This is a genomic window from Cedecea sp. AS113 (assembly GCF_037152415.1).
Classification (GTDB): Bacteria; Pseudomonadota; Gammaproteobacteria; order Enterobacterales; family Enterobacteriaceae; genus Cedecea.
Genome location: NZ_JBBCMI010000028.1, coordinates 1 through 46,298 on the forward strand (window position 1 = coordinate 1; position 46,298 = coordinate 46,298).

A 46,298-nucleotide genomic window follows, 5' to 3' on the forward strand; every position below is an offset into this window, starting at 1 on the left:
TCATGCCCGGAAAACGATTAATGACTGGCGGCAGGATTATAACGAGTGCCGTCCCCATTCATCGCTGGATTACCAGACACCAGCTGAATTCGCAACGGACTGGCGAAACAGGAAATATGAAGAAAAACCAACCGACATTACTAACTGAAGGTTGTATCTAATCCTGGGGGCAGGTCATCAGAATGAAAAGGGAATTCCTGTCATTGAGCACTCGGCTGCTATCCATCTCAAACGAATTTTCAATCCGGGCTTCAGTGGTTATGCAGATCTGAAATCACCAAGTGGAGTTGTGTTGAACTGCATTCTGTTCAACTATGACGGTAAAGTTTACGGTAGCGACGAAAGCCGTATGCTTCAAAAAGTAAATCCGGAAGCAGATTTCAGTGCCGGGGAATTTGCTTCATTCTCATTCAGTAGAAACGAATATTACCGTTCAGCTCTATCATCCTCATTCAACTTTGCCATGCCCGGTTGTGATAACTGTGCTTATCAGCCATTTTGTGGGGCAGATCCTTGCCAGAATATTAGTGTTCATGGCGAACCTGTTGGAGATAAGAGTCGATCTATTTTTTGTCAGTATCACAAAGGAATGTTCCGTTTTCTGTTAAATGAAATCTCCCATGAAGGACCAATGGCAAAGATGCTTAAAGGGTGGGCTTATGTCTGAGGTGCTTAGAAACGACATATTCAGGTTTTCGGCTGATCTGCCTGTTCGGCAAGGTTTCTATCGCCTGTGCAAATCTAAGCCCGAAAATCCTCAATTCTATCTGCCAAATTTACTGGTCAGTGAAACTGAACTCGATTCCAGACTTCCTGCATATTTTGCAGACTACGTTGTGAGCACTGATCTTTTCAATTCCATAGAAGATGGTGATATAGGGATTGTTAACAACGGAAACATGATTAGGGTGATTTTGTCACGGAGAGCAAACCATAACACTGTTCTGGTAACTGAAAGATGCAACAACAGTTGCCTTTTTTGTTCTCAGCCTCCGAAGACAGGAAACGATGACTGGCTTCTTAACCAGTCAGCACTTGCCATCGCTTCTTTCTCCCTGAATGGTGTCGTAGGCGTGAGTGGGGGAGAACCCCTACTGTATGGCGAAGATTTCCTGCATTTTCTGGACTTCATAATCGAAAACTCGCCTGAGACAGCATTGCATGTTTTGACCAATGGACGGAAGTTTGCAGATGCCAATTTTACTCAGCAGATGAAAGAGCGAAGCGAAAAAATCAAAATAACTTTTGGTATTCCGCTTTATTCTTCAAGGTCGCCAGTTCATGACTATCTGGTTGGAAGCGATGGGGCATTTAATGAGACTGTTAGAGGGCTTATCAATGCCGGCAACTCAGGGATCAACATTGAGTTAAGAATTATTCCGACACTGGCTAACTATATGGAACTGGACAAAATCATAGAGTTCGCTGGTCGCGTGTTCTCCAATATCAACCAGATTTCTCTTATGGGGTTAGAGTCTATTGGCTGGGCACGTAAAAACTGGTCATCAATCTTCATTGAGCATGACAACTATAGTGAAAAAATTCTCTCTGCTATAGGCACAGCACAAAGGTCAGGGATCCCCCTAATAATCTTCAATTACCCATTGTGTCATCTTCCTGAGCGAGCTTGGGAATTTACTACTCAGTCAATTTCTGACTGGAAAAATTACTATCCCAAAGAATGTGATGAATGTACTCGGAAGTCTTCCTGTGCTGGTTATTTCAGTTCATCAAAAGGCCGTTTTCATCAACCACCGAGACCAATTTTATGAAAAAATTTAATTTCGCTGCTCTGCTTCCGGGATTTTTAGCACTCAATAATTCTGTATGGGCAAGTGATTCCTCTACTGGAGCAAGTGACTTGCCTGGTATGACTCTCAATGAGCATGATTTAGTGATAGCTCCACTTAACACGGAAGTCCCCTTTTACATTGCAGGACACCGTAGTCATAGCTCCCATCGAAGCCATAGTTCTCATAGATCTTCATCTGGTGGTGGATACTATGGTGGAAGTACTCCTTATTATCCTAAAACATACAGTTCATCAGATTCATCCAGTTCAGGGACGAATTCCTCATCGTCTTCTTCATCTATTCGTTCACTTCGCTCAAATGATATGGATACCTCTACGTCCACAAACTCTGTTGGAACGAATAGAACTACCCGTGCAAGTAGTGGGCTGGCTTCTGATACTGAGAAGCGTAAACGTTTAATCATGCGAGTGCAGTTCGCACTGCTGGATAAGGGATATTACAACGGGAATATTGACGGAAGTATGGGGCCAGCGACACGAGCTGCTATAAAAAATTATAGAGTTGCAAGTGGATTACCTACTCCGGTAAGGGAAACCTTGGATACACAGTTATTAAACTCTTTAAGTATACTGGCCCGTTAAAAATATCAGGTGAAATAGAATGAGATAAAGCTCTCTTTTTATAAAAAAGGTTTAGCGATGATGTTGATCAGGATTTGAATTTGGAAGAAGGGTCAAAAGAGCTATTGAATTCGAGATTGGTAATGCACGAGCATATATATGTAAAGCAGTATATGTAACCAAAGCCTCCTTGTAATTAGTAGCTTCTTGAAATTCTTACTAGACAACAACAGATACAAAAAAGCCCGCATAACTTTCGCCATGCGGGCTTTCAGGACTTCGTATCGGGCTCTGGTAACCGTCAACAAAGAATTTTGGTGGAGCTGGCGGGAGTTGAACCCGCGTCCGAAATTTCTACATCCTCGGTACTACATGCTTAGTCAGTCTTTACATTCGCCGGGCAACTGCGGACAGACACGCCATTACCAGACTATCCTGATTAGTTTTAATGCTTCAACCCCAGGCAAGGCATCCACACGATCTCTTTTGGGTTTGACCTCTCTTTGATCCCCGTCTTAAGAGCGGAAGCTAGGGAGAGAGGGCTCAGAGCAGGTTATTAAGCTGCTAAAGCGTAGTTTTCGTCGTTTGCGACTATTTTTTTGCGGCTTTTTACGAGGCCAACCGCCCCTCGGCATGCACCTTGGGTTTCGCAAATCCCGTCGAATCCAGAATCAGCCCCAATGTGTACCGGCGAGTATAACAGATTTATTACGTGCGTGACCAGCCGTCTGCAGAGAAATCCCGCTGAGTGCAATTCGTACAAAATTCCTTCAGCACCAGCGGGATAGGCGGTCAATTAACGTTCGCGCAGCGCCTCGCGGGCGCGGTTGAACGGCTTAATCAGGTATTCAACGATGGTTTTCTGCCCGGTTTTAATATCCACGGTCGCCACCATCCCCGGTGAGATAGAGAAATGGTGGCCGACTTTGTTCACCAGGTAGTCCTGGTTGGTGCGGATAAACACCCGGTAGTAGACGATCTCCGGCTTCACCTTGTCCTGAATGGTGTCCGGGGAGATGGTTTCCACTGTGCCTTCCAGCCCGCCGTAAATGGCGTAATCGTAGGCGGTGATTTTCACCAGCGCGCGCTGGCCGGGGTGGATAAAGGCGATGTCGCGCGGGGAGAGCCGGGCCTCAATCAGCAGGTGATCGTCCACCGGTACAATCTCCATCATCTCGCCGTTCGGCGGAATAACGCCGCCGATGGTGGTGACCTGAATGTTCTTCACGATGCCGCGCACCGGGGAGCGCACGGTCATGCGGTTCACCGAATCCTCACGGCCTTTGATGATGGCGTCCAGCATGTCCACTTCGGCATTGGCCTTCGACAGCGCCTCGCGCGCCTGCACGTAATACTGCGAGCGCAGGTCGGTGATCCTTAAGCCCAGGTCGCTTTTCTGCCGCTGCAGGCGCAGCACTTCCACATGGCTCGCCGCGCCACTTTTCACCAGTCGCTGGGTGATATCCAGCTCTTTGTTGACCGACGTTAACGCATCCCGCAGCTCGGCTTCGGAGTCGTTCAGCTGCGCCCGGCGGGTTTTATACAGCCGGGTTTCGGAGGCGATCAGGTCCGGGAAGGCTTTGAGCGAGTCCGGGAATTTCAGCGGCTGATCGTTCACTTCGGCGTAAAGCCTTGCGCTGGAGGCCAGAGAGGCGCGGTAACGAGCCGTGCTTTCGCCGACGTTAGACTCGGAGCGGGTCGGGTCGAGGCGGGCGACGATTTGCCCGGCCTGCACTTTATCGCCCTCGTGCACCAGCAGCTCGGTGACTATCCCGCCGTCCAGCGACTGCAAAATCTGCTCGCGGGAACTCGGCACCACTTTCCCGGTGCCAGTGGAGACTTCGTCCAGCGTGCCGAACCACGCCCAGACGCCGAACAGAGCAAACAGCAGCGTAATGAGCAGGATAATGCGGCTCGCCCCGGAAAATTCGCTTTCGCGCTGGATGTCCGGGTCATCCATGGTGACGTCATGCTGACTGGTTTTCATTGTTCCACTCCCGCGGTGGTGTCTGGGCGGCGGCCGGGGCCTGAGCCTGTGCCGGTCTTGCGGCGCCGAGCGCCTGCGCCTTCGGTGCATCCATTACCAGCTGGCCGTCTTTCAGCACCAGCACGCGTTCGACCAGTTCGAGCACCGGCACGCGGTGGGTGGCGACGACCAGCGTGCGGTGGCCGAGCCACTGATTCAGCCGCTGAATAAATTCCCGTTCGGTATGGTCGTCCAGCGAGGCGGTGGGCTCATCGAGCAGCACGATGTTGGGCGAGCGCAGCAGCATGCGCGCCAGCAGGATCGACTGACGCTGCCCGCCGGAAAGCCCGCTGCCGCCTTCCATGATCGGGTGATCCAGGCCTTTGGGCAGGTGCTTCACGAAGTTGCTCGCGCCGCTCACGTCCAGCGCCTCGAAGATAGCCTCGTCGCTGGCGTGCGGGGCACCGAGGGTGAGGTTTTCCCGCAGCGTGCCGTAGAACAGCCGCGCGTTCTGGCTCAGGAAGCCGATGTTGCGGCGCAGATCTGCCATGTCGATTTGCGACATCGCGAGATCGTCGAGCCGGGCTTCGCCGCTGGCGAGATCGACCCCGCCCGCAAGCGCCTGCAGCAGCGTAGATTTGCCCGCACCGTTGCGCCCGAGCACGGCAATGCGCTCGCCGCGCTGGATCTCAAGGCGGGCAATGCGCAGCGGAATGCGCGGATCTTCGCTGTGGTATTTGAACTGCGCGCTTTCAAACAGGTAGTGGCCGTGGAGGATATCCTTGTGGATCAGGTTTTCATCGCGCTGGGTTTCCACCGGCAGCTGCATGATGCTGTCCAGCCCCTGTTTGGCGGCTTTGACCTGCTGCCAGCGGGCGAGCACGCCGCACAGGTTGGCCATCGGGGCAATCATCCTTGAGGCCAGCATCGAGGCGGCGACCATAGCCCCGGTGGTCATTTCACCTTCAATGACCAGCGGGGCACCGAACAGCACCACCACCACAAACACCAGGCTCTGGATGGTGATCCCCCAGCTGATTAAGCCCTGGGTCAGTTCGCGGGTTTTCAGGCCAGACTCGGCGGTAATGCGGATGTAGCTGTTCCACTGCTGGAGGAAGCGGTTTTCCGCCTGCATCAGCTTGATGTCCTCCAGCCCCTGCACGCTTTCCACCAGCACGGCGTTGCGCAGGGTGGATTCGTGGGCGGCCTGGTTGGCCAGCGTGGCGAGCTTTTTCTGCAGCAGCAGGCCGGGCAGCACCATCACGATGGCGGCGACCGGGGCGATCCACGCCAGCTGCGGGGCGATGATCGCCAGCACCCCAACGAACAAGATAAAGAACGGCAGATCGACGATCGTCGAGATGGTCGAGGAGGTGATCATCTCGCGGATCTGCTCCAGCTCGCGCAGCTGAGAAATAAAGCTGCCGGTGGAGCGGGGCACGGCGCTGTTGCGCAGCCGCAGGGCGTGGCTAAAGACGCGATCCGAAATGCGCATGTCGGCCCGCTTGCCCAGCACGTCCATGATGTTGCTGCGCGTAACCTTCAGAATGAAGCCGAACACCACGGCGATCAGAACCCCGGTCGCCAGCACGTACAGCGTCGGGTATGACTGAGCCGGGATCACCCGGTCGTATACCTGCATCGAGAACAGGATCCCGGCCAGCGAAAGCACGTTCACCCAGAAGGCCGCCAGCATTACCGGGCCGTAAGGGCGAATGTCCAGCATGATCAGCTCTTTCATCCAGTCCGGGCTGAAGCGTGAGATATAGGCGTCGACGCGGCTGTCTTTCAGCGCCGAGAGCGGGCGCAGGGCGGCCACAAAGCGGATCTCCGGCAGCAGCTTGCTGAGCGACTGGCGGTTGGTGTGGCATTCGTCGTCGAAGTAGCAAATATCCACGGTGTCTTCGCCGTCAAACTGCTCGATCACCGCGATCTGGCCGTTGGCTAAGTCCACCACCACCGGCAGCCGCCACTGGGATATCGCTTTTTCGGTGTTGCCGAGCAGATGGAAGGACAGCCCGGCCTGGCGCGAAAGCTGGGTCAGCGCGGCGACTTTAGTTTTGTCTTTGAACCACGGCGCGTTGGCCTGAATGGTGCCGGGGGAGCAAACCACGCGGTAGTGCCCGGCGACGTGACTGATAGCGTGGGCCCATTGGGTCAGGGCCTGTTCGCTTAAAAACTCCTCATTGGGAGAGGCTGTCTGGCTCATGGCTGAATCTCCAGGGACTGGATGTTGCGGTGTTCCAGACCAAATGCGGTGCGTAATTTGCCGGTGTTATACAGGCAGTTAAGCTGCAGTTGATGGAGCTGGCTCAGCGTTTGTTGTTGGGCGAAGCGCGCCTGGAAGACTTCCTGCTCGGCGTTGAGCACGTCCAGCAGCGGGCGGGAGCCCAGGTCGAGATACTGCTGTTGGTACAGCTCGCGGGTGCGGGCGCTCAGCTGTTCCTGACGCTGCAGTACCTGGAGCGCGGTGGCGAGGCTAATGGCCTGGCTGCGGGATTCCAGCAGCTTCTGGCGCACGTCCAGGCGAACCCGGTCGATACCGGACTGCGCCGCTTCCAGCGCATGGCTGGCGGCGTTGCGGCGTGCCGTCAGGCCACCGCCCTGGTAAATCGGCATTTCGACGCGGATATACGCCGAGTATTGCGTGCGGTTCAGTACTTCGCTGCCGGAATAGTTGTTGTTCAGGTAGTGCTGCACGGACGGCTCCAGCGAGATGGTCGGCGTCATCTGCGAGTTGGCGTAGTCGAGGTTAGCCTGCGCCACGTTGGCCTGCGCCCAGGCGGCAAGGACAGCGGGCACCAGGCGGTCGTCCGGCTTCGCCACGTTACAGCTGTTATTCAGCTTCTGCGGAAAATCAGGGCTGACTTTGTTGAGGCTGGTCCAGCCAAGCTGACTCATCAGCGTCGCCTGGGTGCTGTCGAGGTTGGATTCGTACTGGATCAGCTGCGAGCGGGCGGATTCGATACGCGCGTCGGTTTGCACCACGTCGGACATCGAGGTTGCGCCCTGGTCGTTCCGCTCCTGAGTCAGGCGGCCAATGGCGGTCAGCGCGTCCAGCTGTTCTTTGGCGATGTCGACCATTTGCTGCCAGAGCTGCACCTGCACCATCGCCGAGGCGGTGTCGTGCCCGACGGTGTCAATGCTCACCAGCACGTTGGCCTGGGCCTGGGCTTCCCCTGCGGTTTCCGCACGGACCTGGCTTGCGACTTTGCCGAAGTCATAGAGCATCTGGGACAGAGAAAGCACCAGCGACGGGCTGTAGCCGCTGTTGGTGTAAGTATTGGTGTAGCCGTTGTTCATCCCGGCGCTGATCTGCGGGTAGTACTTAGATTTGGCGACGTTGATCTGTTCGGACTGGCCGTAAAGTTTGCCTATAGCTTCACGAATACTGGGGTGCCAGGTCACAGAGCGGTTGACCGCGTCGTTAAGCGTTAAGATTCCGGGCGCAGGGGCATTGAGCGGGAGGGCGGTTGGGCCGTCGAGTGAGGGCAGCTCTTGTTGTTGAGCCAGACCCTGAGTCGTAATAGAAGTAGGCGCGTCGTCGGCCCAGGCCTGGAGTGAAAACAGACCGCAAGCCAGCCATAACGCAACAGGCCGTAATTTTCCCATATTTTTTCCCTAATAAATGGCACTGCGTTTTTGTCTTATTCCCCGGGCGTCTGTGCGCCCGGGGATTTTTCGCTACAACTATCAGGCAACAATGTGGTTGTTCTGGATCAGTTCATCGAGTGTGGTGTGCACGTTCTCCAAAGTAACAAGAGTGGTTGAGTGGAATGCGCCGGCGGTGCCGTCACGGTCGATGGAGATGACCGTGTTGTTGCCAACGGTAGCCACGCTCAGGTAGTTACCCAACGTTGAGGTCTGCCCATTCCAGCCGACCAGCAGGTCGTGAATGTTGATCTGGTCCCCCTGCGCGAGCGAGAAGTTGTTCCAGACGTCCGATCCATTGCCGCCGGTGCCGTCGTTCGCCCCACCGGCAAGGACGTGGTACACCAGCGTATCGGCGTAGGCCGAAGAACCGTTGATGATGTCCCCGTAGGCAGTACTGACGAACTGCGGGTTCATGTTGATGGTCAACGTGGCGGAGTCTGAATGCCCGTTCTGATCGTTCAGGATGTAGGTAAAGACCTCTTTATTGGTGATGGAGCCCGGTGCCACACCCGCGTTCAGGGTGTAGGTGTAGTTCCCACCGACATCGATAGTCAGGGTGCCGTACTGGCCCTGAATCGTTGCCACCGCGTCGCTGTTGGTCATCGGGTTCAGCGTGGCCGAGCTGCCGTTAGCGCCGGTAATTGTCATCAGCGTATGCACGCTGCCGAGCTGGTCAGCCGCGCCGGCGGAGTCGGTGCCGTCATACAGGTTGCCGTGTACGACGGTACTTTGCGCCGTGAAGCTATCCAGCAGGTTCGAGGTCCCGGTGATGTTCGGCGTGATGGTGATGGTCCCTAGCCCCAGCGGCCCCATGTTCCCGACATAGCTCAGCGTCCAGGTGCCTGAGTGCAGATCTGTGACTGGAATGGTTGCCGTGCCGCCCAGCAGGGCGCTGCCGCTAAAGGTGCCGGTATAGGTGTGACCCAGCCCGTCGCTCAGCGTCCAGCTGACGGACAGTCCACCCAATACCAGACCGGAAGCCACTTTGAACACAATATTGGCCCCGCTAAGCACGGTGTTATCCGCAATGGTGAAGGTACCGCTGCCGTTGCCGTGGGTAGAGGCCAGCAGCGCCGTGTTCCAGGAGGTTTGACCGACCGTGGCGCTCGCGTAAGCCGCGGTGTTCTGCGTCGACGTGATGGCCATAATCGAGCTGACGTCGTTCACGGCATCCACGGTATGCGGTGTGGCGGTGATGTTCAGCGACGCGGTACCGGTATCCCCGTTTGGCGCGGTCACGGTGTACACGAAGCTGTCTGGCGTATTGATGCTGTCGGCTCCCACGCCGGATTTCAGCGTGTAGGTGTAGTTGCCGTGGGCATCAATGGTCAGCGTCCCGAACTTACCGTTGATGGTGGTGGTGCCGGTCGCGGAAACTGCCACGCCGTTCACCGCCGTCAGCAAGCTGCCTGCCGGCGCGACATCGTCCTGCATCACGTTCCCGGCAGTTGAGGCCGCCAGGCTGTCCACCGCGTAGGTGTGATCCTGGAGGATATTCAGCGTGTAGCTGGTCAGCAGTGAGACACCGCTCGCGTTCATCAGCAGGAACAGGTAGTCCCCGCCGCCCAGGGTGACGGTCAACTGGCCTGAGGTGCCGCCCAACAGCGGAGCCGTTAGCCAGGTTTTCTGCACCTGGAACTGCTCGTATTGCTGGGTCGCCACGTTGAACTTGTAGATGTACAGGTCGAAGGTGGAGAGCAGCGCCACCCCGCCCACGCTGGCCTGCAGCGTCATGGTGCGCGTCGATCCGTCTGCGACATCAAACAGGATCGGGTTGCTCATGTTAGCCAGCAGGTTGAGGTTGACCACATTCCCCAGACCGACGCTCAGCACCGACAGACCCGTTTGCTGTGAAGCCCCGTGGTCAACGGCGACAACATCGGTGCCGAAGGTCAGCGAACCGGTGTTATCCGTGGCGGTGACCGTACTGGCCGGGGCACCGTTGCCCAGGGTGACAATCAGCTGCGCAGAGTCGCTGATGCCATTTTGGGTAATGGTGTAGGTAAAGTTCTCGGTACGGCCCAGCACCGCGGCTGAGGTGTTGGTTAAGGTGTAGGTATAGCTGCCGTCCTGGTTGATATGCAGGGTGCCGTATTTACCCTGAATATCCAGTCCGCCAGCGCCAACCGTATGGGAGACGCCCTGGCCATCGGTAATAGCCGTGACCACGGTGCCGGTAGGGGCGTTGTCCACAGCCCCACCAGGACCCGGATCGGTAATGACGTTCCCGCTTGAGGTGGTGGTTCCGCTGACCACGCCGGCGCTGGTCTGCTCGACGGTCACCGCAAGGTTGGTCGCTGCACCTGTTGCCAGCAGGCTGGTGTTGTAGCCCAGCACGCGGTATTGCCCTTCGCCCAGTCCGTCAAGGTTCAGGGTAACGCCGGTAGCGCCCAGGGTCAGCAGGTTCAGGAACTGCGGCAGTGAAGAGTCGACAACCGTCGTCCAGGAGTTAGTGGTCGCGTCAAATTTCTGAATAGCGATTTCCAGCGTATTCAGCAATGACAGTACCACGCCGGTGGCGGCGGCATTAATGGTGATATGCCCCGTTGCTCCGCTGCCGATGGTGAAGCCGACCTGGGCGGTATTGCTGCCCAGAACCGACGCCACGTTCCCCAGCGCGCCAATCAGCAGGTTGCCATAGCCACTGTAGTGCGAGGTGGTGATGTCTGCGTTGCTGGTCAGCGCCAGATCGACCACGTTGCTGCTGGCCGAAAGTGGCAGAATCGGCGCGGTGATCGAGAGCGATGGAGAGACGTTACCCGCCGCATCCGCGGCAGATATTGACAGCGACTGCCCTTCAATCTGGCGAGTCGGCAGGGTGATGCTGAACGCGCCGGACGCATTCGCCGTGCCGGTGACGGTGATCCCGCCCGGCAGCGTGATGGTTACGGTGCTGTTAGCTTCCGCGACGCCAGTGATCGTCGAACCGTCGGCGCTGATAACCCCGGTTGGGATCAGCGGTGGAATAGTATCGACAATCACCGAGGTCGGCAGAGACGCCCCGCCCGTCCCGTTGGCGTTGGTTGCTGTGGCGGTAAAGGCATGTACGCCATCCCCCAACGCACCGGTTGGGGTGAACGTCCAGATGCCGCTTGCGTTGGCAGTAACCGTCCCCAGCAGCGCCCCGTTGTCGTAGATCTTGACGGTGGAGTTGGCTTCGGCGGTGCCGTTGATCGTCGGCTGGGTGTCATTGGTGCTCTGCCCGTTGCCCACCACGCCGGTTTTCGGCAGAACATCGTCCACGATGCTGGTGATCACCGGCAGCCCTGGCACACCGGTAAACGGTGCGGTGAAGCTGGCGGAAACGCCGATGTTCCCGGCGGCATCCTGAGCGAAGGCCAGCAGCGGCTGGGCGCTGGTTTGCGCAGGGGAGAGCGTAATGCTGAAGTTCCCGTTGCCGTCAGCCTGAGCCGTACCCAGAACGGTACCCGTCGCCGAGGTAACGGTCACTTTGCTGTTGGCTTCCGCAACGCCGGTAACAACTGTACCAGTGGCGTTGACCGTCAGACCTGTTGGCGCCAGCGGCGGGACGGTATCGACAATAATACCGGCTGGTACGGACGGAACGCTGACGTTACCCGCCGCATCCGTTGCGGTGACGGTGAACGAGTGGTTGCCCTGAAGCAGAGGCAGCGTTGGCGTGAACGTCCAGACGCCGCTGCCGTTTGCCGTTGTGGTACCCAGCAGCACGCCGTTATCAAAGATATTGACCGTGGCGTTGGCTTCGGCGGTCCCGTTCAGGGTTGGGCGTGTATCGTCCGTTGGCTGGTTGTTACCTACCGGGCCAGTGATCGGGCCGACATCATCTACCACAGAGGTTATCGCAGGCTGGTTAGGCGCCACGGTATCCACCACGATGGTGAAGCCTGCCGTCGGGCTACTGATTACGCCTGCACCGTTGGTCGCGGTGAGGGTAAAGGTATGCGAGCCGTTTGCCAGCGCGGTCGGCGGGGTAAAGACCCAAACGCCCAGGGCGTTAGCCGACACGGTGCCAATCAGGTTGCCGCCATCGTAAATCTTGATGGTGCTGTTGGCATCTGCCGTTCCGTTCAGGGTTGGGCGTGCATCGTTAGTGGCCTGGCCGCTGGTTAATGGCCCGACCGTGCCACCGGCGACGTCGTCCACCACAGAGGTCAGCACCGGCGTATTCGACACGCCGCTGGCGATGGTCAGGGTAAAGCCAGCCGAAGGTACGCTGGTGTTGCCTGCCGCATCGGTCGCGGTGACGGTGAAGACGTGCTGGCCGAGAGGCAACGCCGTCCCAGGCGTGAAGGTCCATGCTCCCAGGGCACTGGCCGTTACGGTGCCAATCAGGTTGCCATTATCGTAAATATTAATAGTGGAGTTAGCTTCCGCCGTTCCGCTGAGTGCAGGCTGGGTATCGTCCGTCGTCTGGCCACTCACCAGCGGGCCCTGAACCGGGCCGACGTCATCGAAGGCCTGAACCACAATCGGCTGAGTCGGCGCAATGGTATCCACCACCACGTTAAACGCGGCGGATGGCAGGCTGACGTTACCCGCGGCATCCGTCGCGGTCACGGTCAGCGCATGGCCGCCGTTAATCAGTGCGGTGCCAGGCCTGAAGCTCCACGCCCCGCCAGCATCTGCCTGGACGGTGCCAAGCAGAACGCCGTTGTCGTAGACGCTGACGGTGGCATTGCCTTCGGCAGTCCCGGTGAGGACCGGCCGACTATCATCCGTGACCTGGCCGTTGGTCAGATTGCCGGTGATTGGGCCGACGGCATCCGCCACGGTGCTGATGACCGGCGCGTTCGGCGCAATGGTGTCGACGGTCAACGAGAAGCCGTTCGACGGATTACTGACGTTGCCAGCCGCATCGGTCGCGGTCACGGTTAAGGTATGCGCCCCGTTGCCGAGCGCGGCCACAGGGGTCAGCGTCCACGCGCCAGACCCGTTGGCAATAGTGGTGCCGATCAGGTTGCCGTCGCTGTAAACCTTAATGGTGGCACCGGCTTCCGCCGTCCCGCTCAGAGAAGGGCGGGTTTCGTTGGTGGCCTGGCCGTTGGTGATTGGCCCCAGCACCGGCGCGGTATTGTCCAGCACGGTGACGATCACCGGTGGGTTCGGGGCGACAGAGTCAATATTCACGCCAAACGAAGCCGCATTACTCACGTTGCCAGCGGCATCCGTCGCCGTGACGTTCAGGGTGTGTGTCCCCTGGCCCAGCGGTGCGGACGGGGTGAATGTCCAGGCGCCCAGCGCATCCGCCTGGGTGGTTCCCAGCACGTTATTGCCATCTTTCACCGTGATGGTGGCGTTGGCTTCCGCCGTACCGCTCAGGGTTGGCTGAGTGTCCTTCGTCAACTGGCCGTTGATCAGCGGCAGGTTAGTGCCCGGCTGAGTCTGGTCGTCGATGACCGAAAGAATGACTGGCACTACAGGCGGCACGGTATCGACCACCACGTTGAACCCTGTGCTTGGGCCGCTGACGTTGCCTGCCGCATCCGTGGCGGTCACGGTGATGTTATGGCTGCCATCCAGTAGCGGAACCGTTGGGGTAAAGCTCCAGTTCCCACCCACCGGTACCGTTACGGTGCCGATCACGACGTTTCCGTCCTTGAAGGTCAGCGTGGTCCCGGCCTCGGCTGTACCGCTGAAGGTTGGCGTATTGTCGTTAGTCGGCTGGCCGGACGTTATCGGCTGGGAAGTGATGTCGTTGGTGACGGAGACGACCAGCGGGGCGGCCGGGGCCAGCGTATCGACGTTCACCACAAAGCCGGTAGACGGCAGGCTGACGTTCCCGGCGGCGTCTGTCGCCGTGACGGTCAGGGTGTGAGAACCCTCGCCAAGGTTAGTGCCTGGCGTAAAGGTCCAGATGCCGAGGGCATTCGCGGTGACGGTACCGATGATGGTGCCGTTATCGAGAATGTTCACCGTGCTGCCAGCTTCCGCCGTGCCGCTCAGGGTTGGCGTTGGGTCGTTCGTGGCCTGGCCATTGGTCAACGGCCCGACTACGCCGCCTACTACATCGTCTACCACGGAGACAATCACCGGCTGGGCTGGTGGCGTGGTGTCGACAATGATGGTGTAGAGCGGAGACAGGCCGCTCGTCTCAAGACCGACGGTCTGGCTGACGGCAAAGGTATGCGGGCCTTGAGTCAGCGGGGTGGTGAGCTGATACGTCCATGTGCCGCCGGCGCCGACGGGCACAGAAGTGAACAGCACGCCATCAATGTAAACATGCACGACACCGCCCGCGGAGGCACCTGAACCACTCAGGGTAGGTAAAGTATCATCGGTCGATTTCCCGTTGCCGACGTTACCGGTTATGGCGCCCACGTTATCGTCTACCAGATCGATGGTTGGCGGATGCGGCAGGATGGAGCTGGTTGCGGTGAAGTTAATGCCCGCGCTTTGGTTACCCGCTGGATCCTGAGCAATAGCCGTCAGGGTTGCGCCGGTGGTTTGAGCCGGGGACATCGTAACGGTCCAGGTACCCAAAATCGGGTCAGCCACGCCGGTGCCCAGCACGTTGCCGCTGGAGTCTTTGATGATAATCGTTGCCCCCGGTTCAGCGGTACCGGCTACAAGCGTACCGGTAGGGTCGGTGATCGGCAGCACCACAGGGTTTGGTGGCGGAGTGGTATCGACGTTAATCACAATCGGCGCAGAAGGCCCCACGCTGTTGCCTACGTCATCCACCGCTTTGATGGTAATGCTGTGTGCACCTTCCGGCAGCACGGAAGTGGTGATACTCCATGTGCCATTGGCGGCCACGACACCGGTACCCAGAATCGTGGTGCCATTGGTGTCGTACAGCGTGATTGTGCTGCCGACTTTGCCGGTACCGGTAAAGGTTGGCGTGGTGTCATCGGTGAAGCTGCCGTTGACCAGCGGGGTCTGGATCGGGCCCACGTTATCAATGATTTCCACGACGACCGGCGCGGTGAGCGGCACGGTATCGACGGTCAGTACATAATCGGTGGATGGCCCGCTGACGTTCCCGGCTTTATCGGTTTGTTCGGCGGTGATGGTATTCACGCCGTTGTTGAGCGCGGTATTCGGCGTAATGGTCCAGTTACCCGAGCCATCCACTACCGCAGAGCCTATCGCCGTGCTGCCGTTGTAAAGCGTGACGGTCGCGCCGATTTCACCCGTGCCGTGGAACACCGGCTTCGTGTCATCGGTAATGCCGTTGGTAATTGGCCCGGTCACCGGACCCACGCCGTCATCTACGGTGCCGATAGTCGGCGCTGCCGGCGGCGTTGTGTCTACGGTGATCGCGATCGGGGCTGACGGCAGGCTGATGTTGCCCGCCGGATCGGTCACCTGGACGGTAATGTTATAGGTCGTTTCGGTAAACGGCGTTGACGGGGTCACGCTCCAGGTCCCGTCGGAGCGCACGGTGGCGGTGCCGATCAGGTCGTTCCCGTTGTTGTAGACGTTGATGGTTGAGCCCGCGATGCCGGTCCCGCTAAAGGTTGGCGTGGTGTCATTGGTACTGCCGCCCGGAGCGACGGGACCGACCACCGGAGGCACATTATCGGTCACGACTGGTGCCGATGGCTGAGCCGGAGGCGTCGCGTAAACCGAGAGCGTGAAGCCAGAAGAAGGCATCCCCGTGTTGCCCGCCGGATCCGTTGCCACGGTAGTGAACACGTGCGTCCCGCTGCCCAGCGGTGAGGTTGGGGTGATTGTCCAGCTCCCGGTCGCGTCTACGGTGGCCGTGCCAATTGGCGTTGTCCCCCCGTCGACGTACAGGGTAATAGTGGCCCCAATTTCACCTTTGCCTGAGAACACAGGTTCCGTACTTTGGGTACTGCCGCCGTTAATCAGCGGAGTCTGCGTGTTTGCGACGTTACCCAGCGCCCCGTCGATGGAAGGCGCTCCCGGCGGAGTCGTGTCGATAATAACAATCTGGGTTGCGGCATTACTGGTATTCCCGGCGGCATCGGTCACGTAGACATTGATGGTGTGCGAACCTTCGCTTAGCGGCTGGGTTGGCGTAAACGTCCATGCGCCGCTGCCGTTTGCCGTCACGGTGCCGATCAGCGTGTTGCCATCGTAAATATTCACGACTGCGTTAGCCCCGGCGGTGCCGCTGATAACCGGTTTGGTATCGTCGGTAGAGGTGCCCGGCAGGACTGGCCCGGTGACGCTCCCGACGGTATCCAGAATTTCGCCAATCACCGGCGTGGCCGGCAGCGTAGTAATCAGATTGATGTCCCACGCCGGGGAATGTGCGGTGACGTTGCCTGCGGCATCCGAAGCCGTGACCGTAAAGGAATGTGGCCCGTCCAGCAGCGGCGTGGTTGGCGTAAATGTCCAGGTGCCGTTGCCGTTAACGGTGGTGGTGCCCAGGACGTCCAGTCCGTCGTAAACCGTGATGGTGGAGCCCGGTTCCCCGCTGCCGCTCAGGGTTGGCGTTGGGTCGTTGGTGGCGCCGTTATTGCTGACCGGCCCGGTCACGGTGCCCACATCGTCATACACCTGGGTAATCGTTGGGGCGGTAGGGGCGATGGAGTCTACGTTGATGTTAAAGGCGGCGCTCGGCTGGCTGACGTTGCCTGCGGCATCGGTGGCGGTCACCGTCAGGCTATGCAGGCCCTGGCCAATAGAGGTGGTCGGCGTAAAGGTCCAGGCTCCGCTGCCGTTGGCGCTAACCGTGCCGATCAGAGTCCCGTTGTCGTAGATCTTCACGGTTGAGTTAGCTTCAGCCGTACCGGAGATCGTCGGTTTATCGTCGTTAGTCAGATCGCCGTTGTTCAGGTTACCGGTATGCTCAGGCACATTGTCGACCACGGAACCGATGATCGGCATATTCGGTGGTGTGATATCCGGGGCGGTGACCGGCGCATTCGGGCCGATATTCCCGGCGGCATCCGTGGCGTTCACTTCCACCAGCTGGCCGTTCGCCTGCGGGGTTGTCAGGGTGATGCTAAAGCTGCCGTCCGGTCCGGCAACGGCCTGGCCCAACGGATTGCCCAGCGCGTCGGTCACTTTCACCGTGCTGCCAGCCTCGGCTTTACCGGTCAGTACCGAGCCGTCTTCATTGAAGGTGAGGTTGGTCGGCAGCGCAGGCGGCGTATGATCCTGGGCAATGACGGCGGCAGGCGTACTGACGTTGTTCGCGGCGTCCGTCGCAGTGACCATCAGCGTCTGGCCGTTTAGCTGCGGTGGCGTGAGCGGGGAAATATCAAATGTGCCCGTGCCGCTGGCGATACCAACGCCAATCACATTGCCGTTACCGTCCCAGACGGTGACGGTACTGTTCGGTTCGGCGGTACCGGTCACATGCAGGCCATCAGCGCTCACGGCCAGCCCGGTTGGGGCATTCGGTGGCGTGTGATCCGGGGCAGGAATAGCGGCACCTGGTCCGGTATTACCCGCCGCGTCGGTCGCTTTGGCGGTTAAGATCTCCCCGTTAAGCTGAGGTGGGTTCAGCGTCACGCTGAAGTGGCCGGTACCGTCCGCCGTGGCCGTACCGAGCACGGTGCCGCTGGCGTTTGTGATGGTGACCTTGCTGTTGGCTTCTGCTGTCCCGGTGAGCGTTGTCCCGTCGTTAGAGACGGCCAGCCCGGTGGGCAGTATCGGAGGCGTGGTATCCACGACGACGCTAAAGCCTGAGGATGTTCCGCTGGTGCCGCTGCCGTTGGTGGCACTAAAGGTGAAGTTGTGCGGGCCATCAATCAGCGGGAGCAGCGGTGTAAACGTCCACGTGCCGCTGGCGTCAGTTGTTGCGATGCCGATAGGCAGGCCGTTATCAAAGACAGTAACGGTGGAGCCCACCTCTGCGGTACCGCTCAGCGTTGGGCGGTTGTCATCCGTTGGTTGACCGTTCGTCAGCGGCCCCTGGATCGGGCCGACATCGTCAGTGACCGAAACCAGAACCGGAATGGTCGGGAAGCCGGAGTTTGACGCCGGGAAGGTGGTATCCGGCCCCATGTTACCCGCCGCATCCTGCACCTGGGCAGTCAGCGTGCCGCCATGCGTTTGGGCCGGGGTGAGGGTCAGGGTGAAGTGCCCGGTTTGGTCAATTTGTGCCGTACCCAGTACCACGCCGTTTGGACCGACAACTTTCACGGTATCACCGGCCTCACCTGTCCCGGTCACGGTTGTGCCGTCCTGGCTCACGGTGTCAATGGTGACCGCCACCGGTGGAAGGGTGTCCACGGTGAAGGTTGGGCCGACGGTCACGCTACTGATGTTGCCCGCGAGGTCGGTCTGCTGCAGCGTAATCGCGTGCGGGCCATCAGCCAGGGCGATAGAAGGCGTAAAGCTCCATTTGCCGTCGCTACCCACGGTAACCTGCCCAATGGGCAGGCCATTATCAAAGATAGTCAGGGTACTGCCCGCTTCCCCGGTGCCGCTGAAGGCAGGTTTATTATCATCGGTAATACCGTTGTTGCCGATAGGCCCAGTGATAGAGCCGACCGTGTCGAGGATCTGATCGAGTACCGGCGGATTCACGACGGTATCGACAATGACGGTGTAGGACGTGGAGCTTCCGCTATCGCCGCGAATATTCGAGGCCGTGGCGGTGAAGCTATGCGGGCCGTCGGGCAGATTGGCGACGGGGGTAAAGGTCCAGATCCCCCCCACGAGCACGATGGTGGTGCCGATCTCTACGCCATTATCAAAGATATGAATCGTCTCGCCGACGACGCCTGTCCCCTGCAGGGTTGGGGTCTGATCGTTGGTTGGCTGATTGTTGGGTACGGTGCCAACGATCGGCGGGACGTCATCAATGATGGTGGTAATCACAGGGATGGTCGGCAGCGGGAAGAACGGCGCGGTGGCTTCTCCCGGCGGGCTGACGTTGCCTGCTGCATCGGTAGCCGTGACCTGGAGGTGACTGCCGTCAAGCTGCGGCGTGGTCAGGGTGATGCTGAATACGCCAGTAATAGGCGCAGCGGTACCGGTACCAATCACGTTCCCGTTCGCATCTTTGATGGTGACGGTGCTGCCTGCCTCGGCAATCCCCGTCACTATGTCGCCATTAGCGCTGACAAGCAGGCCGGTCGGTTCGGCAGGCGCGGCGGTATCTACAGTCACGGTATAGCTGACTGACGTGCCGCTGTCTCCCCGAACGTTAGATGCCATAGCGGTGAAAATGTAGGCGTTATCCACCAGCGGTGTGGTTGGCGTAAAGCTCCAGGTGCCGTCCAGGCCGACCTTAGTGGTACCGATCTCACTCCCGTTGGCATAGATATGAATGGTGTCCCCGGCTTGTCCACTCCCCTGCAGGGTTGGCGTGTTGTCGTTGGTTGACTGCCCGTTCCCTACGTTACCGGTGACTGGCGCGACGTCGTCAAGAACGCCGGTAATCACCGGCAATACCGGCGGGAGTACGTCCGGCGCGGTCACGTTGGCCGGAGGACTGTTGTTGCCCGCCGGATCGGTGACAACCACGGTCAGTGTCTCACCGTCTACCTGCGGCGTGGTCAGGGTGATGCTGATATTGCCATTGTTATCGGCAGTACCTGACCCGACGACTACGCCGTTCGGGTCTTTGATGGTTATGGTGCTGCCCGCTTCTGCATGACCGGTAACGATTTCCCCATCCGGGCTAACGGCCAGTCCGGTTGCCGGCCCCGGAGGAGCGGTGTCAATGGTGATGGTATAGGCCGGAGAAGTTGCGCTTTCGCCCCTTTCATTTGTCGCCGTGACGGTGAAAGAGTGTGTGCCGTCAGCCAAGGCAGTGCCTGGCGTGAAGCTCCAGGTCCCATTGGCGCCGACCACAACGGTGCCAATCTGCACGCCGTTGTCGTAAATATGCACCGTGGTACCGGCCTGACCGGTGCCGTTCAGCGTTGGCGTGTTGTCGTTGGTTGGTGAGTTATTGCCTACGTTGCCGCCGTTAGGCGCATTCGGATGATCGTTCGTGATACCTGTAATGCCAGGTTCGTCAGGCAGCGGAATAGTCGGTGAGGTAATAGTGGCGCCTGGACCAGTGTTGCCAGAAGGATCTGTTGCCGTGACGGTCAGCGTTTCGCCTGTTATCTGTGGCGAGGTGAGGGTGATGGTGAAACTGCCGTCGGTACCAGCAGTACCGGTGCCAATAACGTTGCCACTGGCATCTTTTACCGTGACCGTGGAGCCCGCTTCGGCATTACCTGTAACGGTTCTGCCGTCTGCGGAGACGGCAAGGCCGGTAGGTGCCGGCGGTGGAGTAACGTCCGGTCTGCCCGGATTTCCAGGGTTGCTACCGCTGTCTGAGTGCCCGCCGCCGCCGCTAGAGGCGGCAGCGATCGCACCGCCTGCGGCAACCGCCAGGCCACCCAGCACCCACGGCCAGAGGGCGCCGCCTTCGGCATGTGCGCCGGTGGCGGTCATGATCGCGTCAATATTGGCAATTTGCTCATAGTGAGCTGCGGTTTCTGGATCCTGAACCCACCAAAGCACGCCGTCATGGCCTTCCAACACTAGCTGGTTGCCACCCTGATCGGCAAAGGCGTAGTAGTTTTTGATGGTAATGGTTTCGCCGGAATGGAGTTTGATCACCAGATCCTGGCCTGAACGCGTGTAGCTGGCGACCTCTTCACGTTCAATTTTTAGCTCGACAATTGAAGGGCCTTTTAAGGTGATTTCAGAGGCTTCGACGTTGTTTTTAACGCCGGTTAATTTAGAGATAATTAAAATTGAACGCATTGTTATCACTCCATTCGCGATGAACGTGGTGGTAGTCAGTTGCCCGGCGTAATGTGTTGATTACCGAAAGCAAAATTTTTAGGTGTAAAAGGCCCTTCGCGATGTATTGGCGAAAAAAGGCCTGTATCAAAAAATTGATGACAGTGATTGTTAATAAACAGGGCGTTTCCGGTGCGGAATCGAAATTAGTTAATTCTCAGGGTTATAGGCTCGTCGTTTATTAAATAGAGACTATTGATGATATAGACAGGAAAAAATGAAAGCGCAACTTAAGCCATATTTAACACTATGTAAGTCACTCTAAAGTACCCGTGAACGTAGCGGGAACACCCAAACGGCTGAAGCCAGTTCCCATGGTGTATCTCAGGTGCCGTTATGCTTATTGCATTGAAAGACTTAAGATAAATTTTAGCAGTGCTTTTGTATTATCCCGGATGAATTGAGACTTCAGGCATAAAAATCCCTGAGTCTGAAAGGGATATGGTGCCTTTTTTGGTGGGGTATTTTGTTTTGTAAAGAAGAAAAATATGGAAGAAGTTATCTATTTTGTGAAGCGTATAAAGATGGTCGCTGAGGCAGGAAATATTATATATCTATGAATTTTTAGTTTTCAGTGGGGAAGATAATTGTGAAGGAAAATAGTATATATTATTTAGTGTCGCTTAACTCATTCAGATGCTCCAATATTTGACTGCGCAATAATAGCTGATAATTAAAAGTGAGTATTTTTTTATACTGGCTCTTCAGAAGAAGAGCCAGTGGAGTGCGGGGCTGAAAGAATCGCCTTAACGGCCGGCGTTTTTCATGATGCGGGCTTTATCCACAGCCCATTCGCGATCCTTCGCATCGGAACGCTTGTCATGCTGTTTCTTACCTTTCGCTACGCCGATTTTCACTTTGCACCAGGCGTTCTTCCAGTAGAGGGACAGGGCGACGATGGTATAACCGTCGCGGCTGACGCTACCGAACAGGTTGTCCAGCTCGCGCTGGTTAAGCAGCAGTTTGCGGGTACGGGTAGGATCGCAGACGACGTGGCTGGAGGCGACGGTCAGCGGCGTGAAGTTGGCGCCAAACAGATAAGCCTCGCCATCTTTAAAGATAACGTAGCTGTCGCCGATGTTTGCCTTCCCGGCACGTAATGATTTTACTTCCCAGCCTTGCAGCGCGAGACCCGCTTCAATCTCATCTTCGATAAAGTATTCGTGGCGGGCACGCTTGTTTAGCGCAATGGTGGCTGAGCCTGGTTTGTGTGCTTTTTTCTTAGTCATAGTGCTGCTCAGTATATGTAATCCAGGAGTTCAAAGACACCCCGCGGCCTGCGCGAGGAGGAAGCGCTTATCTTAGCATGAGCGGCAGAGAGTTTTTGTTTGCGCGGTGATAAATGTTATTATTTGTCCGATTTATGACTCCCAGGAATTGTTATGCCGCAGATTAGCCGTACTGCTTTGGTGCCCTACAGCGCCGAGCAGATGTACCAGTTAGTGAACGACGTGAATTCGTACCCGGAATTTTTACCTGGCTGCACCGGTAGCCGGGTGATTGACGCATCGGCTAATCAGATGACGGCGGCGGTCGACGTTTCAAAAGCCGGGATCAGCAAAACCTTTACTACCCGAAATACCCTGACCGACAATCAGAGTATCCTGATGCATCTGGTGGATGGCCCCTTCAAAAAGCTGATGGGTGGCTGGAAGTTCACGCCGCTCAGTGAAGATGCCTGCCGGATTGAGTTCCAGCTTGATTTCGAATTTACCAATAAGCTGATTGAGCTGGCCTTTGGCCGTATCTTTAAAGAGCTTGCCGGCAGCATGGTTCAGGCATTCACTACCCGCGCCAAAGAGGTTTACCGTGCCGCGTGAGATTCAGGTTGAGGTGGTGTACGCTCTGCCGCAAAAACAGTACCTGCGCCAGATTAAGCTTGAGGAAGGCAGCACGGTTGAGCAGGCGATTGTCGCCTCTGGCCTCCTTGAGCTTCGTGACGATATCGATCTGACGAAAAACAAAGTCGGTGTGTACAGCCGCCCGGTAAAGCTGGGGGATAAAGTGAATGACGGCGATCGGGTTGAGATTTACCGGCCGCTGATTGCCGACCCGAAAGAATTACGTCGCCAGCGTGCGGAACGTTCTGCCCAGAAATAACTCTGTGTGAAAGTGACAAAAAAAGGTGCCTCAGGCACCTTTTTTTATGCATCAATCCAGCCTTATTCCCCTTTGGTCAGGGCCGGTTTGTTGTCGATGTTGGTCAGCACGCCGCTGCTGTTAAAGGTCAGGGTCAGCGTCTGCTGAGTCACGTTCTCGTGGCCCGGCTGCTGGCGGAAGACATAGAACCAGGTATTGGTGCCGAACGGATCGGACATCATTGGCGTCCCGAGGGTGTAGGCAACCTGTTGTTGGGTCATGCCCACGCGGAGTTTGGACACATCATTAGGTGCCAGATAGTTACCCTGGTTGATGTCTGGGCGGTAAACCACTCGCTCCAGAGTGGAACAGCCTGCGGTCAACATCAGAAGAACCGCTGCGGCAGCAGTCAGCATTTTACAACGCATAGTGATTTGATTCCTTTTCGGGCCGGAGTAGTGCGTGGCTCATTCGTATTATGCCGATGATAATAGACCTTTAAGCAGTTTAAAACCTCAAGGCGCTCAACTCTGACAGTGGGAGCATAAAAAAGTTGGTTGAAAAGGTGGCAGAAAGTCGGATTAGCGAGTGGGGCGGGTGTTTTTTGCACAATGCACGGCGCTGGATACACCGTGCATTGTAAAGCCTCAGGCGGCCAGCAGCTCTTTGGCATTGGCCAGCGTGTTGCGTGTCACTTCACTGCCGCCGAGAAGACGAGCAAGCTCCTGTAGGCGAGAACGTTTGTCCAGCGGCTGCATATGCGTTTCGGTCATTTCCCCGTCGGTTTCTTTGCTGACGAAGAAGTGGTGGTGACCGCAGCCGGCAACCTGCGGCAGGTGAGTGACGCACATCACCTGAGTAGATTCGCCTAGCTGACGCAACAGTTTACCCACCACCGCGGCGGTCGGGCCGCTGATCCCCACGTCGACTTCATCGAAGATCAGCGCCGGTGTTTCCATTTTTCGGGCGGTGATCACCTGAATCGCCAGCGCGATGCGAGAAAGCTCGCCGCCTGAGGCCACTTTTGCCAGCGGCTGCAGCGGCTGCCCTGGGTTGGTGCTGACGCGGAAATCAATGCGGTCAGCGCCTTCGGCGGTGAGGTGGTTTTCGTTAAATTCGACGTCAATGGCGAGCTTCCCGTGCGGCATGGAGAGCGAATGCATGCTTTCCGTAATCAACTGGCACAGTTCATTGGCATATTTGGCCCGGCTTTGGTGCAGCGCCTGCGCCACGGCAAGCGCCTGCTGATGATGCTGGGCAACGGCCTGCAGCAACGCTTCCAGCGACCCGGTTTGCTCATCCAGTAACTGCTGTTCATCCAGCAACTTCTGGTGGAAATCGGGTAGCTCTTCAGGCGTGATGTGGTGCTTACGTGCCAGAGAGATCTGACGAGAAATACGTTGTTCCAGTTCATAAAGACGGTTTGGATCCAAATCCAGACGATCGCAGTAATGGCGTAGTTCGTCGCTGGCTTCGGAAATCTGAATGGCGGCTTCTTCCAGCATATCCAGTACGCCAGAGAGCTTGTTATCCATGCCCACCAGTTCACCCATGAGGTGGCGCACGGTATACAGCTGACTTTGTAGATTGCTTTCTTCCCCGTCGGCCAGCACGTCCAGCGCCTGCTGGCTGGTGGAGAGCAGTTGGCCGCTGTTGGCGAGGCGCTTGTACTCTTCATCAATCAGTTCGAATTCACCGGCAACGGGAGAAAACTCATTCAGCTCTTTGAGCTGGTAGTGAAGCAGTTCGGCTTTGGCTGAACGCTCCTGAGCCAGTTGCTGATGCTGCGCCAGAGTACGGCAGCTTTGGTGCCATTCGCGGTAGCGTTCTGCCATTTGTTGAATCAGCGCCTGCTCGCCGGCATAGCCGTCCAGAAGCGTTTTTTGATGCTCGGGCTTGAGCAACAGCTGGTGGGCGTGCTGGCCATGAATCTGGATAAGCAACTGACCGAGATCGCGCAGTTGGGAAAGGGGCACGGCGGTACCGTTGATAAAGCCCCGGGAGCGGCCATCGCTGCTGATCACGCGGCGAAGCAGGCATTCGCTGCCGTCTTCCAGCTGGTTTTCTTCCAGCCAGCGTAGCGCAGCCGGGGTGTCTTTCAGGGAAAAGCGGGCGCAGAGATCCGCGCGATTTGCACCAGAACGCACCATATCCGCTTCCGCGCGACCGCCCAGGCACAGGCCCAGCGCATCTATGGCAATAGATTTACCGGCACCGGTTTCCCCGGTAATGGCCGTCATCCCGTGATGAAAGTCTATATCAAGTTCACGAACGATAGCGAAATTGCTGATGGTGAGTTGAGCGAGCATGACCACTCTCCTGTATGAAAAATCATAACTGTGTTTTCATACAGTATAAACTGGTTTTATATACAGTAAAGTGGCCAGGTGGTTTTTTAGAACAATTTTTTTGACCAGCCGAGTTTCGAACTTAATGTGTTGAAATAGCTGTAGTCTTTCGGGTGAATCAGGTTGAGATGGTAGTCGCAGCGGCGAATGAGTACGTCTTCACCTTCCTGAATAGGCAAAGCAATCTGGCTGTCGCAGCTGATTTCAAGGTCACTTCGCATATGGGAAAAACGCAGGCGAATGGTGCTGCTGCTGTTGATCACCAGCGGGCGCGCAGACAGCGTGTGCGGGAACATCGGCACCAGCGTAATAGCATCCAGCGAAGGCGTAAGAATCGGGCCACCAGCGGAAAGCGAGTAGGCGGTCGAGCCGGTCGGCGTGGAGATAATCAGCCCGTCAGAGCGCTGTGAAAACGCAAAGATTTCATCGATATAGACTTCGAACTCAATCATATGCGCGACTTTACCGGGGTGAAGCACCACTTCGTTTATCGCGGTACTGAGGCGCGTAGGCGTATCATGCTGACAGACCTGGGCTTCGAGCAGGAAGCGGCGTTCGGTGATGTAATGCCCTTCAAGAACGTCCGCCAACTGCTGCTGGGCATTGTCCGGGTCAAGGTCGGTCAGGAAACCCAGGTTGCCACGGTTGATGCCAATGACTTTAATGTCATAGCGAGCGAGCACCCGAGCGGCGCCCAGCATATTGCCATCCCCGCCGACGACCACGGCCAAATCAGCCTGCTGGCCTATCTCCGCCAGCGTGCCGGTTTTCACCTGCTTGAGGTTTAGCTCCTGGGCGATTTGCTGTTCCACCATCACTTCATAGCCTTTGGCGCACAGCCAGCGATAGAGCATTTCATGCGTGGTCAGAGCGGTGGGGTGACGCGGATGCCCGACAATACCGATGCAGTTGAAATGTTTGTTCATTATCCTGGTGGTCCTTATTCGCAGACGTTCCTGCGACAATATGACAGGTTCCCTTGAAACCCTGAAACTGATCCCCATAATAAGCGAAGCAGCGAGATGAATGCTAAAAACGCGGAGAATTTCATGAGTAGTAAAGAACAGAAAACACCTAACGAGCAAGCCCCGGAAGATATCGTCATGGATCAGCACGAAGAAGTCGAGGCCGTAGAAGGTGCCGATGTCGTGGATCCGCGCGACGAAGAGATTGCAAATCTGCAGGCTCAACTGGCAGAAATGAAGCAGCGCGAGCGTGAAATTGAGCCGCGCCACCAGGCTGATTTAGCTAACCTGCGTCGCCGTACCGAACAGGATATCGAGAAAGCGCACAAGTTCGCCCTGGAAAAGTTCGTGAACGAACTGCTGCCGGTTATCGACAGCCTGGATCGCGCGCTGGAAGTGGCCGACAAGTCCAACCCGGATTTAGCCCCAATGATCGAAGGCATTGAGCTGACCCAGAAGTCGATGCTGGATGTGGTTCGCAAGTTCGGCGTGGAAGTGGTGGGCGAAACTAACGTGCCGTTTAACCCGGACGTGCACCAGGCGATTGCGATGGTTGAATCTGCCGACGTTGCACCAAATAACGTGCTGATGGTGATGCAGAAAGGTTACACCCTGAACGGCCGTACTATTCGTGCCGCGATGGTTTCCGTAGCCAAAGCCTGATTTATTGCCGAAAGTAAAAAGCCAGCCCGGAGGCTGGCTTTTTTACGTCTATTGCTCAACGCTTTGCCGCAAAGGCTTCACCGGCGTGACGCGCACCTGCTTAATCATGTTGTCCTGTACGTCTAGAATATCGATGTCGTACTGACTGAGCCGGATGCGGGTTCCAGCCGCCGGGATTTCCTGAATCTCTTCCAGAATCATCCCGTTTACCGTGCGGGCGTCGTCTTCCGGCAGCGTCCAGTTAAAGGCTTTATTGAGTTCTCGCACGTTGGCACTGCCTTCGATAATGACCGAGCCGTCGTTTTGCGGCGTCACTTCTTCCGCAAGCGTAGGGGACATGGACGTGGTGAAGTCACCGACGATCTCTTCCAGAATATCCTCTACGGTCACCAGGCCCTGGATATCGCCGTATTCATCTACCACCAGGCCGACTTTCTTTTTATTGCGCTGAAATTTCACCAGCTGCACGCTGAGCGGGGTGCCTTCAGGCACAAAGTAAATCTCATCGGCAGAGCGCAGCATCACCTCTTTGGTAAACTCTTTTTTCTCGGTCATCAGGCGGTAGGCTTCGCGGACGCGCAGCATGCCGATGGCATCATCCAGACTGTCGCGGTACAGCACTATGCGGCCGTGCGGGGAGTGCGTTAACTGGCGGACGATGGACTTCCAGTCGTCATTAATATTGATACCGACGATTTCGTTCCGCGGCACCATGATGTCGTCGACGCTGACCTTTTCCAGATCCAGGACCGACAGCAGCATATCCTGGTTGCGCCGCGAAATTTGCGAGCGGGATTCATGCACGATGGTTCGCAGCTCGTCTTTGCTGAGGGCGGTGCTAATAATGTTGTCAACCTTGATGCCAACCATGCGCATCAGCAGACGGGTAATAGTATTCAACAGCCAGACCAGCGGCATCATCAGGAACTGCAGCGGGCCGAGCAGCCAGCTGCTTGGATAGGCGACTTTTTCGGGATACAGCGCGGCGATGGTTTTAGGCAGGACTTCGGCAAACACCAGCACAACAAAGGTTAAAACACCGGTTGCTATTGCCACGCCTGCGTTACCGTAAAGGCGGATGCCGACGATAGTCGCTAATGCAGAAGCCAGAATATTGACCAGGTTGTTCCCGATTAACACCAGGCTGATCAGGCGGTCTGGCTTGCGCAGGAGTTTTTCAACGCGCTTCGCTGCCCGGTTGCCCTGTTTGGCGCGGTGGCGCAGGCGGTAGCGGTTTAGCGTCATCATGCCGGTTTCTGACCCGGAGAAGTACGCGGACACCACCACCATGATGATCAGGGTGACGATCAGCGTGGTGGTTGAGATGTGTTCCAAAAGTGATTTCCTTTAAGAGATTAGCTAACGAACTGCTGCAGGACACGGCTGCCAAAATAAGCGAGGGTTAAAATGCCCGCGCCGGCAACGTTGAACCAGACTACGCGGCGGCCGCGCCATCCTTCATGATAGTGCCCCCACAGCAGAACGACGTAGACAAACCAGGCGAGAATCGACAGCACGGCTTTATCGACGTTTTCCATGCTGAACAGGTTCTTCATGTAAAACAGGCCGGTGCACAGCGTCAACGTCAGCAGGACAACGCCCACCTGGGTGATATGAAACATTTTACGTTCGATCACCATCAGCGGCGGCATTTCTGCGCTGAAGGCCAGCTTTTTGTTCTTTAACTGGTAGTCAATCCACGCCAGCTGCAAAGCGTACAGCGCGGCAATGATCAGCGTCGCATAGGCAAAGAGCGACAGGCCGATATGCACCATCATTCCCGGTGTGGCTTCGAGATGGGTGATAAATTCGTTGGGCATAAAGGTCGCCAGCGCCAGATTTATCAGCGCAAAGGCGTAAACAATCGGTAACAGCAGCCAGCCGCGATTACGAGAGGCGACAATGGTCATGACCGTACAAATCATCAGGCTGACGAGGGACCCTACGTTCAGCAGGCTCAGGTTTTGCCCGCCATCGACGGTAAAGAAGCGCGCTTCCAGCGCCAGCGCATGGCTGACCAGGGCAATAGCGGCGGACAAAATGGCAAAGCGTCGCCATCCGCTGTTCTTCCGCAGAAGACCGGGAATGATCAGCGCCAGGCTGACGGAGTAGGCTACAAGCGCAAGAATGGCGAAAACGGGCATAGTAAGATGTCGGTCAAATTGGCCAGAGAACAAAAAAGCCAGTATAACGTTACCTGTCGCCTGCTCCAACCGTTGGATCACACCCGAGGCGGCTTCATGATATAATCCGCCAAATTCAGTTTTGTGTCGCGAGCTGCGGCCCCAGTTACCACGTTAGGCAAAATACCATGTTTGATAATTTAACAGACCGTCTGTCGCGTACCCTGCGCAATATTAGCGGCCGTGGGCGGCTAACCGAAGAAAACGTTAAAGAGACGCTGCGCGAAGTGCGCATGGCGCTGCTGGAGGCGGACGTTGCGCTGCCGGTAGTGCGTGATTTTATCAGCCGCGTTAAAGAAAAAGCGGTGGGGCATGAAGTCAATAAAAGCCTGACCCCGGGCCAGGAGTTCGTCAAAATCGTTCGCGCTGAACTGGTTTCCGCGATGGGTGAAGAGAACAGCAGCCTGAACCTGGCGGCTCAGCCACCGGCAGTTGTGCTGATGGCTGGCCTGCAGGGCGCCGGTAAAACCACCAGCGTCGGTAAGTTAGGTAAATTCCTGCGCGAGAAGCAGAAGAAAAAAGTGTTGGTGGTTTCAGCGGACGTTTATCGCCCTGCGGCGATTAAACAGCTGGAAACTCTGGCCCAACAGGTTGAGGTGGACTTCTTCCCGTCTGATGCGCAGCAAAAGCCTGTCGATATCGTTAACGCCGCGCTGAAAGAAGCGAAGCTGAAGTTCTACGACGTGCTGCTGGTGGATACCGCCGGTCGTCTGCACGTCGACGAAGCAATGATGGACGAAATCAAACAGGTTCATGCCGCGATTAAGCCGGTAGAAACGCTGTTTGTAGTCGATGCCATGACCGGTCAGGATGCGGCGAATACCGCGAAGGCCTTCAACGAAGCGCTGCCGCTGACCGGCGTGGTGCTGACTAAAGTGGACGGTGACGCCCGCGGCGGTGCGGCACTGTCTATTCGCCATATCACCGGCAAACCAATCAAGTTCCTCGGCGTGGGGGAGAAAACCGAAGCGCTGGAGCCGTTCCACCCGGACCGTATTGCCTCCCGTATCCTCGGCATGGGCGACGTGCTGTCGCTGATTGAAGATATCGAAAGCAAGGTTGACCGCGCGCAGGCTGAGAAGCTCGCCAGCAAGCTGAAAAAAGGCGATGGCTTTGACCTGACCGACTTCCTTGAACAACTCAAGCAGATGAAGAACATGGGCGGCATGGCGAGCATGATGAGCAAGCTGCCGGGCATGGGCCAGTTGCCTGATAACGTCAAATCCCAGATGGACGACAAAGTGCTGGTGCGTATGGAGGCGATTATCAGCTCGATGACGCTGAAAGAACGCGCACAGCCGGACATCATCAAAGGCTCCCGCAAGCGCCGTATCGCGCAGGGTTCCGGCATGCAGGTGCAGGACGTTAACCGCTTACTGAAGCAGTTTGACGACATGCAGCGCATGATGAAGAAAATGAAGAAAGGCGGCATGGCCAAAATGATGCGCGGTATGAAAGGGATGATGCCACCAGGTTTCCCTGGCCGCTAAGCTCTTTTCGATTGCTTTTTACGCCGAAATGAGTAAAATTTTCGGGCTTTTAATATGACACCGGGCTCCATCCCTCGATGGGGCCCGGCGTTTTATTCACTAAAGAGGATGTTATGGTAACTATTCGTTTAGCACGTCACGGCGCTAAAAAGCGTCCGTTCTACCAGGTTGTCGTTACTGATAGCCGTAATGCACGTAACGGTCGCTTCATTGAGCGCGTTGGTTTCTTCAACCCTATCGCTAACGAGAAAGAAGAAGGCGTTCGCCTGGATCTGGATCGCGTAGCACATTGGGTTGGCCAGGGCGCAACCGTTTCTGATCGCGTTGCTGCGCTGATCAAAGAAGCTAAGAAAGCAGCTTAATCTGTCACGGTGGTCATGATGAGCAAGCAACTCGCCGCACAGGTTCCTGTTAACCCAATTGTGTTGGGCAAGATGGGCTCCTCCTACGGTATTCGTGGTTGGCTCAGAGTGTTTTCCTCCACCGAAGACGCCGAAAGCATTTTTGACTACCAGCCCTGGTTTATCCAGCGCGGCGGTCAGTGGCAGCAAGTACAGCTGGAAAGCTGGAAGCACCACAATCAGGATCTGATCATCAAGCTGCAAGGCGTTGACGATCGGGATGCCGCGAATCTTCTGACCAATTGCGAAATTGTCGTGGATTCAACACAGCTGCCGGCTCTTGAAGCGGGTGACTACTACTGGAAAGACCTTATGGGCTGCCAGGTAGTGACCACTCAGGGCTACCAGCTCGGTAAAGTCATCGACATGATGGAAACCGGCTCGAATGACGTTCTCGTCATCAAGGCAAACCTGAAGGATGCATTTGGCATCAAGGAGCGGCTGGTTCCGTTCCTCGATGGGCAGGTTATCAAGAAAGTCGATCTCGCTACTCAAACCATTGAAGTAGACTGGGATCCTGGTTTTTAAAACTCCGAAATCATACGGTAGTCGCTAGCATAGTGGGGATTGGCTTGTGTTTATTGGTGTAGTTAGCCTGTTTCCTGAGATGTTCCGCGCAATTACCGATTACGGGGTAACTGGCCGGGCAGTAAAAAATGGCCTGCTGAGCATTCAAAGCTGGAGTCCACGCGACTTCACCTATGACCGGCACCGTACCGTGGACGATCGTCCTTACGGTGGCGGACCGGGAATGTTGATGATGGTTAACCCTTTGCGGGAAGCTATCCACGCAGCGAAAGCAGCGGCAGGGGAAGGTGCTAAGGTTATCTATCTTTCACCTCAGGGGCGCAAGCTTGATCAAGCGGGCGTCAGTGAACTGGCAGCAAATGAGAAGTTAATTCTGGTTTGTGGCCGTTACGAAGGGATCGATGAGCGCGTGATCCAAACCGAAATTGACGAAGAATGGTCAATCGGCGATTACGTTCTCAGCGGCGGTGAGCTACCAGCGATGACGCTGATTGACTCAGTCTCCCGGTTTATTCCGGGCGTTCTGGGGCATGAAGCATCGGCAACCGAAGATTCGTTTGCTGAAGGGTTGCTGGATTGCCCTCACTACACCCGTCCTGAAGTGTTGGATGGCATGGAAGTACCGGCAGTGTTATTGTCGGGGAACCATGCGGAGATTCGCCGTTGGCGCCTGAAACAGTCGCTGGGCCGCACCTGGCTTAGAAGACCTGAACTTTTGGAAAACCTGGCTCTGACTGAAGAGCAAGCAAGGTTGCTGGCGGAGTTCAAAAAAGAACATACGCAACAGCAACATAAACATGATGGGCAGGCGTAAGCCCCCTTAACCCCAAAATAGTTGGAGTTGCAGCAAGACGGCAAGCGAGTGAATCCCGATGAGCTTACTTCAGTAAGTGATTTGGGTGAAGGAGAGCAGCCAGCGCAGATGCAGCTTCAAATATGACGGGGAAATATCAGTTTACCCAGGATAAGAGATAAATTATGAGCAATATTATTAAGCAACTTGAACAAGAACAGATGAAACAGGATGTACCTTCCTTCCGTCCGGGCGACTCCGTGGAAGTGAAAGTATGGGTCGTTGAAGGTTCTAAAAAACGTCTGCAGGCATTTGAGGGCGTGGTTATCGCTATCCGTAACCGCGGTCTGCACTCTGCATTCACTGTTCGTAAAATTTCTAACGGCGAAGGTGTTGAGCGTGTATTCCAGACTCACTCCCCAGTAATCGACAGCATTACTGTTAAACGTCGTGGTGCCGTTCGTAAAGCTAAACTGTACTACCTGCGTGAGCGTACTGGTAAGTCTGCTCGTATCAAAGAGCGTCTTAACTAAGATTCGCTTAGGCGACATCCAAATAAAAGGGCTGCCATCTGGCAGCCCTTTTTTATGGGAAAAAAAGCATCGTGCGCTTGTAAAGGTCATCACTCTGGCTGAAAAACATGTGAATTGTGTTTTGTTGTTTGCCCCAAACAGTCGAAAACCACGTTTTTCGGCTGTTTGTCACCGGACGGAAAGGGCTGCCATCTGGCAGCCCTTTTTTATGCTCTAAATCGGCCTTGATTATGGGGCGGTGATGACGACCGCGACGCGGCGGTTTTCCGCTCGGCCTTCGCCGGTGTTGTTGCTGGCCACCGGGTATTTCTTACCCAAACCTTGGGTTGTGAGGTTGCTGCGTGGGATGTGAGCACCTTCGGCCCAGGCATCTGCCACGATATTAGCGCGCTTGAGGGAGAGCTGTTCGTTGTAGCCGTCTTCACCGTAGTTATCCGTGTGACCATCCATGCGGGCGTGTTTCAGGCCGGTCGCAGAGAGTTTGGCGGCCATACTCTGGATGGTCTGGTAGCTTTCAGGCTGCAGCTTGTACTGGTTTTTACCAAACAGGATCTTGTCTGACAGTCCAAGTGACCAGCCGTCGTTTGACTCAGAGAATCCGTACGAGCGCATCGCGGCAACCTGTTCAGGAGAGAACGTCGATGGCGGTGCCTGACAGCCAGTTAACAGAAACGAGAAGAGGATTGCCGGTGCAAATAAGCGTGAAGCTTTCATAATGTATCCCTTTGGGGCGGTTTTATTAGCAACTCACGTTGCTTGTGTTTTTCTATGTACATATTGCGATCAGCAGTTTCCATCAGGCTTTCCGCTGAGGTGATATCTTTCGCGAGCGCAACGCCGATGCTTAGGGTCATGGTGACCCAGTGCTCGCCTGGTAAAAGGATCGGCTGCTCGACCATTTCTTTTAACTGTTCCAGCACGGAAGCGGCCTGTTCTTCGCTGTTCACAGAATGAAGCAGCATGGCAAATTCGTCCCCGCCGAGACGGAAGGCGAGGTGGCGCGTATTGGCATACACCTGTAACCGTTTTGCGACTTCAATAAGCACAGCATCCCCGGCCGCATGTCCCCAGGTATCGTTAACAAATTTGAAGTTGTCGCCGTCCATAAACAGCAAGGCGCTGTTCTGGAGTATTTCGGGATCTGCAATCAGTTTATCCAGCGCGGTTCGGAAGGCTGCTCGGTTTGCCAGGCCCGTCAATGAGTCCTGCAGGGCCGTTTTCTGCAGCGAAGCATTTTTCAGCTGAAGCTGTTTTTGCCATTCTTCCATCTCATCCAGCAGGCTGTTGAAGTCCTGGGCAAAGAGGTGAAACTCCTCAATTTTTTCCGGTGATACGCGGCGAGAAAAGTTACGGTTGCTGCGAACGTCGTGGACAACGTCAGTAATATTCTGCAGCGCGGCATCAATATCGCGATGTAAATGGCGTGAAATGCCTAAGGCGATAACTGACGCGAGTAAAATACAGGCCGTCAGCACGCCTAATGAGAGCCAGACAAACAAAGTCACGGTAGCATCCGTGCCTATCAGCCGCATTTCCCCGATGATTTTCCCGTTATGCCAGATAGGCTGCCTGATCGGATGAGGATATAGCCACCGGGTCACCAGGCCACTCACCATGTCATGCTGAGACGGCTTATCTGCCTGCCAATGCGTGAGCTCCTGACCATTAACATCTACCACCTTTGCGGCGGTGAATTGCCCTTGCTTGCCCAGCACGGCCAGGGTTTCATTGGCCGCGGTGCCATCACGGAAAACAACGGCGGCTTCCAGGCTATGACTTACAGTCACCGCCAGCAATTCGAGGTTTTTTTGCGCATACTGTTTTAGCGTCAGCATCGAAGCGACGGAAAGCAGCAGCCAGACAGCCAGCATGGCAATAACCACGCTGATTATGCTGATTCTACGTAACGTTCCTTTAAACGTTGGACGTGACGGCGTAGTCAAATCCTTATTCATGACTATTATTCCCTGGCCGAGCCAGCAGTAATACATCCGGACTAACCCTGACGCCGCTGCGGCTGAGGGCATCAAGGTTTACCGAAAAAGAAACTGCGTCATTATGAATATTCAGGCAGAAAGCACTGCCAATTATGCATTGTGGGTTCTGCTCGGCAATTAACAATAAAGGCCGGGATTGATAACGTTCTATTAATTGCAACTGCTGTTGTGGTGACTCGTTACCAAAATATATCCCGTCGCAGTTCGCTCGCAATGCCTCGTCTGATGACTGAACGAGGAGGGGTTGATATGAAATATCGTTATTTTTTGTGCTTAGCGTCGTGGCATAGGCTGCCGTTGAAAATATGCAGAGCTTTGGAAGCCCCTGTAGCTGAGGCCAGCGGGTGTAGCTGACAATCCCGGCCACTGTAGTGCGAACTTTGTCGGGCAGCACGGGGCTTGTTGCCTGTGCAGCCTGCATCCTGAATATCGTTAGCGCGAGGACGATAAACGTTAAAAATAACGTCAGCCCGCGGAGTTGAGACGTGGTTTTCACGTGCCACCAGCCCAAAAGCATCCTGGCCGGTGAAGCCAGTCTTTATTATTTATGATGTTGCCTTTGAGCATATCACTCCCACGTATTTCCGTCATTCATTCCCAGGTGTGATGATATTCCTGATTATCCAAAATAATAACGAGAATAACCCTGGAATGATGCTGTAAATCGTTATCGGTTTCCCCACGAAAAACGCACACGTGGGGGATAATATCAGCATAGAAGGTGGAATGAATTTTTACGCGCGCTTTTGTTTAGTCATGCAGGTTTGACCGTAAAATGTGCATTTTTATGTTTTGTGTAATCTTTTATTTACGAATTTGGCGATTGCATGCGGCATTTAATTGGTTGTGTAACGATTGATTTACGTATAATGGATTGCAATCTTTACTGTCGGCGGTTACAGTAAGGCCTCCTCTACGAGGAAACGACTATCGCAAACGAGCTAAATACAGGGCAGACATCATGCAAAAAGACGCGCTTAACAACGTTCATATCTCTGACGAACAGATACTCATCACGCCGGATCAGCTTAAAGCGGAATTTCCACTCACTGCGGCTCAGGAAGCGCAAATTGAGCAGTCCCGCCAGACGATCTCCAATATTATTGCTGGCCGCGATCCGCGCCTGCTGGTTGTTTGTGGACCTTGCTCGATCCACGATCCGGAAGCTGCGATTGAATACGCTCGTCGTTTTAAAGCTCTGTCTGAACAAGTTAGCGATAGTCTGTACCTCGTGATGCGCGTCTATTTTGAAAAGCCTCGTACGACCGTGGGTTGGAAAGGGCTTATCAACGACCCGCACATGGATGGCTCGTTTGATGTGGAAGCAGGGCTGAAAATTGCGCGTCGCCTGCTGGTTGAGTTGGTAAGCCTGGGGCTGCCGCTGGCAACCGAGGCGCTGGATCCCAATAGCCCGCAATACCTGGGTGACCTGTTTAGCTGGTCTGCAATTGGTGCCCGTACCACTGAATCCCAGACTCACCGCGAAATGGCTTCCGGTCTTTCTATGCCGGTTGGTTTTAAAAATGGGACTGATGGCAGTCTGGGCACGGCGATTAACGCGATGCGCGCCGCGGCAATGCCGCACCGCTTCGTGGGCATTAACCAGGCAGGGCAGGTTTGCCTGCTGCAGACTCAGGGTAACCCGGATGGGCACGTGATTCTGCGCGGCGGTAAAGCACCTAACTACAGCCCGGCGGATGTTGCCCAGTGTGAAGTCGAAATGCAGAAAGCAGGCCTGCGTCCGTCCTTGATGATCGATTGCAGCCACGGCAACTCAAATAAAGACTTCCGTCGCCAGCCGGGCGTGGCCGAATCCGCCATTGCCCAGATTAAAGATGGTAACCGCTCTATTATTGGCCTGATGATTGAAAGTAATATCCATGAAGGGAATCAATCATCAGAGCAGCCGCGAAGCGAAATGAAATACGGCGTGTCCGTTACCGATGCATGCATCGACTGGGAAACTACGGACAGCCTGCTGCGTGAGATCCACAAAGATCTGAGCGGCGTGCTGGCGGCTCGTCAGGCATAAGAGGTTTACTATGGTGGCTGAATTGACCGCACTGCGCGATCAAATCGACGAAGTAGATAAAGCACTACTGGATTTGCTGGCTAAGCGGCTGGAACTGGTAGCGGAAGTGGGGGAAGTAAAAAGCCGCTTCGGCTTGCCGATTTATGTGCCGGAGCGAGAAACCTCCATGCTGGCGTCTCGCCGCAAAGAGGCTGAAGCTCTGGGCGTTCCGCCGGATTTAATTGAGGACGTGCTGCGCCGCGTGATGCGCGAGTCGTACTCCAGCGAGAACGACAAGGGCTTTAAAACCCTGCATCCTGCTTTGCGTCCGGTGGTGATTGTTGGCGGCGGTGGCCAGATGGGCCGTCTGTTTGAAAAAATGCTGACGCTTTCCGGCTACCAGGTTCGTATTCTTGAAAAAGAAGACTGGGACAAAGCACCGGCGCTGCTGGCCGATGCGGGCATGGTGATTGTCAGCGTACCGATTCATATCACCGAGCAGGTTATCGCTAAGCTGCCTCCGCTGCCGGCGGACTGCATCCTGGTGGATTTAGCGTCGGTGAAGAATGGCCCGCTGCAGGCGATGCTTGCCGTACATTCGGGCCCGGTTCTTGGCCTGCATCCGATGTTTGGCCCGGATAGCGGCAGCCTGGCAAAACAGGTTGTGGTCTACTGTGATGGTCGTCAGCCTGAAGCCTATCAGTGGCTGTTGGAACAGATTCAGGTCTGGGGTGCGCGCTTGCACCGCTCCAGCGCGGTTGAGCATGACCAGAACATGGCGTTTATTCAGGCGTTGCGCCACTTCGCGACCTTCGCCTATGGCCTGCATCTGGCGGAAGAAAATGTGCAGCTTGAACAGCTGCTGGCGCTGTCTTCGCCGATTTACCGCCTGGAGCTGGCGATGGTGGGCCGACTGTTTGCCCAGGATCCACAGCTTTATGCCGACATCATCATGTCGTCGGAAAGTAACCTGGCGCTGATCAAGCGTTATTATAAACGGTTCGGCGAGGCGATCGGCCTGCTGGAACATGGCGACAAGCAGGCGTTTATCGACAGCTTCCGGAAAGTGGAGTACTGGTTCGGGGATTACGCGCAGCGTTTCCAGAATGAGAGCCGCGTTCTGTTACGGCAGGCAAATGATAACCGTCAGTAGGTGCCAAAAGGTCTTATAATCAAAAGCCAGTGGGAGTTTGCCCGCTGGCTTTTTTGTTTGTCAAAAGGATCCCTGAAATGGCTGAGCCGCAGTTGCTGTTCGACTATACCGGTCACTTACCCGAATGCCCTACGTGGAGTGCAGAAGAAGGCAGCCTCTACTGGACGGATATTCTGGAGAATGAAATCCACCGCTACCATCTGGCCAGCGGCAAACATGACGTTATTCAGTTTTCTGAAGAAGTAGGCTGTTTTGCCTTGCGTGAGTCCGGCGGATTTATCGTGGCGATGAGAAGCGGTATCTGGCTAACCAATAATACTGGGCTGATCGTGGGCAAAGTCTGTGATAACCCGAGCAACCCGGATTTGGCGCGTTTCAACGATGGCGGCACCGACAGGCAGGGGCGTTTTTATGCCGGCACGTTCTGGGGGCCAGGGGATTACAACGGCGCGCTACTTTGCCGGGTGGATAACGATCTGACGCCGCATGTAGTTCAGCATGATATTCATGGCGCAAACGGGCTTGCATTTAGCCCGGACGGCAAATGGATGTATACCTCTGACACGCCCAATGCCGTGATTTACCGCACGCCGCTGGATGAGCAAGGCGAGCCAGGCCGACGTGAAGTCTTCAGGCGGTTTGCCGAAGGTGAGGGCATTCCTGATGGCGCGGCGATGGATTGCGAGGGCTATTACTGGACGGCGTTGTTTGATGGCTTCCGCATTGTGCGCATTTCTCCTCAGGGTGAGATTGTGGAAGAGCATCGCTTGCCCGTGCGTTGCCCGACGATGGTCTGTTTTGGCGGCGAGGATATGAAAACGCTGTTTATTACCACCACCAGAGAAAACATGGATGAAGATGAAGTGGCCCGATTACCGCTTTCCGGGGCGCTTTTCACCCTCCGCGTTGCGGTGGCCGGAATGGAAAAACTGAAGTTTCGGGAAGTGTGATTTGTGCAGCCCGGTTTTAGCCGGGCTGGCATTGTGATCAGGCCGGGTCGACCGGTACCACGTTTTCGCTTGGGTAGCTGCCGAGCACTTTCAGAGAGCGAGTAATTTCCCCCAACTCGCGCAGCGCCTTACGCATACTCTCATCTTTCAGGTTTGCCTGAATATCCAGATAGAACATCTCTTCCCACGGGTTGCCGTTGATTGGGCGCGATTCCAGCTTAGTCATGATCAGACTGTGGTTGCGTAATACCAGAAGTGCTTCTACAAGGGCACCGGCCTGCTGGCCAGTCGCCATAAGCAATGTAGTTTTCGCTGGTACCTGATCGGACACTTCGACGGCCTTACGGGCCAGAACGATGAAGCGAGTGATGTTCTGGGTCTGGTTCGCGAGGTTACGCTCCAGCACCTGCAGGCCATAAAGTGCGCCGCCGGCTTCGCTGCCCAAAGCGGCAACGCGAGGAGAGTTGGCCTGAGCGACTTTTTCCATCGCGGCAGAGGTACTTTCGGTGTATTCAATTTTCCAGTGTGGATAACGATTAATGAACTGGCTGCACTGCTGGAAAGGTTGAGGATGACTATAAACCGTTTGGATTTCCTCGAGATCGGTGGAACCGGAAACCAGTACGCAGTGGTCAATCGGCACGGTCATTTCGGCAACAATAGACAGGCTGGTGTGCTGCAGTAGATCGTAGACGTCATTAATGGCCCCCGAACTTGTGTTCTCGATTGGCACGACAGCGTAATCGGCCTGGCCGGTTTCCACCTGATTGAAGATGTCGTGGAATTTGGCACAGCCGCTTTCGATGAACTGCTCAAAGTGGCGCGCGGCATACTGGCGCGCAGCAAGATGAGAATAAGAACCTTTAGGGCCGAGGAAAGCGACGCGGGCAGAGTGAGGGTTCGTTTTGTTCAGGTGCTGCTGCAGCAGAGTTTGCTGGGTCAGAACGGAATCTTCAATAATGAGCTGGAACAGGCGCGTGATGTAGTGGGCATCGAGATGGTGAACTTTACCGAGAGTAATCAGGCGTTCCAGTAAATCTCTTTCACGATCGATATCGCGTACCGGGCGGTGAGAAGCGAGTTTGGCTTTGCCAACTTCAACCGCTAGCAGGCGGCGCTCTGCCAGCAGGGCTAACAGCTTTTCATCCAGCGCGCTGATTTTATCGCGCAGGGCCAGCAACGGATTAATTTCGGTCATAACGCTACCTTTTCGGTGTCCATAAAAAAAGCCTCCCGGTTGGGAGGCTTGTTTGTTCGTCTTCGCATTCTTTATCACACGACGAATTGCCTCCCAGTCAGGGGAAGGTAAAAAAGAATGCGAAGAAGAACGGGAAAAATTTCATGTCAGGTTTCCTGAGGAATCTGAGAGGTAAAGTACCTGCTCTGTTTTCGTTCTGTCAATAAAAAACGCGCCCGGAGGCGCGTTGCGGTGAGTGGAAGGAGAGTGATGTATTACTCTTCGTCAGCTTCTGCTTCTGCGAAGGACACGTCTTTCACTGAACCTGCTGCGCGACGTGCTTCACCTTTGTGTTGCACTTTATTTAACTGCCGCTCCAGTTTGTTGATCAAATCGTTGATAGCCGTATACATATCTTCATGTCTGGCACTGGCTACGAGGTGCCCATTCGGTGTGTTAATCGTGGCATCAGCCACAAAACCTTGAGGCTCTTTGGACAAGATAATATGTGGATTAATGAGATGAGTTTGCCACTTGTCCAGTTTGCTGAGACGGTCGGCGACATGCTGGCGAATAGCTGGGGTGATTTCCATTTGCTTGCTGGTAATGTTCATTGTCATAAATTTACCTCTTGTCTTTGCCGTCTTGGTAACTCCAGCATACCGTTCTTAATGTCAAAATGTGTGATGTAAATCACGTTATTTTGTCACTTTTTGTCAAGGAGACCTTTTTGTGAGGCAGGACAGGATATGTGCTTTTAAGGCTTGTGGTTATCAGAAATCACGTCCATATTTGATGGGATGACCTGACGCTAAACCGTTTCAGTTTTCGCGTCGGCAGATAAAAAAAACGGCAGCCGAGGCTGCCGTTTTTCTTGTTATATTGTCGATCAGGTGTTGCTGCTGTTGGCGGCAATGATCTTCGCGACTTTCTCTGCCTGACCCGGCATCTGCAGCTCGCGGTAGGCATTTTCCATCAGCTTCAGGCCATCGCGGGTGGCCTGAGTGTCAGGATAATCACGTAGCATACCTTCTACGCGATTAACTACTGCCACCCACGCGCCGCGTTTCGTGTAATATTGCGCCACGGAAAGCTCATACTTCGCCAGGCGATCTTTCAGGAACACGAGACGTTTAGTCGCATCGGTAACGTACTGGCTGTTCGGGTAGCCGCGCACCAGCTTCGAGAAGTCGTTAAAGGCATCGCGTGCGTGCTGTGGATCCCGGTCGGAACGGTCAACGCCGAAGAAGCCCTGCAGCGCACTGTCATCCAACGCCATGTCCGTCAGGCCACGCATGTAAAGTACGTAGTCGATGTTTGGATGCGTAGGATTGAGGCGCATAAAGCGATCGATCGCCGCCTGAGCCAGCGGTAAGTCCGCATTTTTGTAGTAGGCGTAGATCAGGTCGAGCTGCACTTGCTGAGAGTACGGGCCGAATGGATAGCGGTTATCCAGCGCTTCCAGTTGCGTTATCGCCGCTTTAAAGTTACCGTCCTGCAGCTTTTGCTGGGCAGTCGCGTAGATCTCAGAAGGCGGATTATCAGGAACCTCATCCTTGGAACTGGAGCAACCAGCCAAAGCCAGGCTCAACGTGGCCGCTGCCACCAGATATTTCATGCGCGTCATGACGTTTGACTTTCCTAAGTAATGTTATTTCCGGGAGAGTTCGTGTTCCGGCTCCCGATAAAGACCAGCTACAATAGCACATTATATTAAACGGCATTGCCGTAAAACCCAACGTTAACGAAAGAAGCTGTCTATGGCACAACTAGTACAACTCACAGAAACGGTGTCCGATTCACAACTGGGTCAACGCTTAGATCAGGCATTGGCCGAATTGTTCCCGGATTATTCGCGTTCGCGCATAAAAGAATGGATTCTTGACCAGCGAGTTACGGTCAACGGCGTTGTCTGGGACAAGCCGAAAGAAAAAGTGTTGGGTGGCGAAAGCGTAACCATCAATGCTGAAATTGAAGAAGAGGTCCGCTGGGAGGCTCAGGATATCCCGCTGAATATCGTCTACGAAGATGAAGATATTCTGGTGATCAACAAGCCACGCGACCTCGTTGTGCACCCCGGTGCAGGCAATCCGGACGGTACTGTGCTCAATGCGTTGCTGCACTATTACCCGCCAATTGCGGATGTGCCTCGCGCGGGCATTGTTCATCGTCTGGATAAAGACACCACCGGCCTGATGGTTGTGGCAAAAACTGTCCCGGCGCAAACTCGTCTGGTTGAAGCCCTTCAACTGCGAGAAATTACCCGTGAGTACGAAGCCGTTGCAATTGGTCATATGACAGGCGGTGGTACGGTTGAAGAACCAATCAGCCGCCATCCAACTAAACGTACCCATATGTCAGTGCATCCAATGGGCAAACCGGCGGTCACTCACTATCGCATTATGGAGCACTTCCGCGTGCATACGCGCCTGCGTTTGCGTCTGGAAACCGGCCGTACTCACCAGATCCGCGTTCACATGGCGCATATCAGCCATCCGCTGGTGGGCGATCAGCTTTACGGTGGCCGTCCTCGTCCGCCGAAAGGCGCATCGGAAGAGTTCGTCAGCGTACTGCGCAAGTTTGATCGCCAGGCCTTACACGCAACCATGCTGCGCCTGTACCATCCTATCAGTGGTATTCTGATGGAGTGGAGCGCGCCAATCCCACAGGATATGGTTGAACTGATCGAAGCTCTACGCGCTGATACCGAAACCCATAAAGACCAACTGGACTGGCTATGACCAAAACGATCGTCCCGCACTGGCCTCTTCCTGAAGGCGTTGCTGCCTGTAGCTCAACCCGCGTGGGTGGCGTTAGCGTCGCACCGTATGACTCGATGAATCTGGGTGCCCATTGCGGCGACGATCTGGCTGATGTTGAAGAGAATCGTCGGCTATTTTATGCAGCCGCAGGCTTGCCTTCGAAGCCGGTCTGGCTTGAGCAGGTTCACGGGAAAACTGTGTTGAAGCTAACGGGCGAGCCATATGCCTCAAAGCGAGCGGATGCTTCTTATAGCAATACGCCGGGGACGGTTTGCGCGGTGATGACGGCGGATTGTCTGCCGGTGCTGTTTTGTAATGAGGCCGGAACTGAAGTTGCGGCAGCGCATGCTGGCTGGCGCGGTTTATGTGAAGGCGTGCTCGAAGAGACGGTAGCCTGTTTCCAGGATCGCCCACAGAATATTCGCGCCTGGCTAGGGCCGGCTATTGGTCCGCAGGCGTTCGAAGTGGGGCCGGAAGTTCGCGAAGCCTTTATGGCGAAGGACGAAAAAGCGGCAAACGCTTTTAGCGCAGCGGGCGAAAAGTACTATGCTGATATCTACCAGCTTGCAAGGCAGCGGCTGGCGAACGTGGGTGTTACGCAGGTGTACGGCGGTGACCGCTGTACCTGGACCGAAAGTGGCGATTTCTTCTCATACCGTCGCGACAGAACAACGGGTCGTATGGCAAGTTTCATCTGGCTGATATAACCTATCGAATCAAGACGATCCAGTGCGTGTCGCTCGCGCTTCATATATTTCAGGTCATTAACCTTGAATAATTGAGGGATGACCTCATTTAATCTCCAGTAGCAAATTTGACCTGTTTATGGGAGGAGTTATGCGTCTGGATCGTCTTACCAATAAATTCCAGCTTGCTCTCGCCGATGCCCAATCTCTTGCTCTTGGGCACGACAATCAATTCATCGAACCTCTGCATCTGATGAGCGCTCTGCTCAATCAGGAAGGGGGCTCTGTGCGTCCGTTACTGACCTCTGCGGGAGTCAACGCGGGCAAATTACGTACCGACATCGAGCAGGCATTAAGCCGCCTGCCACAGGTAGAAGGCACCGGCGGCGACGTTCAGCCTTCTCAGGATTTGGTGCGTGTACTGAACCTGTGCGACAAACTTGCACAAAAAAGAAACGACAACTTTATTTCGTCAGAACTGTTTGTTCTGGCGGTACTTGACTCACGCGGCACTCTGACCGACCTGCTGAAAGCGGCAGGCGCAACGCCAGCCAACGTAACCGCCGCGATTGAGCAAATGCGTGGAGGGGAGAACGTGAACGATCAAGGTGCCGAGGATCAACGTCAGGCATTGAAGAAATACACCGTTGATTTAACTGAGCGAGCTGAACAAGGCAAGCTGGACCCGGTAATCGGCCGTGATGAAGAAATTCGGCGTACTATCCAGGTATTGCAGCGCCGTACCAAAAATAACCCGGTACTGATTGGTGAGCCGGGCGTGGGTAAAACAGCCATCGTCGAAGGGCTTGCACAACGGATCATTAATGGCGAAGTACCTGAAGGTTTGAAAGGCCGACGCGTGCTTGCGCTGGATATGGGCGCGCTGGTGGCCGGTGCCAAATACAGGGGTGAGTTTGAAGAGCGTCTCAAAGGTGTGCTGAACGATCTTGCTAAGCAGGAAGGCAACGTCATTCTGTTTATTGATGAGCTACATACCATGGTTGGCGCAGGTAAAGCCGACGGCGCAATGGATGCCGGGAACATGCTTAAGCCAGCCCTGGCTCGAGGTGAATTGCACTGCGTTGGCGCAACCACGCTCGACGAATACCGTCAATATATAGAGAAAGATGCCGCGCTTGAGCGTCGTTTCCAAAAAGTGTTTGTAGCAGAGCCTTCTGTAGAAGACACCATTGCGATTCTGCGTGGGCTGAAAGAACGCTATGAGCTTCATCACCATGTACAAATTACTGACCCGGCGATTGTCGCGGCAGCTACGCTGTCCCACCGCTATATTGCCGATCGTCAGCTGCCGGATAAAGCCATCGACCTCATCGACGAGGCCGCATCCAGCATTCGTATGCAGATAGACTCCAAGCCGGAAGAGCTTGATCGTCTTGACCGCCGTATTATTCAGCTCAAGCTGGAACAACAGGCGTTGAAGAAAGAATCTGATGAAGCCAGTCAGAAACGCCTCAGCATGTTGAATGAAGAGCTGGAAGATAAAGAGCGTCAGTATTCGGAGCTCGAAGAAGAGTGGAAGGCGGAGAAAGCCTCGCTGTCAGGTACGCAGACCATTAAGGCTGAGCTTGAACAGGCGAAAATAGCAATCGAGCAGGCTCGCCGCGTGGGTGACCTTGGGCGGATGTCTGAATTGCAGTACGGCAAAATTCCAGAGCTGGAAAAACAGCTGGCCGCGGCAACCCAAAGCGAAGGGAAAACCATGCGTCTGCTGCGTAATAAAGTGACGGATGCAGAAATCGCCGAAGTCCTGGCTCGCTGGACCGGGATCCCGGTAGCCAGAATGCTGGAAGGTGAGCGCGACAAGCTATTACGTATGGAAAAAGAGCTTCATCAGCGTGTGATTGGCCAGGATGAAGCCGTCGAAGCTGTCTCTAACGCGATTCGTCGTAGCCGTGCTGGATTGTCCGATCCTAATCGCCCAATAGGTTCGTTCCTGTTCCTGGGGCCAACCGGGGTAGGTAAGACTGAGTTGTGCAAAGCGTTAGCGAACTTTATGTTCGACAGTGACGATGCGATGGTGCGTATCGACATGTCCGAGTTTATGGAGAAACACTCCGTATCGCGGCTAGTGGGGGCGCCTCCGGGTTATGTCGGTTATGAAGAAGGTGGCTATTTGACGGAAGCCGTTCGTCGCCGTCCTTATTCCGTTATTCTGCTGGATGAGGTAGAGAAAGCGCATCCGGATGTGTTTAACATTCTGTTGCAGGTTCTGGACGACGGCCGTCTTACCGATGGGCAGGGCCGTACTGTTGATTTCCGTAATACGGTTGTCATTATGACCTCTAACCTTGGTTCAGACTTAATTCAGGAGCGTTTCGGTGAACTGGATTACGGCCATATGAAGGATCTGGTGCTGGGCGTTGTTAGTCAAAGCTTCCGTCCGGAGTTCATTAACCGTATTGATGAGGTTGTTGTCTTCCATCCTCTTGGGGAGCGCCACATTGCTTCTATTGCTCAGATTCAGCTGCAGCGTCTGTACAACCGGCTGGAAGAGCGTGGCTATGGCGTAAGTATCTCTGACGACGCATTGAAGCTCATCAGCGAGAACGGTTACGACCCGGTCTACGGTGCTCGTCCGTTGAAACGCGCTATTCAGCAGCAAATTGAAAACCCATTGGCTCAGCAAATCCTTTCCGGTGAGCTGATTCCTGGAAAAACAATCAAGCTGGAAGTCAAAGACGACCGCATTGTGGCTGTGCAGTAAGTCACTCAACGTAAAAAACGAGCCCATTTGGGCTCGTTTTTGTTTGTAAAACAGCCATTGCTGGCTGGGTTTTATCCTTTTTGCCTGGAAAGTGAGCGGTCAGAAAGTTTTTTCAAATTAGGGGTTGTCAGGCTCTGAGAACTCCCTATAATGCGCCTCCACTGACACGGCGAAGCGGCTTCGAAAGCGGCTTCACAACCCGGTAGTCA

The 46,298-nt window shown here is 55.3% G+C and carries 34 protein-coding genes, 1 other RNA gene, 1 pseudogene and 1 other annotated feature; of the genes and pseudogenes, 18 read left to right on the plus strand and 18 right to left on the minus strand.

The genetic code is table 11. From position 1 onward, the window contains the following. From WFN87_RS22315 to hxsA, 4 genes and pseudogenes are all read left to right on the plus strand, one after another. Positions 1 to 148: integrase core domain-containing protein (locus WFN87_RS22315; RefSeq protein WP_336983824.1), on the plus strand; the 148-nt coding region annotated here is incomplete at its 5' end. 33 nt (positions 149 to 181) lie between these two features. Next, positions 182 to 667, plus strand: a pseudogene (locus tag WFN87_RS22320) (His-Xaa-Ser system radical SAM maturase HxsB); the annotation flags it as partial. Next, a complete protein-coding gene (gene hxsC / locus WFN87_RS22325; RefSeq protein WP_336983814.1) occupies positions 660 to 1,772 on the plus strand; it encodes a His-Xaa-Ser system radical SAM maturase HxsC in 1,113 nt (370 codons plus the stop codon). The pseudogene WFN87_RS22320 and the gene hxsC, both read left to right, overlap by 8 nt. Continuing rightward, positions 1,769 to 2,395 carry a His-Xaa-Ser repeat protein HxsA gene (hxsA, locus tag WFN87_RS22330; protein ID WP_336983815.1) on the plus strand — a complete coding sequence of 209 codons (627 nt, stop codon included), beginning with the start codon at positions 1,769 to 1,771 and terminating at the stop codon, positions 2,393 to 2,395. The genes hxsC and hxsA overlap by 4 nt, the downstream gene beginning before the upstream one ends. A 294-nt stretch (positions 2,396 to 2,689) precedes the next feature. On the opposite strand, the gene ssrA is transcribed toward hxsA, so the two are convergent. The 6 genes from ssrA to smpB all read right to left on the minus strand — a co-directional run bounded on the left by ssrA (position 2,690) and on the right by smpB (position 21,874). Further along, positions 2,690 to 3,053, minus strand: a transfer-messenger RNA (tmRNA) gene (ssrA, locus tag WFN87_RS22335). Positions 3,054 to 3,170: 117 nt separating this feature from the next. After that, entirely contained in the window at positions 3,171 to 4,334 is a 1,164-nt protein-coding gene (locus tag WFN87_RS22340; RefSeq protein WP_166879252.1) for an HlyD family type I secretion periplasmic adaptor subunit, read from the minus strand. Positions 4,335 to 4,341: 7 nt separating this feature from the next. Continuing rightward, the gene (locus tag WFN87_RS22345) at positions 4,342 to 6,549 is read right to left on the minus strand and encodes a type I secretion system permease/ATPase (RefSeq protein ID WP_336983816.1); all 2,208 of its coding nucleotides are present in this window, start codon (positions 6,547 to 6,549) and stop codon (positions 4,342 to 4,344) included. Next, positions 6,546 to 7,952 (minus strand): TolC family outer membrane protein, encoded by a 1,407-nt coding sequence (locus tag WFN87_RS22350; RefSeq protein ID WP_336983817.1) that lies wholly within the window; start codon positions 7,950 to 7,952, stop codon positions 6,546 to 6,548. The genes WFN87_RS22345 and WFN87_RS22350 overlap by 4 nt, the downstream gene beginning before the upstream one ends. A gap of 81 nt (positions 7,953 to 8,033) precedes the next feature. Then, positions 8,034 to 20,606: a BapA/Bap/LapF family large adhesin gene (locus tag WFN87_RS22355; RefSeq protein ID WP_336983818.1), complete on the minus strand. Its 12,573-nt coding sequence runs from the start codon at positions 20,604 to 20,606 to the stop codon at positions 8,034 to 8,036. Positions 20,607 to 21,391: 785 nt separating this feature from the next. After that, positions 21,392 to 21,874 carry an SsrA-binding protein SmpB gene (gene smpB / locus WFN87_RS22360; protein ID WP_008458185.1) on the minus strand — a complete coding sequence of 161 codons (483 nt, stop codon included), beginning with the start codon at positions 21,872 to 21,874 and terminating at the stop codon, positions 21,392 to 21,394. Between the two features lie 153 nt (positions 21,875 to 22,027). Between smpB and WFN87_RS22365 the strand changes: the two genes are divergently transcribed. Then, positions 22,028 to 22,465, plus strand: coding sequence for a type II toxin-antitoxin system RatA family toxin (locus WFN87_RS22365; protein WP_008458184.1), 438 nt, complete (start codon positions 22,028 to 22,030; stop codon positions 22,463 to 22,465). Further along, positions 22,455 to 22,745, plus strand: a complete 291-nt coding sequence (locus WFN87_RS22370) for an RnfH family protein (RefSeq protein WP_336983819.1) — start codon at positions 22,455 to 22,457, stop codon at positions 22,743 to 22,745. Before WFN87_RS22365 ends, WFN87_RS22370 begins: the two co-directional genes overlap by 11 nt. Before the next feature lie 62 nt (positions 22,746 to 22,807). Here the strand turns inward: WFN87_RS22370 and bamE are convergent, their stop codons facing one another. The 3 genes from bamE to nadK form a co-directional block, all read right to left on the minus strand. Continuing rightward, a complete protein-coding gene (bamE, locus tag WFN87_RS22375; protein ID WP_008458182.1) occupies positions 22,808 to 23,152 on the minus strand; it encodes an outer membrane protein assembly factor BamE in 345 nt (114 codons plus the stop codon). A 219-nt stretch (positions 23,153 to 23,371) separates the two neighbouring features. Continuing rightward, a complete protein-coding gene (gene recN / locus WFN87_RS22380; protein ID WP_336983820.1) occupies positions 23,372 to 25,033 on the minus strand; it encodes a DNA repair protein RecN in 1,662 nt (553 codons plus the stop codon). Positions 25,034 to 25,119: 86 nt separating this feature from the next. Then, entirely contained in the window at positions 25,120 to 25,998 is an 879-nt protein-coding gene (gene nadK / locus WFN87_RS22385) for an NAD(+) kinase (protein WP_008458177.1), read from the minus strand. A gap of 123 nt (positions 25,999 to 26,121) precedes the next feature. Here nadK and grpE point away from each other — a divergent pair, with 123 nt between their 5' ends. After that, entirely contained in the window at positions 26,122 to 26,700 is a 579-nt protein-coding gene (gene grpE, locus WFN87_RS22390) for a nucleotide exchange factor GrpE (protein WP_008458175.1), read from the plus strand. Positions 26,701 to 26,748: 48 nt separating this feature from the next. On the opposite strand, the gene WFN87_RS22395 is transcribed toward grpE, so the two are convergent. Then, positions 26,749 to 28,035, minus strand: coding sequence for an HlyC/CorC family transporter (locus WFN87_RS22395; RefSeq protein ID WP_039286882.1), 1,287 nt, complete (start codon positions 28,033 to 28,035; stop codon positions 26,749 to 26,751). 20 nt (positions 28,036 to 28,055) lie between these two features. Further along, entirely contained in the window at positions 28,056 to 28,844 is a 789-nt protein-coding gene (locus WFN87_RS22400) for a cytochrome C assembly family protein (RefSeq protein ID WP_008458173.1), read from the minus strand. 167 nt (positions 28,845 to 29,011) lie between these two features. Here WFN87_RS22400 and ffh point away from each other — a divergent pair, with 167 nt between their 5' ends. From ffh to rplS, 5 genes are all read left to right on the plus strand, one after another. Continuing rightward, positions 29,012 to 30,373, plus strand: coding sequence for a signal recognition particle protein (ffh, locus tag WFN87_RS22405; protein WP_008458172.1), 1,362 nt, complete (start codon positions 29,012 to 29,014; stop codon positions 30,371 to 30,373). A 113-nt stretch (positions 30,374 to 30,486) separates the two neighbouring features. Continuing rightward, positions 30,487 to 30,735 carry a 30S ribosomal protein S16 gene (gene rpsP, locus WFN87_RS22410; protein ID WP_038479704.1) on the plus strand — a complete coding sequence of 83 codons (249 nt, stop codon included), beginning with the start codon at positions 30,487 to 30,489 and terminating at the stop codon, positions 30,733 to 30,735. Between the two features lie 18 nt (positions 30,736 to 30,753). After that, on the plus strand, positions 30,754 to 31,302 hold the full coding sequence (gene rimM / locus WFN87_RS22415; protein ID WP_008458170.1) for a ribosome maturation factor RimM: 549 nt from the start codon (positions 30,754 to 30,756) through the stop codon (positions 31,300 to 31,302). A gap of 46 nt (positions 31,303 to 31,348) precedes the next feature. Next, on the plus strand, positions 31,349 to 32,116 hold the full coding sequence (gene trmD / locus WFN87_RS22420) for a tRNA (guanosine(37)-N1)-methyltransferase TrmD (RefSeq protein WP_008458169.1): 768 nt from the start codon (positions 31,349 to 31,351) through the stop codon (positions 32,114 to 32,116). A gap of 164 nt (positions 32,117 to 32,280) precedes the next feature. Further along, positions 32,281 to 32,628, plus strand: coding sequence for a 50S ribosomal protein L19 (rplS, locus tag WFN87_RS22425; protein WP_008458168.1), 348 nt, complete (start codon positions 32,281 to 32,283; stop codon positions 32,626 to 32,628). Positions 32,629 to 32,856: 228 nt separating this feature from the next. On the opposite strand, the gene WFN87_RS22430 is transcribed toward rplS, so the two are convergent. The 3 genes from WFN87_RS22430 to WFN87_RS22440 are packed head-to-tail and all read right to left on the minus strand — an operon-like array spanning position 32,857 to position 35,142. After that, positions 32,857 to 33,342: an OmpA family protein gene (locus tag WFN87_RS22430; RefSeq protein ID WP_008458166.1), complete on the minus strand. Its 486-nt coding sequence runs from the start codon at positions 33,340 to 33,342 to the stop codon at positions 32,857 to 32,859. Then, positions 33,339 to 34,583: a diguanylate cyclase DgcN gene (gene dgcN / locus WFN87_RS22435; protein ID WP_008458165.1), complete on the minus strand. Its 1,245-nt coding sequence runs from the start codon at positions 34,581 to 34,583 to the stop codon at positions 33,339 to 33,341. Before dgcN ends, WFN87_RS22430 begins: the two co-directional genes overlap by 4 nt. Then, the gene (locus WFN87_RS22440) at positions 34,576 to 35,142 is read right to left on the minus strand and encodes a YfiR family protein (protein ID WP_442892791.1); all 567 of its coding nucleotides are present in this window, start codon (positions 35,140 to 35,142) and stop codon (positions 34,576 to 34,578) included. The genes dgcN and WFN87_RS22440 overlap by 8 nt, the downstream gene beginning before the upstream one ends. 444 nt (positions 35,143 to 35,586) lie before the next feature. Between WFN87_RS22440 and aroF the strand changes: the two genes are divergently transcribed. From aroF to WFN87_RS22455, 3 genes are all read left to right on the plus strand, one after another. Further along, positions 35,587 to 36,657, plus strand: coding sequence for a 3-deoxy-7-phosphoheptulonate synthase AroF (gene aroF / locus WFN87_RS22445; protein WP_008458162.1), 1,071 nt, complete (start codon positions 35,587 to 35,589; stop codon positions 36,655 to 36,657). A gap of 10 nt (positions 36,658 to 36,667) precedes the next feature. Then, a complete protein-coding gene (gene tyrA, locus WFN87_RS22450) occupies positions 36,668 to 37,789 on the plus strand; it encodes a bifunctional chorismate mutase/prephenate dehydrogenase (protein ID WP_336983821.1) in 1,122 nt (373 codons plus the stop codon). A gap of 77 nt (positions 37,790 to 37,866) precedes the next feature. Further along, positions 37,867 to 38,739: an SMP-30/gluconolactonase/LRE family protein gene (locus WFN87_RS22455; protein ID WP_336983822.1), complete on the plus strand. Its 873-nt coding sequence runs from the start codon at positions 37,867 to 37,869 to the stop codon at positions 38,737 to 38,739. A gap of 37 nt (positions 38,740 to 38,776) precedes the next feature. Here WFN87_RS22455 and pheA read toward each other — a convergent pair whose 3' ends face one another. The 4 genes from pheA to bamD form a co-directional block, all read right to left on the minus strand. After that, positions 38,777 to 39,937, minus strand: coding sequence for a bifunctional chorismate mutase/prephenate dehydratase (gene pheA / locus WFN87_RS22460; protein WP_336983823.1), 1,161 nt, complete (start codon positions 39,935 to 39,937; stop codon positions 38,777 to 38,779). Positions 39,938 to 39,958: 21 nt separating this feature from the next. Next, positions 39,959 to 40,083 (minus strand) — a sequence feature (Phe leader region). Next, entirely contained in the window at positions 40,035 to 40,082 is a 48-nt protein-coding gene (locus WFN87_RS22465; protein ID WP_336983826.1) for a hypothetical protein, read from the minus strand. It overlaps the preceding feature by 48 nt. Positions 40,084 to 40,191: 108 nt before the next feature. Beyond that, positions 40,192 to 40,536, minus strand: a complete 345-nt coding sequence (gene raiA / locus WFN87_RS22470) for a ribosome-associated translation inhibitor RaiA (protein WP_008458158.1) — start codon at positions 40,534 to 40,536, stop codon at positions 40,192 to 40,194. A gap of 269 nt (positions 40,537 to 40,805) precedes the next feature. Continuing rightward, complete coding sequence (gene bamD / locus WFN87_RS22475; protein WP_008458157.1) at positions 40,806 to 41,543, minus strand: outer membrane protein assembly factor BamD; 738 nt, start codon at positions 41,541 to 41,543, stop codon at positions 40,806 to 40,808. A gap of 133 nt (positions 41,544 to 41,676) precedes the next feature. Between bamD and rluD the strand changes: the two genes are divergently transcribed. The 3 genes from rluD (at position 41,677) to clpB (ending at position 46,089) form a co-directional block, all read left to right on the plus strand. Then, positions 41,677 to 42,657, plus strand: coding sequence for a 23S rRNA pseudouridine(1911/1915/1917) synthase RluD (rluD, locus tag WFN87_RS22480; protein WP_008458156.1), 981 nt, complete (start codon positions 41,677 to 41,679; stop codon positions 42,655 to 42,657). Next, a complete protein-coding gene (gene yfiH, locus WFN87_RS22485) occupies positions 42,654 to 43,385 on the plus strand; it encodes a purine nucleoside phosphorylase YfiH (RefSeq protein WP_166995732.1) in 732 nt (243 codons plus the stop codon). The genes rluD and yfiH overlap by 4 nt, the downstream gene beginning before the upstream one ends. Before the next feature lie 130 nt (positions 43,386 to 43,515). After that, the gene (gene clpB / locus WFN87_RS22490) at positions 43,516 to 46,089 is read left to right on the plus strand and encodes an ATP-dependent chaperone ClpB (protein WP_166995734.1); all 2,574 of its coding nucleotides are present in this window, start codon (positions 43,516 to 43,518) and stop codon (positions 46,087 to 46,089) included. Positions 46,090 to 46,298 lie beyond the last annotated feature (209 nt).

Bases quoted from the DNA above. Each gene is read 5' to 3' on its own strand.
- hxsC (WP_336983814.1), top strand. From the start codon at position 660: ATGTCTGAGGTGCTTAGAAACGACATATTCAGGTTTTCGGCTGATCTG.
- hxsA (WP_336983815.1), top strand. From the start codon at position 1,769: ATGAAAAAATTTAATTTCGCTGCTCTGCTTCCGGGATTTTTAGCACTC.
- WFN87_RS22340 (WP_166879252.1), bottom strand. From the start codon at position 4,334: ATGGATGACCCGGACATCCAGCGCGAAAGCGAATTTTCCGGGGCGAGC.
- WFN87_RS22345 (WP_336983816.1), bottom strand. From the start codon at position 6,549: ATGAGCCAGACAGCCTCTCCCAATGAGGAGTTTTTAAGCGAACAGGCC.
- WFN87_RS22350 (WP_336983817.1), bottom strand. From the start codon at position 7,952: ATGGGAAAATTACGGCCTGTTGCGTTATGGCTGGCTTGCGGTCTGTTT.
- WFN87_RS22355 (WP_336983818.1), bottom strand. From the start codon at position 20,606: ATGCGTTCAATTTTAATTATCTCTAAATTAACCGGCGTTAAAAACAAC.
- smpB (WP_008458185.1), bottom strand. From the start codon at position 21,874: ATGACTAAGAAAAAAGCACACAAACCAGGCTCAGCCACCATTGCGCTA.
- WFN87_RS22365 (WP_008458184.1), top strand. From the start codon at position 22,028: ATGCCGCAGATTAGCCGTACTGCTTTGGTGCCCTACAGCGCCGAGCAG.
- bamE (WP_008458182.1), bottom strand. From the start codon at position 23,152: ATGCGTTGTAAAATGCTGACTGCTGCCGCAGCGGTTCTTCTGATGTTG.
- recN (WP_336983820.1), bottom strand. From the start codon at position 25,033: ATGCTCGCTCAACTCACCATCAGCAATTTCGCTATCGTTCGTGAACTT.
- nadK (WP_008458177.1), bottom strand. From the start codon at position 25,998: ATGAACAAACATTTCAACTGCATCGGTATTGTCGGGCATCCGCGTCAC.
- grpE (WP_008458175.1), top strand. From the start codon at position 26,122: ATGAGTAGTAAAGAACAGAAAACACCTAACGAGCAAGCCCCGGAAGAT.
- WFN87_RS22400 (WP_008458173.1), bottom strand. From the start codon at position 28,844: ATGCCCGTTTTCGCCATTCTTGCGCTTGTAGCCTACTCCGTCAGCCTG.
- ffh (WP_008458172.1), top strand. From the start codon at position 29,012: ATGTTTGATAATTTAACAGACCGTCTGTCGCGTACCCTGCGCAATATT.
- rpsP (WP_038479704.1), top strand. From the start codon at position 30,487: ATGGTAACTATTCGTTTAGCACGTCACGGCGCTAAAAAGCGTCCGTTC.
- rimM (WP_008458170.1), top strand. From the start codon at position 30,754: ATGAGCAAGCAACTCGCCGCACAGGTTCCTGTTAACCCAATTGTGTTG.
- rplS (WP_008458168.1), top strand. From the start codon at position 32,281: ATGAGCAATATTATTAAGCAACTTGAACAAGAACAGATGAAACAGGAT.
- WFN87_RS22430 (WP_008458166.1), bottom strand. From the start codon at position 33,342: ATGAAAGCTTCACGCTTATTTGCACCGGCAATCCTCTTCTCGTTTCTG.
- dgcN (WP_008458165.1), bottom strand. From the start codon at position 34,583: ATGAATAAGGATTTGACTACGCCGTCACGTCCAACGTTTAAAGGAACG.
- WFN87_RS22440 (WP_442892791.1), bottom strand. From the start codon at position 35,142: ATGCTTTTGGGCTGGTGGCACGTGAAAACCACGTCTCAACTCCGCGGG.
- aroF (WP_008458162.1), top strand. From the start codon at position 35,587: ATGCAAAAAGACGCGCTTAACAACGTTCATATCTCTGACGAACAGATA.
- tyrA (WP_336983821.1), top strand. From the start codon at position 36,668: ATGGTGGCTGAATTGACCGCACTGCGCGATCAAATCGACGAAGTAGAT.
- WFN87_RS22455 (WP_336983822.1), top strand. From the start codon at position 37,867: ATGGCTGAGCCGCAGTTGCTGTTCGACTATACCGGTCACTTACCCGAA.
- pheA (WP_336983823.1), bottom strand. From the start codon at position 39,937: ATGACCGAAATTAATCCGTTGCTGGCCCTGCGCGATAAAATCAGCGCG.
- raiA (WP_008458158.1), bottom strand. From the start codon at position 40,536: ATGACAATGAACATTACCAGCAAGCAAATGGAAATCACCCCAGCTATT.
- bamD (WP_008458157.1), bottom strand. From the start codon at position 41,543: ATGACGCGCATGAAATATCTGGTGGCAGCGGCCACGTTGAGCCTGGCT.
- rluD (WP_008458156.1), top strand. From the start codon at position 41,677: ATGGCACAACTAGTACAACTCACAGAAACGGTGTCCGATTCACAACTG.
- yfiH (WP_166995732.1), top strand. From the start codon at position 42,654: ATGACCAAAACGATCGTCCCGCACTGGCCTCTTCCTGAAGGCGTTGCT.
- clpB (WP_166995734.1), top strand. From the start codon at position 43,516: ATGCGTCTGGATCGTCTTACCAATAAATTCCAGCTTGCTCTCGCCGAT.